The sequence below is a fragment of the Microbacterium sp. SMR1 genome, from assembly GCF_003289625.1.
GTDB lineage: Bacteria > Actinomycetota > Actinomycetes > Actinomycetales > Microbacteriaceae > Microbacterium > Microbacterium plantarum.
Genome location: NZ_QMBN01000001.1, coordinates 734349 through 791784 on the forward strand (window position 1 = coordinate 734349; position 57436 = coordinate 791784).

Genomic DNA, 57436 nt, shown 5'->3' on the forward strand with positions numbered 1-57436 from the left:
GGCTCGGTGCGACCCCGGGCTCGACGGTCGTGATCGGCGAGGGCGACGGCATCGTCTTCGACTGGCATCCGTCGCTGTCGTCGGCCGCTGAGCTCATGACCGCTCCGCGCGGCACCGATCCGCGTCTCGACCTCAATCCGCGCCGGACGTCGAATGAGCGTCGCGAGCGGTACCGCGAGCGGATGGATGCCAAGGCTGAGGCTCGGGCGGAACTCGAGGCAGAGCGCCGCGCTGAGAAGTCGCGAGGTGTCGCAGAGGACGACGCGTGAGCCTGCTCGCGCGCCGGGAGCTCAACGGCGCCCGACGCGTGGTCGTGAAGGTCGGCTCCTCCTCGATCAGCGGGGACAACGCGGGCAAGATCGACTCCCTTGTCGACGCGCTGGCAGAGGCGCACGCCCGCGGCACCGAGGTCGTGCTCGTCTCGTCGGGCGCGATCGCGACCGGCATGCCGTACCTTCGTCTCGACGAGCGCCCGACCGACCTCGCCACCCAGCAGGCAGCAGCGGCCGTCGGGCAGAACGTCCTGGTCTATCGCTACCTGGACGCCCTGCGACAGTACGGCATCGTCGCGGGCCAGGTGCTGTTGACCGCGGGGGACTTCGACGACCCGACGCACCGATCGAACGCACGCCGCGCGATGGAGCGGTTGCTGGGGCTCCGCATCCTTCCCATCGTCAACGAGAATGACACCGTCGCGACACACGAGATCCGTTTCGGTGACAACGACCGGCTCGCGGCTCTCGTCTCGCGCCTCGTCGGGGCGGACGCCCTCGTGCTGCTCAGCGATATCGCCTGCCTCTACACCCGGCCGCCGAGCGAGCCGGGCGCGCGCCCCATCGAGACCGTCTCCTTCGATGACGACCTCAGCGGGTACGAATTCGGCGCGACGGTCGTCAACAGCGTCGGCACCGGCGGTGCCGCAACGAAGGCTTCGGCCGCGCGGCTGGCCGCCGAGGGCGGGGTCGCGGCGCTCGTGACGAGCATCGACCTCGCCAGCGAAGCCCTCGCGGGCGCGGATGTCGGCACGTGGTTCGAGGCGAATCCCGCGCCCGCGCTGATCACCGGTACCGGGGCGATCGGCGTCGGTCAGGGCTGAGGCCGCCGTCGCTAGACTGGCGTGATGACCACAGCCGTCGCATCCGACGTCGCCGAGCGCCTGGGCGCCGCGAAACGGGCGAGCCGCTCGATCGGCCTTCTGGACGATGCCGCCAAGACCCTGCTCCTCGACGGTATCGCCGACGCGTTGAGCGCCGACACCGCCCGCATCGTCACGGCGAACCGCGATGACCTGGAGCGCGGCGAGGCGGACGGGATCTCTGCCGGTCTGCGCGACCGCCTCATGCTCGACGAGGCACGCGTCGCGTCCCTCGCGCGTGCTGTGCGCGATGTGGCACGCCTCCCGGATCCTGTCGGGCGTGTGCTCGATGAGCGCGAGCTGCCGGGCGGCGTGCGACTCCAGAAGGTGTCCGTGCCGTTCGGCGTCGTCGCCTCCATCTACGAAGCCCGGCCGAACGTCACGGTGGACATCACGGCGCTCGCGCTCCGCTCAGGAAACGCCGTCGTCCTGCGCGGCGGCTCCGCAGCGCAGTCGACCAACGCCGCGCTGATCGAGGCGATGCGGGGTGCGCTGCAGCGAGCCGGGGTCGACCCCGACGGCATCCAGACCGTCGATGACTTCGGCCGCGACGGCGCGCGGGCGCTCATGCGGGCCCGGGGCCTCGTCGACGTCCTGGTTCCTCGCGGCAGTGCCCAGCTCATCGAGACCGTCGTGACCGAGTCGACGGTGCCGGTCATCGAGACCGGAGCCGGGGTCGTCCACATCGTCCTCGACGAGTCCGCTCCGCTCGAGTGGGCGCGCGAGATCGTCGTGAACGCGAAAGCGCAGCGGCCGAGCGTCTGCAATGCGGTCGAGACCGTGCTCGTCGTGCGGTCGGCGGCCGACCGCCTGGTCCCGCCCGTGTCCGCGGCGCTCATCGGCGCAGGAGTCACGATCCACGGCGACGATGACGTGCGCCGCCTCGTGCCCGCCGCCGTTCCCGCAACGGACGACGACTGGGCGACCGAGCACATGAGCCTCGACCTCGCCATGCGCGTGGTCGACGATCTCGACGAGGCTCTCGAACATATCCGTCGCTACTCGACGATGCACACCGAGGCCATCGTGACCGCCGACGATGCGAATGCCGAGCGCTTCCTCGCTGAAGTGGACGCCGCTGTCGTCATGGCGAACGCGTCGACGCGGTTCACCGACGGGGGCGAGTTCGGCTTCGGTGCCGAGGTCGGCATCTCGACTCAGAAGCTGCATGCCCGCGGCCCGATGGGACTTCCCGAGCTGACCAGCACGAAGTGGCTCGCGCGCGGCGCCGGGCAGACGCGCGCCTGACCACCTAAACTTGATACGCGCCGCCGCGCGAAACGAACGGAGCCACGATGACCCTCGCCACGATCACCGCATTCGCCGCCGAGCAGACCGAGCACCACGGCAATGTGCAGGCGGAGACGATGATCTTCGGCGTCATCGCCCTGGTCATCTTCCTCGCTCTCGGGCTCGTGACGCTGTCGTACCGCAACGTCGCCAACCGCCACGACGGCAAGGCCGAGGCCTACGCCGCCGCTCACGGCAAGCAACTGACGCAGTCGGAGAACGGCCACCACTGAGGCCGCACCGATGACGGGAACGCGTGCGCCGCGTATCGGCGTGATGGGCGGCACGTTCGACCCGATTCATCATGGGCACCTGGTGGCCGCGAGCGAGGTCGCGCAGTCGTTCGATCTGGACGAAGTCATCTTCGTGCCGACGGGAACGCCGTGGCAGAAGTCGTTCGTGTCGCCGGGGGAGCATCGGTACCTCATGACGGTCATCGCGACGGCTTCGAACCCGATGTTCACGGTGAGTCGCGTCGACATCGACCGCGACGGTCCGACGTACACGATCGACACACTGCGCGATCTGAAGGCACAACGTCCCGACGCCGACTTCTTCTTCATCACGGGAGCTGACGCCATCGCGCAGATTCTCAGCTGGAGGAACCATGATGAACTGTGGGAGCTCGCGCATTTCGTCGCCGTCTCGCGTCCCGGCCACACGCTTTCGAGTGCCGGACTGCCCAGCGATGACGTGAGCCTGCTCGAGATCCCCGCGCTGGCCATCTCGTCGACCGACTGCCGGGCACGAGTCGGACGCGGACATCCGGTGTGGTACCTCGTTCCAGACGGGGTCGTCCAATACATTGCGAAGCATCATCTCTATCGGAGCAAGGCATGAGCGACAACGAGCAACAGCCACCGACTCCGCAGCTGACGCGCCGACAACTGCGTGAGCTGCGCAACACGGCTTCCAATCCGATCATCGTCGACCCTGACGCCACCGACGACGCGTCGGCGACCGGAGCGGAGCCGAAGCCCGCCCCAGCGCCGCTTCCGCGTGCTGCGGAGCCGGTGGAGGTTCCCCCGGCGCCCGTCCCGCAGACGTCTGTCGATCTCGGCTCGCCCGCGCTGACCCGCCGCCAGGCTCGCCTGCAGGAGAAGATCCGCACGGCATCCATCCCTGTCGTGACAGCGACCGGCGAGCACCCGACCGTGGCGGCCGAATCCGACGACTCCGACGCGTCTGGTCCACGCGACGCCGATGACGCGGCTCGGACAGTCGAATCGGATGCCGCCGACGAGGATGCCCAGGACGGCGCCGAGCTCGACGCCCCCCGGGCTGACGGTGAGGCCGAGGCGGCCGATGGTGCGGATGCCGAAACGGAAGCCGCCTCCCCGGACGTCACTGACGCTGTGGTCGAGACCGAGTCTGAGTCCGAGGCAGCGGGTTCCGAGGCTGTCGAGGCGGAGAAGGCCGTCCCCGAAGAGACCGGCGCCGAGGACGACATCGCCCAAGACGACGTCGCCACGGAGGACGTTGTCGCTGACGACGAGCGCGCGATCGACGAGACCGCGGACGAAGCGGAGCCCGAGCGCCACGTCGTCTCGAACGACCTCGGCGCCGATCTGCTCGCGGGGGAGTCCGCCGCCAGCGACGTGCCCGCATCGTTCGATCAGCTGCTGTCGCGCAGTGCCGCGGCGACGGGCGCGTTCACGACGCCGAACGCATTGATTCTCGCCGAGAACCCCGACGGCGGCCCGCTGGTCGCACCCGTGACCGCGACCGGCGAGGTTCTGATCACCGGGACGTTCACTCTGCCCGAGAACTTCGGTTCGACCGGTGTCGTCCCGGGCGTTGCGGACGGCAAGGAGGTCGATGCGGTTCTCGTGGACGGCGAGCTGCCGGCGTCGTCCTCGCCGACACCCATCGCCGCGAGCGCGGCCATCTCGACCATCAAGAGCGCCGAGGACGTCATTCGTCCGCCGGCGCCGGAGAAGGGCAGCCGCTGGACGGTCGCCCTCGCCATCACCGCGGGGGCCCTCGCCCTCGCCCTGGCGGGCGTTCTGCTCGTCTCGCTTTTCACAGGAGTCTTCGGATGAGTTCACAAGCAGTCATCGACATGGTCGCCGTCGCCGCGACGGCCGCAGAGTCGAAGGGCGGCGAAGACCTCGTCGCCCTCGACGTGTCGCAGCCCCTCCCGCTCGTCGATGCGTTCCTGCTCGTCAGTGGGAACAGTGAGCGCAATGTCGCCGCGATCGCCGATGCGGTCGAGGAGAGCATGCTCGAGGCCGGCCACAAGCGACTGCGCCGGGAGGGCCGCACCGAGTCGCGCTGGGTGCTGCTCGATTTCGGCGACCTCGTCGTTCACGTGTTCCACGAGCAGGAGCGCGTCTACTACGGGCTCGAGCGCCTGTGGAAGGACTGCCCGGTCATCCCGATCGAGGCCGCCGTGGTCACGAGCACCCCTGGAGATGTTGTAAGCTAAATGAGTTGCCGCGAGAGCGGAAACCACGGGCCTGTGGCGCAGCTGGTAGCGCACCTGCATGGCATGCAGGGGGTCAGGGGTTCGAGTCCCCTCAGGTCCACCAAGTCCCCGCTTCGGCGGGGATTTCGTGTTTTTACGGCGGTGGTGTCGCCCGAGTCGCGGAGTGCCGCGGCTCGGGTGACACGCCCGGCGTGACTCGAATGCTCAGACGGCCGCTGCGGCGTCGACCACGTCGAGCACCGCGGCGCGCAACGCTTGACCGCGGGCGCTCAGCAGCCGCTGCTGGCGCACGTACTCCGCCTTGCCCTCGGCGGTCTCGATCGCAACGGGGGAGTAGCCCCAGTCACGCAGATCGTAGGGCGAGGCGCGCATATCGAGTTCGCGGATGTCGCGAGCGAGAACGAAGGCGTCCAGGAGCAGATGCCCGGGAACGAGGGGCCCGAGCTTCAGCATCCATTTGTAGACGTCCATGCCGGCGTGCAGGCAACCCGGCTGCTCGCGTGCGATGGCCCCTTCTCGGTCGAGCGGTTCGCGATTGAGCGGCACGGCCTCGGGCGTGAAGAAGCGGAACGCGTCGAAGTGCGTGCAGCGCAGGTCGTGGGCCTCGACGACGGCATCCGTTCCCGCCGCGCTCAGCCGGAGCGGGATCTCGTGGCGCGTGGCATCGGTCCGGTAGACCATCGCCCACTCGTGAAGGCCGAAGCAGCCGAAGACCCCCGCGCGGTCGCGAGTGGCGCGGAGGAGTCCCGTCACTCCGCGGTACAGGGACGCGCGCTCCTCGCGGAACTTCTCGTCTGCGACACGCACGTTGCGACCGCCGACGATCTCATACCAGCGCCAGTCGCCGCGCTGGTCCGCGCCGCCGTTCAGGACGACACCGGGGCCTGGATGCCAGCGCCGGAGAATGGCCGGCTTGTAGGAGTAATACGTGAACAGGAAGTCCTCGACCGGGTGCTTCTCAGCGCGCGAAGCGCGCCGCCGGTGCGCCTCGGTGAGCGCGTCAGCGCGCTCCGCGTGCGCGTCGGCGAGCTGACGCCATGTCTCAGGCGCCAACTGCACGGGGGCGGAGAGGCGGAGCGTCACCTCTCGAGGATAGACACCCCTGCGCTGGGAGACCGCGTCACGCCGGCTCGATGAGCGACGGATCGTCGTTGCGCACGTTTCCCACAGTGGCGCCGACGGCGAACCAGGTGAGCGTGTCGACGACGGCCGGAGCCGCCTCGGACACCGCGTCGAGCAGGTCGGCCGGGTACTCGGTGGTGGGATCGAGCCAGACATCGGCATACTCGGCGTCGATCATCAGCGGCATGCGGTCGTGGATCTCCGCCAGACCGCCGACCGCTGAGCGTGTCAGGATGGTGAAGCTCAGCAGCCACCGGCCCGGGTCGTCGACGGGGCGCGATGGGTCTTTCCACCATTCGTAGAGCCCGGCGAAGAAGAGCGGCTCACCGTTCTCAGGCCGGATGAAGTGAGGCGTTTTCGCACCGGCCTGCTGTTGCCACTCGTAGTAGCCCGATGCCGGGATGACGGCCCGGCGCGAGACCAGCGCATCGCGGAACGTCGGCTTCTCCGCCGCTTCTTCGGACCGGGCGTTGAACGCCCGCGATCCGACCGACGGATCTTTGGCCCAGCCCGGCACGAGGCCCCAGCGGGCGGAGGCGAGGCGACGCGTCGGAGGCTCGGTCTTGACCGAGTCGAGCACGATCGTCGCCTGTGCTGTGGGCGCGATGTTGAACGACGGAGAGGGCAGATCGTCGGGAACGATCTCGGCGTGCAGAACGCTCGCGAGCTCGGAACCGACGCGGGCTACGACGAAACGACCGCACATGTCTTCAGCGTAGGGCGCACGTGCGACATCCGGGCGGTGCCGGCCTCAGTCGCGCGCGATCACGCCGACATCGGCGAGCCGGTCGAGCAGCGCCGCTCCGTCCGAGCCGGAGACCCACGGCACCTGCGCCGCGGAGTGATCGTTCACCGCGGTGCGGCCACCGGCGAGAACCGCCTCCGCCGGTGACAGTCGACGGATCGCAACAGCACGCACCCGATCGGGGTACTCACTGGCGAACGCCGTGTAGAGGGCGTCGTCGTGCTGGCCGTCGTCGCCGACCAGGAGCCAACGGACATGCGGGAACTCCTTCGCGAGGCGGCGCAGGTTCTCGGCCTTGTGGTCACGTCCGCTGCGGAACCAGCGGTCGTGGGTCGGCCCCCAGTCGGTGAGAAGCATCGGTCCCGAGGGGAAGACGTGGCGTCGCAGGAATCGGATGAGGGTCGGCGCGACGTTCCACGCGCCGGTGGACAGATAGATGACCGGGCTGCCCGGACGGTCGCGCGTCAGCCGCTCGAGCATGACGGCCATCCCGGGCACCGGTTGGCGCGCGTGCTCGTCGAGGACGAACGAGTTCCATGCCGCCACGAAGGGACGCGGTAGGGCGGTCACCATGACCGTGTCGTCGATGTCGGAGATGATGCCGAAATCGGTGTCGCCGGAGATCACGAAGACGCGGGTCTCGATGACCTCGCTGCCTTCGACGGTCATCGAAATCGTCTGCCAGCCCGGCTCGAGGGCTCCGGGCAGCTCGACGTCGATGACGCCGCCGCGATCGGCCACAATCTCATGCGTCGTGCCCGCGACGGTGACCCTCACCTGCGCGAACGCCACCGGGACCGACGCGAAGCTGCGCCACCCACGGACCGAGGCGTACTCGCCACCCTTCGCGGGGCGCTTCTTCGGTGCGATCAGCACGCGTCCGAGGACACGGACCCAGCCGTCGCCGCCATAGCCGGGGTACGCGGCGACGGTCGGTCGTTGACCGCGCGCGCGGGCGCGTCGTTCGCGCCACGAGTGGAAGCGGCGCTCGAGGCGCGCCAACCACAGGATCTTCTTCCGTGGTGCGGGTGAGGAAGCCATCGCCTCAGTCTTTCACGTCCCCGTCCGCGCGTCGGATCTTCTCCTCTTCGAGCCGCAGATGACGTGCCTCGCGGCGGCTGATCAGTCGCTTCACGAGGTAGGCGAGGAGCAGGAAGGCCACGATGACGCCGACGAAGAGATATCCCGCGTACTGGATGTTGTCGGAGACCTCGCGATAGGTCTTCGCCGCGGCCGCGACCACTCCGACGTAGAGAGAGGTCCAGATCACGCAGGCCGGCGCCGTCCACGCGATGAAGCGCCGATACGAGAAGCCGCTCATGCCGACCGTCAAAGGCACGAGCGAATGCAGGACGGGCAGGAATCGCGAGAGGAAGATCGCGGGACCGCCGCGGCGTCTCAGATAGAGCTCCGAACGCGCCCAGTTGTCCTCGCCGATGCGGCGCCCGAGGCGAGAGAAGCGGATGCGAGGGCCGAGCCAGCGCCCGAGCGCGAACCCGATCGACTCTCCCGCGAGCGAGCCGGCGACGACCGCAGCACCCAGGATGAAGCCTTCGCCGACGCTCCCGACCGCGGTCGCGGCCACGATCACCACGGTGTCACCCGGCACCACGAGCCCGATGAGCACACTGGTCTCGAGCATGATCGCGATACCCGCCACGACCGTGCGCAACACCGGGTCGATACTCTGCACGGTGTTCAGAATCCAGTCGAGGATCTCGTTCACGCTCCGAGCCTAGGGGCGTGACCTAAGACATAACCTGTGATCGTGCCCGAGACGACGAGCTTCCGCTGCCTCGACGGCTGGACCGATCCCGCGAACCTCATCGGCGAGGTGCCCGGCGAGCATGTCTTCTGGCTCGACGCCGGCGTCGACGCCGCCTCGGGCTGGAGCTGGATCGGCTCGGGCGAGCCCGCCGATCCGCCGGACCCGGTCGTCGACGGATCCTCCCGGCAGAGGATCGGCCGCGAGGCACGCACGGGCCCCTTCGTCGGCGGCTGGGTCGGCTGGGCGGGGTACGACGCGGCGGCATCCCGAGCAGGCGCGCCGGCGAAGCGGGATGCCGCGGAACCGGAGGCTCTTTGGCTTCGAGTGGAGAGGTTCGTCGCGTTCGACCACGCCGCGCGGCGCGTTTGGGCGGCGGCGCCGGCCGACGCCGTCGACGACTTCGCGGCGCAGGTCGACACCTGGCGCACAGGGGCTTTCGCCCGCGCACGCGCGGACGCGGCGACCGGTGATCTCTTCGCTCAGGCCCGCGTCGACCCTGACCAGTACGCCGCGCTCGTCGGGGACTGCCGGAACGCGATCCGCCGGGGTGACGCGTACCAGCTCTGCCTCACGACGCGTTTCACCGTTCGCGATGATCACCCGTTCGACGCGCTCGCGGTGTTCCGGAGGCTTCGTGCCGCGTCGTCGTCGCATCACGGCGGGCTGATCCGATCGGGGGAGCGCGCGCTGATCAGCGCGAGCCCCGAGCGCTTCCTCGGGCTCACCGGCGGAACCGTGCTGACCAGTCCGATCAAGGGCACGCGGCGGCGCGGCGATGACGCGGCATCCGATGATCAGCTGGTGCGGGACCTCGTGACGAGCCCGAAAGAGCGCGCGGAGAACGTCATGATCGTCGACCTCATGCGCAACGACCTCCAGCGCGTGAGCGAGCCCGGCTCCGTCGTGGTCGAGCGGCTGCTCGAGGTCGAGACCTATCCGACCGTGCACCAGCTCGTCAGCAGCGTGTCGGGATCGATCCGGCCGGGTACGCGGCTGTCGGAAGTGCTCGCCACCGCGTTTCCGGCCGGCAGCATGACGGGTGCACCGAAGCTCTCGGCGATGACGATCCTGCACGACCTCGAGGGCGCTCCGCGGGGGACGTACGCGGGCTGTTTCGGCTGGGTCGGCCGCGACGGCGACGCCGATCTCGCGATGATTATCCGATCGATCGTCGTGAATGGCGAGCAGGCCTACGTCGGCGCGGGCGGGGGCATCACGTGGGGATCCGAGCCGGAAGCCGAGGTCGACGAGGTCGCGTTGAAGGCGCGGGCGCCGCTGGCCGCGCTCGGAGCGGACCTGCCGCCCCGTTGGCGGGAACGGGTCCGGTAGCCTGGGAGCGGTGCTCTCGCGCCCTTTTCGCATTCCCAGATTGGTTCACCCGTGACCGACAGCTCCACTGATCGCGCCAACACGCCCGATTCCGCCGCTTACGACGCCCACGCCGTGCAGGCGAAGTGGCAGCGCGCCTGGGCAGACGCCGATCCCTTCCGGGCCGGCGGCGATGACGACAAGCGTCCCCGCAAGTACGTCCTCGCGATGTTCCCGTACCCCTCGGGCGACCTTCACATGGGGCACGCCGAGAACTACCTCTACTCCGACATCGTGGCCCGCTTCTGGCGGCACCGCGGTTACAACGTGCTGCACCCGATCGGCTGGGACAGCTTCGGCCTGCCCGCTGAGAACGCCGCCATCAAGCGCGGTGCCGACCCCCGCGCATGGACGTACGACAACATCGCCCAGCAGAAGCAGAGCCTGCACGAGTACGGCGTCTCGTTCGACTGGAGCCGCGTGCTCCATACGAGCGACCCCGAGTACTACACCTGGAACCAGTGGCTGTTCCAGAAGCTGTACGAGAAGGGGCTGGCTTACCGCAAGGAGAGTCCGGTCAACTGGTGCCCGAACGACCAGACGGTGCTCGCCAACGAGCAGGTCGTCGACGGGCATTGCGAGCGCTGCGGCGCCGAGGTGGTCAAGAAGAAGCTGACGCAGTGGTACTTCAAGATCACCGAGTACGCCGACCGCCTGCTCGACGATCTGAATCAGCTCGAGGGCTTCTGGCCGCAGAAGGTCATCCAGATGCAGCGCAACTGGATCGGGCGGTCGGTCGGCGCCGACATCGACTTCGAGATCGAGGGCCGTGACGAGAAGATCACGGTCTTCTCGACCCGACCGGACACGCTGCACGGTGCGACTTTCATGGTCGTCGCGCCCGACTCCGACCTTGCCGCCGAGCTGGCAGCGGGTTCGTCCGAGGAGGTGCAGCAGCGTTTCCGTGAGTACCTGCAGACGGTCCAGAAGACGAGCGAGATCGACCGTCAGACCGCCGATCGACCGAAGACCGGCGTCTTCCTCGACCGTTTCGCGATCAACCCCATCAATGGCGAGCGACTGCCGATCTGGGCGGCGGACTACGTCCTGGCCGACTACGGCCACGGCGCGGTGATGGCTGTTCCGGCGCATGACCAGCGTGACCTCGACTTCGCACGCGCATTCGACCTGCCGGTGCGCGTCGTCGTCGACACCACCGCGCCGGTGACCGGCGCGATGCCGGTCATCGAGCTCGACGATGAGGGCGTGCCGATCGACCCGACGACCGCGATCGACGACATCGACCCCGCCCGCACGGGTGTTGCACTGACGGGCGACGGCCGGATGATCAACTCGGGTGCGTTGGACGGGCTCAGCAAGCGCAACGCCATCGCCCGTGCCATCGAGCAGCTGACCGCGAGCGGAAACGGGCGCGCAGCCAAGACCTACCGCTTGCGGGACTGGCTGATCTCGCGTCAGCGTTTCTGGGGAACGCCGATCCCGATGATCCACACCGACGACGGCCGTATCGTCCCGGTGCCCTCCGAGGAGCTGCCGGTCCGCCTCCCGTCCGTCGAGGGGCTCGACCTCACGCCGAAGGGCTCCTCGCCGCTCGGGGCGGCGACCGATTGGGTCACCACGACCGATCCCGAGACGGGGGAGCCGGCCCTTCGCGACCCCGACACGATGGACACCTTCGTCGACAGCTCGTGGTACTTCCTGCGCTTCCTGTCGCCGAACGACGCAGGCCAGCCCTTCGCGCCTCGCGAGGCCGACAAGTGGGGCCCGGTCGACTTCTACATCGGCGGGGTCGAGCACGCGATCCTGCACCTGCTGTACGCACGGTTCATCACCAAGGCTCTCTTCGACATGGGGCAGGTGGAGTTCACCGAGCCGTTCTCGAGCCTCATCAACCAGGGCATGGTTATCCTCGACGGCGCGAAGATGTCAAAGAGCAAGGGCAACCTCGTGCTCTTCCAGGAGGAGCTCGAGCAGCACGGCGCCGACGTCCTGCGTGTGGCACTGGCCTTCGCCGGACCCGTCGAGGACGATAAGGACTGGGCAGACGTCTCGACGACGGGAGCGGCGAAGTTCCTCGCCCGTGCGCTGCGCGTGGCCGCGGACGTCGACAGCGAGATCGACGTCGTCTGGGCCGAGGGGGATGCCGCGCTCCGTCGCGTCACCCACCGCCTCTGGGCCGACGCTCCGGGGCTCGTCGAGCAGACGAAGTTCAACGTCGTCGTCGCTCGACTCATGGAGCTCGTGAACGCCACCCGCAAGGTCATCGACAGCGGCGCCGGCGCCGGCGACCCGGCGGTTCGCGAGGCAGCGGAAGCGATCACCGTCATCCTCGACCTGTTCGCCCCGCACACCGCCGAGGAGATGTGGGAGACGCTGGGCCACCGGCCGTTCGTGGGCCTCGCCGTCTGGCGTCAGCCCGACCCGACCCTCCTCGTCGAGGAGTCCGTCACCGCGGTCGTCCAGATCGACGGAAAGGTCCGCGGCACGCTCAGCGTGTCGGCGAAGATCTCCTCCGACGAGCTCGAATCGCTCGCCCGCAGCGACGACAAGATCGTCCGCGCGCTCAACGGTCGTGAGATCGCCCGCGCCGTGGTGCGAGCGCCTAAGGTGGTCAGCTTCACCACCGCTCGCTGACGAGGGCGGGGGAGTCGTCACGCGATGACACACTTCCCCGCCGCTGTCGCCGGCGGTCTACGGTGGCGATCGTGCAGCCGCTTCCCGCCGTCATCCTCACCGTCGTGCTCGTCGCATTCGTCGCGGCGGTCGGTCTGGTCTCGCGGCGTTCGCGGGGTCGCTCCCGCGATGTCGCAGACGGCGAGCTCGTGACGCCCGCGATGGTCGGCGTGAGCGCCTTCGGTGGCTCCGCCACGCTGCTGCAGTTCAGCACCGAGCTGTGCTCTCGGTGCCCCGCGGCGCGACGCGTTCTCTCGTCGCTCGCCGCGGAGCATGACGGCGTCCGCCACGTCGAGGTGGACCTCACGCATCGCCCGGACCTGACTCGTCGGTTCGAAGTGATGCAGACACCCACGGTTCTCGTGCTCGACGGTACCGGGAGGGTTCGTCAGCGCACCGGTGGTCTTCCGGATCGGTCCGCGCTCGCGACCGAGATCAGCCGTCTGCTGCGGGAGGTCTGAGGTGACCGCGATCGAGCGCATCGATGTCCGAGCACCGCGGTTCGCCGCGTCCATCACCGCGGGACTGCTGCTCGTGGCCTTCCTCGCATCGCTGCTCGGAATCGCAACGGCGTCGGTGGGAGCCGAATGGCGCCTGCCTGCAGCGCCACTTGCCGATCGAGTCGTCGACGCGGGCTTCGTGCTCGTACTGATCGCCGCGCTGCTGTTCCTCTGGGGTGTCTCGTCACCGCGGAGCGCGCCCTGGGGTGTGCTCTTCCGCCGCGTCGTGCGGCCGCGCCTGTCGCCCCCGCGGGAATTCGAGGACGCTCGTCCACCGCGTTTCGCGCAAGGAGTCGGCCTCGCCGTAACCGCGATCGGGCTGATTCTGCATCTCGCGGGAGTGCCGTGGGCCCTTCCGAGCGCTACCGCTCTCGCATTCGCGGCAGCCTTCCTGAATGCCGCGTTCGGATTCTGTCTGGGCTGCGAGATGTACCTGCTCCTGCAGCGCACGGGCATCGTCGGGCGCGCCCGGACATAGCTCGCACCTGACGGTGCATCCTCCGATTCCTGAGCTCAGTCTCGGGGCCGATTCGCGCTGTCGTCGACCCCCCTTGAACCCATTCGGAAGGCCGCCTATCTTGAGGGGCATTCACGGGGGCGGCGTCGACCGCGGGGACACGGTCGACCCCTTGTCGCCTTTATTCGGCGTGCAATGAGGAGACGAAATGAACGACGAGACGATCAGCCCGGCAGCCCCTCTGTTCACCCGGCCGACGGAGGCGAAGGGCGCGCCACGGCACGTGATTCCCCAGCGCGAATCCCTTCCCGCGACCGCGAAGCAAATCGTCGAGGACGAGACGATCCTCGACGGAAATGCGCGTTTGAACCTGGCCACGTTTGTGAGCACGTGGATGGACGACGAGGCGAAGGACGTCTACACCTCGTCCTTCGACAAGAACATGATCGATAAGGACGAGTACCCGCAGACCGCGGCTATCGAGGACAATTGCTGGCGAATGCTCGCCAATCTGTGGAACTCACCGGATGCCGGGCACAGCATCGGCACCTCGACGATCGGTTCTTCGGAGGCGTGCATGCTCGGCGGGCTCGCGTTCAAGCGGCGTTGGCAGCAGCTTCGCGGGGCCCAGGGCAAGGACGCGTCCGCTCCGAACCTCGTCATGTCGAGCGCCGTGCAGGTGTGCTGGGAGAAGTTCTGCAACTACTTCGACGTCGAGGCCAGATTCGTTCCGATCACCGAGGAACACAAGACGCTCGACGGACACGACCTGGAGAAATACGTCGACGAGAACACGATCGGTGTCGTCGCCATCATGGGCGTGACGTATACCGGGATGTACGAGCCCGTCGCGCAGATCGCTGCGGCACTCGACGCGATCCAGGAGCGCACCGGGCTCGACATCCCCATTCACGTCGACGGGGCATCGGGTGGAATGATCGCACCCTTCCTGCAGCCCGACCTCGTCTGGGACTTCCGTCTCGAGCGGGTCCATTCGATCAGCACCTCCGGCCACAAGTACGGCCTCGTCTATCCGGGCCTCGGCTGGGTCGTATGGCGCGAAGCACGGTGGCTGCCCGAGGACCTGATCTTCAAGGTGAGCTATCTCGGCGGCGAGATGCCCACCTTCGCCCTGAACTTCTCGCGGCCGGGCGCTCAGGTGCTGCTGCAGTACTACCTCTTCCTCCGGCTCGGCTTCGAGGGTTATCGTGCCGTGCAGCAGGAGTCGCAGGACGTCGCGAAGTATCTCGCGGCCGGGATCGGCGCTCTCGACGCGTTCGACCTCTGGAACGACGGCAGCGACATCCCGGTGTTCGCGTGGCGTCTGAAGAAGGGGCACACCGACAACTGGACGCTCTACGACCTGCAGGATCGTCTGCGGATGCGCGGCTGGCTGGTACCGGCCTATCCGATGCCGGACGATCTCACCGACATCACGGTCCAGCGCATCGTCGTGCGCAATGGGCTGAGCATGGATCTCGCCCAGTCATTGCTCGCCGACATCCAGCGCGAGGTGGCGTACCTCGACGGCCTGCAGTCGCCCATGCCCACGGCCGCCGCGACTTCGGCGTTCCACCACTGAGGCGCGTCGCCATGTCCACGCGTCAACCATCCCCCCGCACGACGCCGAACCATCCCCTCGCGCCGCGGTCGAGCGTCACGGCGTACCTGGGCGTCGGCCAACTCGCGCTCCTGACGCTCGTCGTCGTCGCGAGCCTGCGCTCGCTCCCGGCGATGGCTGTTTTCGGTCTCGGCAGCGTAACCCTGTACATCCTCCCGGCGATCTTCTTCCTGATCCCGACGGCGCTGGTGGCGGCAGAGCTCGCGACGGGCTGGAAAGGCGGCATCTACGTCTGGATCCGCGAAGCCATGGGCAACCGCTGGGGCTTCACCGCCGTCTGGCTCCAATGGATCCAGAACGTCGTCTGGTACCCCACGCAGCTCGCGTTCATCGCCGCAGCGCTCGCGTTCGTCTTCCTCGATCCGTCGCTGTCGAGCTCGGGCTTCTTCACGGCTGTGGTGATCCTCGTGCTGTACTGGGGCTCGACGCTCGTGACGCTCCGCGGCGGGAACCTCTTCGCAAAACTGGGCTCCTGGGGCGGCATCCTCGGAACGCTGCTCCCGGCGGCCTTCCTGATCGTCTTCGGGGCGATCTGGGTGTTCGGCGGCGAGCAGAGCCAGGTGCCGCTCACCCCGGATGCGGTCATCCCGCCGTTCACCGGCATCGCATCGATCGTGCTGATCGTGTCGAACTTCCTCGCCTATGCGGGCATGGAGGTCAATGCAGTGCACGTGAATCAGATGAAGGACCCCGGCCGCGGATTCCCGCGCTCCATCCTGATCTCCTCGATCCTGATCCTGCTCGTTTTCATCCTGCCGACCATCGCCATCTCGGTCGCGGTCCCGCAGGAGAAGCTCGGACTGACGAACGGGATCATGCTCGCGTTCCAGGAGTACTTCCAGCACTGGGGCGTGGGTGAGTGGGCGACGGCCACGATGTCGGCGCTCATCGCCGCGGGCGCGCTCGCCTCGGTGATCACCTGGATCGCCGGTCCGTCCAAGGGCGTGCTCGCGGCAGCGGAGACCGGGCTCCTCCCGCCTCTGCTGCAGAAGAAGAACAAGGCCGGCGTGCAGTCGGGCATCCTCATGCTGCAGGGCACGATCGTCACGATCCTGGCGGCGATCTTCATCGTCGTTCCCAATGTGAGTGCCGCTTTCGTGGCACTGATCGACATGGCCGCGGCGCTCTACCTCATCATGTACATGATGATGTTCGCGGCTGCGCTCGTGCTCCGGCGCACTCAGCCCGGCGTCAAGCGGACCTACCGCGTCCCGGCCATGGGGCTGGTCGCGGGTGTCGGGTTGCTCGCGAGCCTTGCCGCGTTCGTGTTCTCGTTCATCCCGCCGTCGGGCTTCACCGCGTTCTCACCCGCCTTGTATCCCTGGATCGTCGGGCTGGTGATCATCGTCCTCGGTGCACCGCCGCTGATCTTCTACGCCGTGCGCAAGCCGTCGTGGGACATGCGCACCGCGGAGGACAAGAGCGTCCCGGTCACCCATGAGGCGGATCCACCCGCAGGTGCGGATCCGGGATCAGCGCCGGCTACTCGACGACGGCCGGATGCCGCGTCGGGCCCTCCCCAGACAGGGTGATGCCCACGATCTCCCGAAGCGACGACCCGCGGCCGAGCGGTCGGGAGCGTCCCGCCTAGCCTGACGGGGTGACTGCTCCCGACCCCGCTCCGGCCCGGCGCCGCCTGGGTGTCGGGGCACTGGTCGTCCTCGTTCTCGCCGCAGCGGCGGTGACTGTCGCGATCGGCATGATCCGATCGCTCGCGGCGCCGGTGGCGGTGGTGACCCCCGTCGTGACGCCGACGGCGGGGCCCGACAGCGACACCGGCGCCGCCGCTGTGTACGTCCACGTCCATGGCGCCGTCGTGAGTCCCGGCCTGTATCGCCTCGACGCCGACGCGCGCGTGGTCGACGCGGTGGCCGCGGCCGGCGGGTTCAGCGACACGGCCGATCCGGCGGGAGTGAACCTCGCGCGCACCGTCACCGACGGCGAGCAGCTCTTCGTCCCCGAGCCCGGTCAAGCGCCGCCTGAATCGGCAGGCGGTGGAGCGCCCGGCGGGGCCGGTGCGGACGGCCTCGTCGATCTGAACACCGCGGATGCCGCTGCGCTCGACACCCTCCCGCGCGTCGGTCCTGCGCTGGCCGAGCGGATCATCGCCTGGCGCGAGGAGAACGGACGCTTCACGAGCGTCGAAGACCTGCTGGCGGTGTCCGGGATCGGCGAGAAGATGCTGGAGGCACTGCGGGATCGGGTTCGCGTGTGAGCGCCCGCATCCGCCGTCGCGACCTCCGATTGCTCCCCGTCGCGATCGGTGTCTGGGTCGTCGCACTCGTGGTGACGCACCATCCCGAGGTCGCGGTCATCGTGGCGGCGGTCCTCTGGACGGTCGCGACGGCATTGCTGGTGGCCGTGGCGATCTCCCTTCGCAGATCCCGCGACGGCGCACGCCCGCGACGTACGCCGATCACGATCTTCGCCGTCGCTCTCGCTTTCGCCGCCGCGGCCGTCTCACACATCGCGATGAGCGCGCCGGACCGCGATCGGGTCCTCGCATTGCCCCTCTCCGGCGGGCGGTTGGTGACGATCGAGGCCGATGTCACGGGAAAGATCCTGAGCTCTGCGACCGGCTGGCGTTTCGACGCTGTCGCCACCCGTGTGCGGGTCGGCGGCGACGTCACCGCGACCCGGGTGCCTGTCGTCGTCCGTACGGCCGAGCGCCCCGTCGGGCTCGACCTCGGTGCCACCGTCTCGCTCACCGGCTCCGCCGCGCCCGCCCGGCCGGGGGAGCGGCCGGTCCTCGTCATCACGGCGGCCGGCCCGCCGGAGGTGGTGTCCCGGCCGCGGGGTCCCCTCGCCCTGGCTTCACGCCTCCGCACAGCGCTGCTCGCGCAGGCCGCTTCGCTGCCGCAGCCGGGCGCAGGCCTGGTCGCAGGGCTCGCAGTCGGCGACACATCCGCGGTCACTGTCGAGCTCGATGCGCAGATGAAGACCGCTTCGCTCTCGCATCTGACCGCGGTCTCCGGGGCGAACTGCGCGCTCGTCGTCGGCATCGCGTTCGTCGGCGCCGGGACGCTGGGGCTGCGCCGCCCGTGGCGCGTCACGATCGGGCTTGCGGCGCTCTCGGGCTTCGTGATCCTCGTCTCACCCGAGCCGAGCGTCGTGCGCGCGGCTGCCATGGCCGGGATCGCGATGCTCGCAGCACTGCTCGGGCGCGCGGGTGCGGGAACATCCGTTCTGTGCCTGGCGATCGTCGCGTGTCTGATCGCCGACCCCTGGCTCGCCGGCAGCATCGGGTTCGCTCTGTCGTCGGCGGCGACCGGAGCCCTGATCCTGTTCGCCGGACCTGTGAGCGACTCGCTTCGGCGCTTCATGCCGCGCCCGCTCGCGCTCGCTATCGCAGTACCGGCCGCTGCCCAGCTCGCGTGCACCCCGATCCTGGTGATGATCGATCCGCGACTGCCCGTGTACGCCGTGCTCGCCAACGCGCTGACCGCGCCCGCGGCGCCGCTGGCGACCATCGCCGGCCTCGCGGCATGCCTGAGCGCCGGGGTGCCGCTGTTGGCGAGCGGTCTCGCCGCGATCGCCTGGGTGCCCTGTGCCTGGATCGCCGCCACCGCGGAAGCGGTCGACGCCGTCCCGGGTAACTCGATCGCATGGATCCCGGGTGCGCCGGGCGTCATGCTGGCGACGGTCCTCTGCACCGCGCTGCTGCTGGCTATGCTGCCCGGCACCCCTCGCCGGATTCGTCGCATTTCGACGGGGCTCGTCGCCCTCGCAGTGGGCGGGGCGGTCGGCGCGGGCCTCGTAACGGGGCCGCTCGACCGGGCGCGAACACCCGAGGACTGGGCGATCGCGCTGTGTGACGTGGGCCAGGGCGACGCGGTCCTCGTGCGCTCGAATGACGCCGTCGCGCTCGTCGACACCGGTCCCGATCCCGAAGCCCTCCGCGCGTGCCTGGACCGCTTCGGGGTCCGTCGTATCGATCTCCTCGTTCTCACCCACTTCGACCTCGACCATGTCGGCGGCAGCGATGCGGTCATGGGGCGCGTCGGTGCGGTTCTTCACGGTCCGGTCGCGGAGCCGCAGGAGGAGCAGCTGCTCGCGCGGCTCGCCGCAGCCGGGGCAGAGGTTCGCACGGCTTCCGCCGGGCTGGCGGGGGTGCTGGGCGCCGCCGAGTGGGAGGTCCTGTGGCCGCGCAGTCGCGAGAGCGGGTTCGCGCCCGGCAACGATTCGAGCGTGGTGATCGATGTCCGCGGAGGCGGGGTTCCCGCCGTGCTGCTCCTCGGCGATCTCTCGGAGACGCCCCAGCTGGCCCTCGGGGCCGCGCTGCGGTCGACATACGACGTCGTGAAGGTGTCGCACCACGGCAGCGCCGACCAAGCCGCGTCGCTGTACCGCCGACTCGGCGCGCGCGTTGCGCTGATCGGGGTGGGGGACAACTCCTACGGCCATCCCCGCGAAGAAACCCTCGCCCTCCTGCGCTCGCTCGGGCACGAGATCGTCCGCACCGACGAGACCGGGGCGGCAGCGCTCACCATGACGGATGACGGCATCCGGGTGTGGCGCGAGCGCCTCACGGCGTCGGGATGAACCCGAGGTTCAGTCCGCGTTCTCCGGGCCGTGAGCCGGTTGCTCCGGGTGGGAGACATGTTCGGCCAGCCGTGCATAGGAGTCGGTGATGATCGAGGCCAGTGTCGCGTCGGAGTCCTCAGCGGTCCACAGCTCGAGCGCGGTGTCGAAGAGCCCCACGACCGTCTGGGATACGAGCAGAGCGTCGATGTGATCGGCGCCGCGTCGCCGGAGCCCGTCGCGGATCGCTTGCGCCAGCACCGCTGACTTCGACCGCTCGCGCTCGATGAGATGCGCATCGGTCGAGATGATCGATCGGCGCTCGCGGATCCCGTCGCGCCAGGCCTCCAGCTCGGGCGTGACGGCGAGCAATCCATGCATGGCCAGTGCCATCGGGTCGAGCCCGTCGGGCGCGGCGGCGAGCAGGTCGGCGACGACATCCGGAAACTCGCGCTCTCGCAGGAAGAGCACGTCGCGCTTGTCGGGGAAGTGACGGAAGAACGTCCGCGTCGTCAGACCCGCCCGCTCGGCAATCTGCGGCACCGTGGTGGCCGCATACCCCTGCGACCGGAACAGCTCGACGGCTGCTTGTTCCAGGCGCAGTGCGGCATCGGGAGCCCAACGTGGCATGGGGCGAGCCTACCTGATGACATCATGTGCCATCATGGATACGACGCAGTGATGACAGATCGTGTCATCGCCCTTCGAAACGGAGCCCACTCATGTCATCGAACGCCGCCGCTTGGCTCCCGTCCGCGCGCGCCGATCTCGTCGTCGGGCCCGCTGCGATGCATGAGCCCGGCCCGGGGGAGATCCTCGTCCGCAGCCGGGCGGTCGCGGTGAACCCGCTCGATGACGTCAAGCAATGGACAGGCGACCTGATGTACCGCTGGCTGGGCTATCCCGCGGTGCTCGGGGAGGATGTCGCCGGCGAGGTCGCCGCCGTCGGACCGGGGGTGACGCGCTTCGCGGTGGGCGACCGCGTTGCCGCGTACGCCGTCGGGATGGAGCGCGGCCGACGCCATGAGGCGGAAGGCGCGTTCCAGCTCTACGTCGTCGTACGAGAAGACCTCGCGACCCCGTTGCCCGACGGTCTTCCGTACGAGCAGGCCGCGGTGCTGCCGCTCGCCATCTCGACGGCGGCCACGGCTCTCTTCCAGGATGATCAGCTCGCACTCCGCAGCCCGAGCGCCGACGAACCACCGACGGGGGAGACCGTGGTCGTGTGGGGCGGCTCGACGAGTGTGGGGAGCAACGCGACCCAGCTGGCGGTGGCGGCGGGCTATCGCGTCATCACCACCGCGTCACCGCACAACGAGGCGCGAATGCGCGAGCTCGGCGCGGAGCTCGTGGTCGACTACCGCGACCCCGCAGCCGTCGCCGCCATCGTCTCGGGCGTCGAAGGCAGCCCCCTCGCCGGTGTGGTCGCGATCGGGGCGGGCTCGGGCGATGCCGCGGTGAGGATCGCCGCCGCGGCCGGCGCGCGTCGCGTCGCTCTGCTGAGCCCGCCGGTCGCCTTCACGACGCTTCCGCGCCGCAGTGGCCCGAGCATCGCGTTCCTGCGCACGATGACGACGATCGGGCTGGCTCAGCTCGCGACGCAGGCTCGGGCTCGCCGCTACGGCATCGCGGCCCGGTTCGTCTGGGGGAGCTCTCTCATGACCAACAGCGTCGGACCCATGCTGTGGGAGCAGTACTTGCCCGGGGCTCTCGCCGAGGGCCGGCATGTCTGTGCCCCCGAGTTCGAAATCGTCGGGGAAGGTCTGGAGAGCATGCAACACGCGCTGAACCTGCTTCACACAGGCGTCTCCGCCCGAAAGCTCGTCGTCCGCCTGTAGCGCCACCGATCGGGGTCGGTGGTCGCGATTAGGCTGGGAGCATGCCGCCGAGTCCCCGACGTCCTGCCGCCCGCGGCGCCGCGAAGTCGGCCATCCGGCAGCTCTCCTGGCGTGCGCCGGAGCCGGCACCCATCGTGCTCGTCGCAGGCCCCGAAGAGGTGTGCGCCGAGCGCGCCATCGCCGGACTCCGCGACTATCTGAAGGCCGAGGACCCGAGCCTCGAGGTCTCCGACATCCGCGCCGACGACTACGCCGCGGGCACCCTTCTCGGGATGGCGTCACCTTCGCTCTTCGGCGAACCTCGGCTCGTGCGAGTGGCGGGCGTCGAGAAGTGCTCGGATGCCTTCCTCACGGAGGCCCTCGCGTATCTCGAGAATCCGCAGGAGGGCGCCACGATCGTCCTGCGGCACACGGGTGCGAGTGTCCGGGGCAAGAAGCTGCTCGAGGCCATCCGTTCGGGCATCGGGGGCGGGGTCGAGATCTCAGTTCCCGCGATCAAGCGCGACTCCGACCGTTTCGACTTCGCGGCGGGGGAGTTCAAGGCTGCGGGCAAGCGGATCGCTCCGTCGGCGCTGCGCAGCCTCGTCTCCGCTTTCGCCGACGACCTGACCGAGCTCGCGGCCGCCTGTCAGCAGCTCATCTCGGACGTGCCCGGTGACATCGGCGACCAGGTCGTCGAGCGGTATTACGGGGGTCGGGTCGAGACGACCGCCTTCGCCGTCGCCGACACCGCGATCGCCGGCCGCTACGGCGAGGCCCTCATCACGCTGCGGCACGCTCTGGCCAGTGGGGCCGATCCCGTGCCGCTCGTCGCTGCGATCGCCTCGAAGCTACGCACCATGGCCCGCGTCGTCGGTACGCGCGAGCCGTCCGCCGCGCTCGCTGCCCGGCTCGGCATGAAGGACTGGCAGGTCGACCGAGCCAAGCGCGATCTCGTCGGCTGGACGGAATCCGCCCTCGCGACCGCGATCCAGGCGGCCGCCCGCGCGGATGCCGAGGTGAAGGGCGCCTCGCGCGACCCCGTCTTCGCGGTCGAGCGGCTTGTCACCGTCATCGCGACGCGGTCACCCTACGGGTCCTGATCGCTCAGCGGCAAAGCGAAAGGCCCGCCCCACATGGGGACGGGCCTTCGACAGCGGCGGCTCAGAGAGCGGCGACCTGCTTCGCGATAGCCGACTTGCGGTTCGCAGCCTGGTTCTCGTGGATGACGCCCTTGCTCACGGCCTTGTCGAGCTTCTTCGTGGCCTTGGCCAGCGCCTTCTCGGCAGCGGCCTTGTCGCCGGCGGCGATGGCCTCGCGGGTGCGACGCACCTCGGTCTTCAGCGCGCTCTTGACGGCCTTGTTGCGCTCGCGCGCCTTCTCGTTGGTCTTGTTGCGCTTGATCTGCGACTTGATGTTCGCCACGTTCGACGTATCTTTCGTTCGGAGTTTTCGGTGGATGTGCCGGGCGACAGTAGAGGGATGCCGCACGGCGGTCGTGTGAGGGAGGAACCCACACGGCAAGCCGACTTCAGAGTCTATCAGGTCGCGTCGCGAGAGCCGGTATTCGCGAGGGTCGCGAGGGCGAGGTCGATGACCGCGTTGAACACGCGCGGACGCATGGCCGTGACGAGGTGGCTGGTGCGGGGGACGACGATCAGTTCCGCCTCGGGGGCGAGCTTCGCGAACAGCCGTTCATTGACGCGCAGCTGGTCGTACTGACCGTTCACGAACCAGGTCGGCACATCGATCCGCCGGATCGCCGCGAGCAGGTCGAGCACCGACAGGCTCGCCAGCGCAACGTCCTGCGCGTCGTAGGCGTATCCGCCGGCGCCGAAGTCGGGCCGGGTCTCGACGGGAAGCGTGCGGTCGAGGACCCAGTCGGTGATCCGCTGGCCACGGCCGGGCAAGCGGTCGAACCCGAGGGCGAGCGCTCGGTACACCGCGAGGCCGAAGCCACGGGGGATCGCGGTGCAGGACGCGGCGATGAACGCCGACACCGGCGGGCGTTCCTCGCGGCCGACGTAAGCGGTGCTCAGCAGCCCGCCCATCGAGTGGCCCACCAGCAACACGGGGCCGCGCTCAGCGGCATCCCGAACCGCATCGTCGATCGTCGCGAACGCACCATCGAGGGTGAAGGTCTCGGCCATGCGAGTGCCGTGGCCGGGCAGGTCGAGCGCCGTGACGGGGATGCCGCGATCCTGGAGGTGGGCCACCTGAGCGCGCCACATCGTGGCCGAGGTTCGGATCCCGTGCACGAGCACCACCTGCGCGGTCATGCTTCCACCCTACGGACCCGAACCCTGCGCGGGGGAGCAGCTCGGCGAGCACATGAACGAGTGAGGGCGACCGGTGATCCCGGCCGCCCTCACGTCGCATCAGCGTGCCCGCGAAATCATCGCTCCGAGACGGCACCTCGTCGCCGCGTCACCGCGATGACGCCGCCCGCGACGAGGAGCATCGCTCCCGCGAGCAGAACGCCGAGCGGCGTCTCCGCGCCGGTCACCGCGAGCTGCCCCGAGCGCACGACGGTGATCGCGAACTCCAGCGGCTCCTCGCCGGCCGTCGAGATCCGCAGCGTGTGGGCTCCCACCGCGAAGTCTGCGGGAATCGCCACCCGGAATGACGTGACGCCGGAGCCGTCAGCGGCCGGGATGCCGCGTACCTCGACCGGCTCGCTGAAGAGGGTCGCACCGATCTGCTGGCCGGGCTCGAGGCCCGAGACCCGCACATCGATGAACCCGCCCTGCTCGACGCGGGTGGTGGAGAGCTCGACCTGCGCCCACGCCGCCGTGCCCGGGTCGGTACCCGGCTCGCCGATCTGAACAGGGATGGTGACCGTCGTCTCCGTGGCATCCGTCGTCAGGACGAGCTCCGCGGCGCCGTCAGGGAGGCCAGTCGGAAGCGGGACGGACACGACCGCGCTTCCGCCCGCGACCGGTGCGGACGCGATGACCTCGCCGCCGAGGGACACATCCACCGAACCGTTCTGGGGCGCTCCGAGGCTCGTCATGTCGAGGTTCGACACGGTGAGCTGGAGCGTCGAGCTCGCAGCTGCGGTCTCGGGCGCCCCCTGGACCCGGACGGCGTGCTTCGTGAACGACGGCGCGACGGGCTGCTGCGCGCCGAGGTACTCGATCCAGGCCTCGTGGTCGAGGAAGCCGGTATCGACGTAGTCGGTGCCCGCGGCGAAGGCGCGGAAGTTGTCTCCCGACCCGGATGCGAGGAACGAGAGCGTGCCGATGCGGTACTCGGCGTCGAGGTCGAGCGGCTGCCCGTCGACCGTGACCGAGGTGATCCGGCTGCCCTCCGGGCGGGTGTCGTCGAACGTGTAGGTCACATTGTCGGACAGGCCCAGCTGCAGGTACGGACGCGACGGCACGTTGCCGTCCTTATCGCGCTGCCACTGCTGCTCGAGGACGCGCACGAAGTCGGCGCCCGTGAGGGTCACGAGGGCCATCGTGTTGTTGAACGGCAGCACGGCGTACGCCTGACCCCAGGTGATCGTGCCGTCCGGCACGCCCGCGACCGCGTTGGCCCCGAACTCGGCCTGCGTGTCGAACAGGTCGGCCCGAAGGCCGCCGGAGTTCGTCACGCCGATCTGCGCGCCGTTCGGCAAGTTCGCCAGGTTGGAGCGGATCGACTCCGCGACGAGGTTTCCGAGCGAGGACTCCGACGCCCGGTCGTCGCGCTTGCCGCCAGCATAGGCGCCGTCGACATACGAGCCGCCCGAGTACGCGCTGGTGATATCGGCGGAGATCGTCGCGACCGGCGTGTTGCCGATCTCAGCGAAGTCCGCGAGCGCCTGCCGGACGATCTCGTCGACCTCGGCGACGCGCGGGTAGGTCGCGATCAGGTCCGCGGCGGGCGTCTCGGTCTGCCCGACGTTCTCCTGCGTGTGCGAGACGACCTCGCCGCTCGTGGGATCGACCGAAAGGACGATCTTGCCGACGAACTCGCCGTACGAGCCGGTCTGGACGATCGGTCGCGTCCGGTCCGTTCCCGGGATCGGCGCCGACCACGCGTACAGCTTGTGCGTGTGACCGGTGTAGATGGCGTCGACCTCGGGGGAGGTCTCCTTGACGATGCGGGCGAAGACCGCACTGTCGGCGACGGCCTCGTCGAGGCTCGCGTCCGAGGCGCTGTCGGCCGCACCCTCGTGGTAGAGCGCGACGATGACATCGGCCTGGTCGCCGGAGCCGTCGGTGAGGTCGGCTGCGACGCGGTTGACCGCTTCGACGGGGTCTCCGAACTCGAGACCGGCGATGCCCGCGCCGCTCACCAGCGACGCGGTCTCCTCCGTCACGACGCCGATGACGCCGATCGTGAGGCCCTGAGACTCGATGAGCTCGTACTCGTCGAACTGGGGATCGGTCGTGCCCGCGGCGTAGACGTTCGCCCCGAGGTGCGAGAAGTCGGCACGCGGGATGACGCGGTCGCGCAGGTCGGCGAAGCCGCGGTCGAACTCGTGGTTGCCCACCGCGCTCGCCCGCAGATCGAGGGCGTTCAGCACGTCGATCGTCGGCTCGTCCTGAGCGAGTGACGACGCCGGGAGAGACGCCCCGATGTTGTCACCGGCCGACAGCAGCACAGCGTCGGGTGCAGCGGCGCGCAGCTCCTCGATCGTTCCGGCGAACCCGACGGTCCCCGGAACCTCGGGCTGGGCCTCCACCTTGCCCTCGGCGGGCTTGGCAGGCGTGACGCCGGTGATGCGGCCGTGGAAGTCGTTGATCCCGAGCAGCGTCAGATCAATGGGCTCGACCGGGGCCGTTGCCTCCGCCGAGAGGCCGACCTTGACCGGGTCGTGGTCGGAGGAACGGTAGGGGCCGTCATCGTGGAAGTCCACCGGGAAGTAGTTGTACCGGCTGTACTCCAAGAAGATCGACTCGGCGGCGTTGATGTTCCAGATGTCGGCACCGGTGGAGCGCTCGAACGCGGCCTCGTTCATGAGGATGTGGTCGAGTGAGCCGGCGAGCTCCCTGTACTGGTAGGTCGGCTGGGCCAGGTCGTAGGCGATACCGGCATCGACGTAGCCCGCCTCGTACAGGACCTCGAGCGGGTCCTCTCGTGAGTACGAGTTGAAGTCACCGGCGAGAACCACGGCGTCGACATCGCCGCGCGCCTGCTCGACCCAGGCGTCGAGCGCCTCCGCCTGCCGCACGCGAGAGGCGTTCCACGCTCCCTGGCCGTCGTTCGCGTCGACGTCTCCGTCCGTGGCGGAATCGCCCGACCCCTTCGACTTGAAGTGGTTGACGACGAAGAAGAACTCCTCGCCGCCCCCGGCCGGAGCGAAGCTCTGCCCGATCGGCTCGCGGGCGTTCTGGAACGCCTGGCCGTTGCCGGACTGGTCGCCAAGGGCACGGGCGGCACCGATCGGAGTGACCTCCGCCGGCTGGTAGACGATCGCGTTGGAGATCGCGTCGCGGGTCGAGGCTGCGGGCAGCTCCGAGGACGACGGGACGTATGCCCAGCGCTCCGACCCCGCGGCAGCGTTGAGAGCCCGCACCAGCGCAGCGACAGCGGCGTCGGGTTCATCGCCGAGGCGCGCCGAGTCCTCGATCTCCATGAGACCCACCACGGATGCATCGAGTGCCGTGATGGCCGAGACGATCTTGGCCTGCTGGCGCACGAAGGATGCGGAATCCCAGGCACCGCGCTGCGTGCAGCCGCCGCTGACGTTCGTGCCGTTGCCCTCGCGGTCGGTGTAGCTCTCGCAGCGGGTGTCTTCGACGCCGAGCGTCGTGAAGTAGTTGAGGACGTTGAACGAGGCGACGGAGACGTCCCCGCCGACCGCGGCGGGTGCTGCCGTGCGGGTGTTCTCGACGGTGATGCCGTCGTCACGGGTGCCGTCCCCGACGATGTGACGGATCGGGTTGAACTTCCACGTGTTGTTGCGGTAGTCGAGGACGACGGGCTCATCGAACGTGACGCTCGCCCCGACGCGGACCGGATCGGTGGTCGAGACGTACGGCGGCGTGAGCTTCGCGGTGCCGAGGTTCGTCCGCGAGCCGTCGTCCAATACAACGCGACGCGCATCCCGATCGCTGACGGCCGCGGCCGCCTCGGGCGAGCCCGGCCGGCCCACGTCGGTCGGCTGCCGGAACGGCTCCGTGCCGGTGGCCAGAACGAGTTCGCCGAACTTGTTGAGGTCGTAGTTGTCCGCCACGACGAAGTCTCCCTGCGGAGCGATCACCATCGACTGGAGCGCCTCGCGATGCGCAGGATCCGTGAGCCAGCCCACGGTCGCCGGCTCCACGGGCGCGGCCGGATCGATCCGGGACGCCGCGCCGGCGGGCACGTTCACCTGCGTCAGGCCGAAGTAGTCGCCGACGACACCGGTGACGCGCACGGTGTCTCCCAGCGAGACCTCGCCGACGCCCTGCGGCGAGTAGACGAATACGGCATCCGACGCCGTGTGCGTCTGGAAGTCGATCGCCCCGCCCGTGCCGCCGGTCTGAATGACGTAGCCGTCGAACCCGCCGGTGGGGTAGTGGGCGGTCACGATGCCCTCGGTCGTCACCGTCTGGCCGTCGAGCGGCGAACGACCGCCCGTGCCCTGGATCTCGGCGATCGTCACCGTCGTGGGGTCGCCGGGCTGCTCGGGCTCACCCGGCTGCTCCGGCTCACCCGGCTGCTCCGGCTCACCCGGCTGCTCGGGGATCGTCCCGGCTGCGCCCTGGGGCGTCGGTGCACCGGCCGTGAAGTCGGCCCCGTTGTCGGCGGTGTTCGCGCCCTGGTCGTCCCGAGCGATGCTCGTCGCGTTGGTCGTCGCCGGTGCCGCGCCGGAGCCTGCGAAGTCGGTCGCGTTGCCCCACCCGACGTAGTCGACGACAGCGTCGTTCTGCGCGAGGCCCGATCCACCGCTGAGCGCGGCCGTCGAGTTCACGAGCGCGACCTTGCCCTGCGTGCCGCTCATCGGGATGGAGCCCTCGATGTCGGCCGTGAAACCGGGCAGCGCGGCGTTACCGCCGATGGCCTGGCCGATCAGCAGGTGCCCGCCGGGTTCGATGGTGGCACCCGCGAGAGCAGTCACCTGCCAGTTGGCTCCCGTGCTCGACGCGTACTGGACGCTCCAGCCGTCGAGCGAGACAGCGGCATCCGAGGTGTTGCGAAGCTCGATGAAGTCGCGGTTCAGGGGTGCGCCGCTGTTTCCACCGCCGCCGTAGATCTCGTTGATCACGACGGGCGCGTCAGCGCCGACCGCGGCACTCGCGGGCATCGCGGCCCACCCCACACCTCCCGCCACGATCGCGACGGCGGCGCTGGAGGCCACCCATCTGTGCCAGGGGCGTCGCGCGGGCGCGACAGGTTCTGCTGTGATCACGGTGCTCTCCCGGAGGCGGACCGGGCGCGGGGGATATCGCGCAACCACCGGCCGCCGCACTGAGCATTCGACGTCATCGACGTGTTCGGCAAGTAGCGGAATGGTTAATTGTTTATCACCCAGCTGAGTGCTGGCGTGTCCGGCCTTCGGCCTCGTAGCATCGCGCGCGCGAGGGTTCGCGGCAGTGCCGTCGCGCGGCCCCGGGTAGACTCTCCGGGACATGTCTCCGCGCGCACTCCAGCCGCTCGCGCCTGCCGCAACGCCGCCCGAGCTCATCCGCAACTTCTGCATCATCGCCCATATCGACCACGGCAAGTCGACGCTGGCCGACCGGATGCTGCAGATCACCGGTGTCGTCGCCGACCGCGACATGCGCGCCCAGTACCTCGACCGCATGGACATCGAGCGCGAGCGCGGCATCACGATCAAGAGCCAGGCGGTCCGGATGCCGTGGTCGAAGGACTCCGGCACGTTCGCGCTGAACATGATCGACACGCCCGGTCACGTCGACTTCACGTACGAGGTCAGCCGCTCTCTCGCCGCGTGCGAAGGAGCCATCCTGCTCGTCGACGCCGCGCAGGGCATCGAGGCGCAGACCCTCGCCAACCTCTATCTCGCGCTCGAGAACGACCTGCAGATCATCCCGGTCCTCAACAAGATCGACCTCCCGGCGGCCGACCCCGAGAAGTACGCCGCGGAGCTCGCTAACCTCATCGGCGGTGACCCCGAAGACGTCCTCCGCGTCAGCGGCAAGACCGGCATGGGCGTCGAGGATCTGCTCGATCGCATCGTCGACCGCATTCCCGCCCCCGTCGGCGACCCCGAGGCACCGGCGCGCGCGATGATCTTCGACTCGGTCTACGACGCCTACCGCGGCGTCGTCACCTACGTCCGCATGGTCGACGGCAAGCTCGAACCGCGCGAGCGCATCCAGATGATGTCGACGCGCGCGACGCACGAGCTGCTCGAGATCGGCGTCTCGAGCCCCGAGCCGATCCCCACGAAGGGACTCGGCGTCGGCGAGGTCGGCTACCTGATCACGGGTGTGAAGGACGTCCGCCAGTCCAAGGTGGGCGACACGATCACCAACCACCGCAAGCCGGCGTCCGAGGCACTGCCCGGATACACCGACCCCAAGCCGATGGTGTTCTCCGGCATCTACCCGATCGACGGCAGCGACTACGGCGACCTGCGCGAGGCTCTCGACAAGCTCAAGCTGTCGGACGCGTCGCTCCAGTACGAGCCGGAGACCTCGGTCGCGCTCGGATTCGGATTCCGCTGCGGCTTCCTCGGGCTGCTCCACCTCGAGATCATCACCGAGCGCCTGTCGCGCGAGTTCGGCCTCGACCTCATCACGACGGCACCGTCGGTGACCTATGAGGTCGCGACCGACACCGGCGAGACCGTCGTGGTGACCAACCCCAGCGAGTACCCCGACGGCCGCGTCGCCGAGGTGTCCGAGCCGGTCGTGAAGGTCGGCATCCTCGCCCCGAAGGACTACGTGGGCACGGTCATGGAGCTCTGCCAGTCGCGCCGCGGCACCCTCCTCGGCATGGACTACCTGAGCGAGGATCGCGTCGAGCTGCGCTACAACATGCCGCTCGGCGAGATCGTCTTCGACTTCTTCGACCACCTCAAGTCGCGCACGCAGGGATACGCGAGCCTCGACTACGAGCCGGCCGGGTCGCAGACCGCCGACCTGGTGAAGGTCGACATCCTCCTGCAGGGTGAGAAGGTCGACGCGTTCAGCTCGATCGTCCACCGCGAGAAGGCCTACGCCTACGGCACGATGATGACCGAGCGCCTGCGCAAGCTCATCCCGCGCCAGCAGTTCGAAGTGCCGATCCAGGCCGCCATCGGCGCGCGCATCATCGCCCGCGAGAACATCCGCGCGATTCGCAAGGACGTCCTCGCCAAGTGCTACGGCGGTGACATCACGCGTAAGCGCAAGCTCCTCGAGAAGCAGAAAGAGGGCAAGAAGCGCATGAAGATGGTGGGTCGCGTCGAGGTGCCGCAGGAGGCGTTCATCGCCGCGCTGTCGGGCGACGTCGAAGGCAAGGACAAGAAGTAGCCCCACGGGGAGCAACGAGGAGACCCATGCATCAGCGACGCGGGACCTTCCGGGACGAGACCGTCGACTACGCGGCGGTCGGCGCGACACGCGCGCACGACCTCATGGCGTATCCGCCCGAACACAGCATCCCCGCGGAGGACGCATGGCGGATCGGCAGCGGGCAGGCTCGCTTCGACACCGCCGCCGACCTCCTCATGTCGTGGGCAGCGCTCCGTGGGGCGGGTTTGCGAGTCGCGGATGTTCGGCCCGCATCGGGACCGATGTACACCGGCGTCGCGTTCGACGACCAGGGAAACGCCGTCGCGCCCAGCAGCATGGAACACGAGCAGCGCTTCGCGGCGGACGGCACCCCCTACGTCGGAGCCGGCACCACGCTTCAGGTGCATGGGCGTGTGTCGGGGCTGAATGCGGATGCGGAGCTCCGCGTAATCTTCGTCGACGAGGAGCCCCGCCGGGTCGCGTTCGCTCTCGGGACCGTCGGCGGTTCCGTCGTGAGCGGCGAGGAGTCCTTCCTCCTCGAATGGCGCGATAACGATGAGGTCTGGTTCGTCGTGCGGGCGTTCGATCGGCCGACGGCATTGGCTTACCGCATGCTCAAGAGTCTCGTCCGCCGCCGCCGCCGGATGCTGTTCCAGGGATACCTCCGCGCGATCTCGCCGCTGTACGCGACGCCTGAGGCCTGATGGGCGCGGCACTGCCGATCGGTGATCCGGTGCCGGTCGGCGGGACGCTGCCGGACGACCTCGTCATCGACCCCGACGTCCCGTTCGGGGTGTACCTGCACGTTCCGTTCTGCCGGGTGCGGTGCGGCTACTGCGACTTCAACACCTACACCGCCACAGAGCTACGTGGCGCGCGGCAAGATGCCTACGCCGACGAGGTGCTGCGCGAGATCGCCCTCTCGGCCGATGTGATGGACGAGCGCGGCCCCCGGCGTTCGGCGCAGACGGTGTTCTTCGGCGGCGGCACTCCCACGTTGCTTCCGGCCGGAGACCTCGCTCGGATGCTGAGCGGAGTGCGGGACACGTTCGGCATCGCCGCCGGCGCGGAGGTCACCGTCGAGGCGAACCCCGACACGATGAACCCTCGGGTCGCCGACGAGCTGGCGGCTGCCGGTGTGACGCGGCTGTCGATCGGCATGCAGTCCGCGGTTCCGCACGTGCTCGCAGCGCTCGATCGAACGCACGATCCCGCCAACGTCGCCACCGCCGTCGCCGCCGCGCGCGGGGCCGGACTCGATGTCTCCGTCGACCTGATCTACGGCGCACCGGGGGAGAGCCTCGACGATTGGCGGCGCTCCGTCGAGACCGCGGTCGCGCTCGAGCCCGATCACGTCTCCGCCTACGCGCTCATCATCGAGGAGGGCACGCGCCTCGAGCGCCAGATCCGCCGCGGTGAGGTGCCCGCTCCCGACGACGACCTCCAGGCCGACATGTATGAGCTGGCCGACGAGCGTCTCGCGGCCGCCGGTTTCTCCTGGTACGAGGTATCGAACTGGGCCCGGTCGACCGACCAGCGCTCGCGTCACAACCTGGCCTACTGGCGCGGAACCGACTGGTGGGGTTACGGGCCGGGCGCGCACAGTCACATCGCGGGCCTCCGCTGGTGGAACGTGAAACACCCGGCGGCATATGCTCAGCGGCTCTCCGCGGGCGAGTCTCCCGCCGCAGGCCGCGAGCGCCCGGATGCCGAGGCCCGACGGCTCGAGTCCGTCCTGCTGCGATCGCGCATCGTGGACGGACTCGCCGTCGATGAGCTCGCGATCGACTCGCGCCGTGCCGTCGCATCGCTCATCGCCGACGGGCTCATCGAAGGCGCCGACGCCGTCCGCGGTCGGGTCGTCCTGACTCGCCGCGGGCGCCTCATGGCCGATGCCGTCGTACGGGCGCTCACCGAGTGATCCCGGGCGGCGACCCGGCTCGCCCACGCGGTAGAATTGGCACTCGCAGACATCGAGTGCCAAACAGGAGGTGACGGACATGGTCTCAGAGCGCGGACTGCAGGTGCTGCGGGCGATCGTGCAGGACTATGTCGACACCCGCGAGCCCGTGGGAAGCAAGTCGATCGTCGAGCGCCACGCCTTCGGCGTCTCGGCTGCCACGATCCGCAACGACATGGCGCTCCTCGAGGACGAGGAGCTCATCGCCGCGCCCCACACGTCATCCGGACGCGTGCCGACGGACAAGGGCTACCGCGTCTTCGTCGACCATCTGGCAGGCCTTCGCCCCCTGAGCGCCGCCCAGCGCTCGGCCATCACGACCTTCCTCGACGGCCCCACCGACCTCGACGACCTGCTCGTTCGGACGGTTCGTGCGCTCACCCAGCTGACGGGCCAGGTCGCGATGGTGCAGTACCCGTCCTTCGCGCGCGCGCAGGTCTCGCACCTCGAATTGGTCGACCTCGGCGGCGGACGACTCGTCGTCATCGTCGTCACCGACACCGGCCGCGTCTCTCAGCGGGTGGGTGTGGTACGCACGCTCCTCGACGAAGCGCAATTCGCCGTAGCCAAGGCGACGCTGCGCGCCGCTGTCACCGGCGTCGCCGTGCGAGACGCGGTCACCGCGGTGTCGGCGCTCGCGGAGAGCGAGTCGGTCGGCGACCCGATCGGCGATGCGGTGCGCGAGATCGCGCGCATCCTGGTCGAAGAGCTCGAGACGTTCCGGCAGGACCGCCTCGTCATGGCCGGCACCGCCACGCTCGCGCGGCGAGAGGCGGATTTCCGCGGCAGTATCTATCCGCTGCTCGAAGCCATCGAGGAGCAGGTGACGCTGCTTCGGCTCATGGGCGAGATGGTCGCTGACGACCGCGGCGTCGCAGCGCGGATCGGCCGCGAGAACGAGGCGTACGGGCTCTCCGAAGCTTCGGTCGTCACGAGCGACTACGACGTCCCGGGTTCGCACGCACGCGTCGGCCTCATGGGTCCGACGCGCATGGACTACCCGACGAACCTCGCGACGGTCCGCGCCGTCGCGCACTACCTCAGCCGGCTTCTCGACGAAGACGAGAAGTCCCGCTGACCCACCCCACCCACGCCCGAACGGGCGGAAAGGCGATCCGTGGCTGACCACTACGAGGTCCTGGGCGTTGCGCGCGACGCGTCGCCCGACGAGATCAAGAAGGCGTACCGACGCCTGGCACGAGAACTGCACCCCGACGTCAACCCGGGAGAGGATGCGTCCGAACGATTCAAGCTCGTCACGCATGCTTACGACGTCCTCAGCGATCCGGAGCAGCGTCAGCGCTACGACATGGGCGGCGACTCCGCCGGCGGCTTCGGCGGCGCCGCGGGCTTCGGCGGATTCAGCGACATCTTCGAGACCTTCTTCGGCGGCGGCGCCGGAGGCGGCGGTCGCGCCGGGCGTCCGCGCTCCCGGCGCGAACGCGGACAGGATGCGCTCGTCCGGGTCACCCTCGAGCTCGGCGACGTCGTCTTCGGCGTGCATCGCGACATCGAGGTCGACACCGCGGTGCTCTGCGACACCTGCCAGGGCTCGTGCTGCCAGCCGGGAACGCAGCCGGTCACCTGCGACGTCTGCCACGGGGCGGGCAACGTGCAGCGCACCGTCCGCAGCCTGCTGGGCAACGTCGTGACGTCGCAGCCCTGCAACGTCTGCCAGGGTTACGGCACGACGATCCCGTACCCGTGCACGACCTGCCAGGGGCAGGGACGCGTCCGGGCTCGCCGCACCGTCTCGCTCGACATCCCCGCAGGCGTCGAGACCGGGTTGCGCCTGCAGCTCCCCGGATCCGGCGAGGTCGGTCCCGCCGGCGGCCCCAACGGCGATCTGTACCTCGAGGTCACGGTCGCTCCGCACGACGTGTTCAGCCGCGAGGGTGACGATCTGCTCGCCACGCTCGAGGTGTCGATGCCCGACGCCGTCCTGGGCACCAGCACCACGATCGAGTCGCTCGACGGTCCGGTCGAGCTCGAGTTGCGTCCGGGCGTCCAGTCCGGCGACGTCCTCACCGTCAAGGGTCGCGGCATCACGCCGCTTCGCGGTTCGACGCGCGGGGACCTGCGTGTCGGCGTTCATGTCGTCACCCCGACGCGTCTGGATGCCAAGGAGCGGGCCCTCATCGAGGAGCTGAAGAAGCGCACGAAGTCGCCCGCACCACAGCTCGCGGAGTTCCACCAGGGCCTTTTCGCCAAGCTCCGCGATCGGTTCCGGAACAGCTGAGCGCATGGCCCTGCACTTCCTCGTCGACCCGCCGCTCATCACTCGGCCGGGCGAGTCCGTCGACCTCACCGGCGCCGAGGCTCATCACGCCGCCGGCGTCCGTCGCGTGCGTGTCGGTGAGACGGTGACGGTGGGCGACGGCGCGGGGGCGTGGCTCGAGGGCACCGTCACCGCAGCCGATCCGAAGCTCGTCCGCATCGAGGCGCTCTCGCGAGTCGAGCATTCCGCGCCCGCACGGCGCGTGACGTTGATCCAAGCGCTCGCGAAGGGCGATCGCGACGAGCTCGCGGTGCAGGCCTGCACCGAGCTCGGCGTCGATGCGATCGTGCCCTGGCAGGCTGCGCGAAGCGTCTCGCGGTGGAGCGGACCGAAGGTCGAGCGCGGTGTGCAGCGGTGGGCGACCATCGCGCGCGAAGCGGCGAAGCAGGCGCATCGCGCGTGGCTGCCCGCCGTCGACGCGCCCGTGTCGACGACGGAGCTCGCGGCGCGATGCGGCTCCGAGCGAGTGCTGGTGCTCGAGCCGACGGCGACGCGGCGACTGAGCGAGGTCGAACTGGGCGAGGGCGACGTGTCGCTCGTGGTCGGTCCCGAGGGCGGGATCGCAGCCGAGGAGCTGGACGCGCTCGTCGCGGCCGGCGCGGTCGCCGTGCGTCTGGGGGACACGGTCCTGCGGACGTCGACGGCCGGCCCCGCTGCGCTCGGCGTCGTCAACGTCGCCCTCGGTCGCTGGTGACGCCGCCCGTCCCGCCACCGCACCCCGTCGATAGACTGAACGCATGAGCGAACCGTCTGTCTTCACGCGCATCCTCCGCGGCGAGATCCCCTCCGAGATCATCGCGGAGACCGAGAACGCGTTCGCGATCCGCGACATCGCTCCGCAGGCTCCGGTGCATCTCCTCGTGATCCCCAAGACCGAGCGCTACCGCACCGTGGTCGAGCTCGCCGCGGGCGACCCCGCTCTCCTCAGCGAGCTCGTCGGGCTCGCGAACTCCGTCGCTGCCGAGCATTCGGACGGCGACTTCCGTTTGATCTTCAACACCGGCCCCGGCGCAGGACAGACCGTGTTCCACGTTCACGCGCACGTGCTCGCCGGTGGCCTCTCCGAAGGGAGCCTCGGTGGCTGATGCTTCCGAACCCGCCGTCGCGACGATCCTCGCCGACGGTGTCGCCATGGTCCAGCTGCTCGGGCCCCAAGACCGCCTCCTGCGCGTCGTCGAGCGGGAGCACCCCGACGTCGACGTCCTCGTCCGCGGCAACGAAATCACCCTGACGGGCTCGAACGATGACGTCGCCGCCGCGAAGTCGCTCGTCGACGAGCTGATCGCCATGGCACGGGCCGGGCAAGGCCTCGATCCGAGCGACGTGTCGACATCCAGTCGCATCCTGCAGCGGCGAAAGGGCGATGAAGGCCCGCGCCCGTCCGAGGTGCTGGGGGAGGCGATCCTCTCCTCGCGCGGCAAGGTGATCCGGCCGAAGACGCTGGGGCAGAAGGCCTACGTCGACGCGATCGACGAGAACACGATCGTCTTCGGCATCGGCCCCGCGGGAACCGGCAAGACCTACCTCGCGATGGCGAAGGCGGTGCAGGCCTTGCAGCGCAAGGAAGTCAATCGCATCATCCTGACGCGCCCCGCCGTGGAAGCGGGAGAGCGCCTCGGCTTCCTGCCCGGCACCCTCACCGACAAGATCGACCCGTACCTCCGGCCGCTGTACGACGCTCTCAACGAGATGCTCGACCCCGAGCTCGTCCCCAAGCTCATGGCCACCGGCACGATCGAGGTCGCGCCGCTGGCGTACATGCGCGGACGCACCCTGAACGATTCGTTCGTCGTGCTCGATGAGGCGCAGAACACTACGCCCGAGCAGATGAAGATGTTCCTCACGCGTCTCGGATTCGGTACGCGCATGGTCGTCACCGGCGACATCACACAGGTCGACCTTCCCCAGGGGACGTCCGGCCTGCGCACCGTGACACGCGTTCTGAAGAGCATCGACGACATTCATTTCGCCACCCTCACCAGCGAGGACGTCGTGCGGCACACTCTCGTCGGCCGGATCGTCGACGCGTACAGCGAGTACGACGAGCAGCGGCTGGCCGCGCGTCGTGAGCGCGACGAGGCCAGCGAGTTCGCCAACCGGGCCGAGCGGCGCACCGCGACACGGCCCGTCGGTCCGCGCGACCGACTCCCGAAACGAGGACGTTCATGACCATCGAGATCACCAACGAATCCGGCGTGTCCGTCGACGAGACCGTGCTGTTGCGCCTGACCGAGCACAACCTCGCGCAGCTGAACGTGAGCCCGGACGCCGACCTCGCCATCCTCCTCGTCGACGAAGGCGCCATGGAGTCTCTCCACGTGCAGTGGATGGACGAGCCCGGCCCTACCGACGTGCTCAGCTTCCCGATGGACGAGCTCCGCCCGGGCACCGAAGACGCCCCGACCCCGCCGGGACTTCTCGGCGATATCGTGCTGTGCCCGCAGGTGGCCGAGGCACAGGCGCAGGCCGCGCGCCACACGACGCTCGACGAGCTCATCCTCCTCACGACGCACGGGCTGCTGCACCTGCTCGGGTTCGATCACGCCGAGCCGGAGGAGGAGCGCGAGATGTTCGGCCTCCAGCGCGAGTTGATCTCGGCTTTCCACGCAAGCGAGCGCCGCCGCGCGTGACCGTCTTCCTCCTCGTCCTCGGCGCGGTGTTCCTCGTCGCGCTCGGGGGTCTGATGGCCGCTCTCGATGCCGCTCTCGGTGTCACATCGCGCGCTGACCTCGCCGACTGGGCGGAGTCCAGTCGGCGCCAGCAGGCGCTCCGCCGCATCGCCGATGACACGACGGCCCACGCGAACGCCGTCGTCTTCATCCGCATCCTCGCGGAGTCGACGGCTGCGGTGTTCGTCACGGCGGCGCTGACCCTCGCGCTCGAGAATCTGTGGTGGGCGATCCTCGTCGCCGCCCTGCTCATGACGGCGGTGTCCTTCGTTCTGGTCGGCGCGAGCCCGCGATCGGTCGGGCGCCAGCACGCCCGTGGCCTGCTCATCGCGTGTGCTCCGATCGTGCGCGGTGCCCGCATCGTGCTGGGACCTCTCGCCCACCTCCTGGTGATCGTGGGCAATCGCGTCACGCCGGGCGTCTCGCGCGGCACCTCCTTCGCCTCCGAAGAGCAACTCCTGAGCATGGTCGACGAGGCGGTTTCGCAGGACCTCATCGAAGCCGACGATCGCGACCTCATCCATTCGGTCTTCGATTTCACCGACACGCTCGTCCGTGCGGTGATGGTGCCCCGGACCGACATGGTCACGGTGCCGCAGACGGCCACGACGCACGAAGCGCTCGCGCTGTTCCTCGAGCGCGGTGTGTCGCGGGTGCCGGTCACGGACGACGAGCGCGACGACATCGTCGGCGTCGTATACCTCAAGGACCTCGTGCAGTTCTCGTACGGCGAGGCGAAGGGGTGGCGCGACGTACCCGTGGGCCGCGTGGCGCGCCCGGCCGTGTTCGTCCCGGAGTCGATGCGCGCCGAATCGCTGCTGCAGCAGATGAAACGGGATGCCGTCCACGTGTGCCTCGTCGTTGACGAGTACGGCGGGGTCGCCGGCCTGATCACCCTCGAGGACCTCATCGAGGAGCTCGTCGGTGAGATCGCCGACGAGTACGACCGCGGCGCGGCGGAGGTCGTCGAGCTCGAACCCGGCCGTTACCGCGTGAGTGCCCGGCTCGGCCTCGACGAAGTCGGCGAGCTGTTCGGCATCGAGCTGGACGATGACGACGTCGACTCCATCGGCGGGCTGCTCGGCAAGACGCTCGGCCGGGTCCCGATGCCGGGGGCGACCGTGACCGTCGACGGGATCACGATCACCGGCGGCGTCTCGCGTGGCCGCGGGCGGGGACTCGCGACCGTCTTCGTCGAACGCGCCCCCGCCGACGAGACGGACGACACGACGCACCCGCGGACCGGAGAGGTCCGCGTGGCACGAAGAGGAGAAGACAGCAGATGACCGCAGCAGAGAGCCGATCGGGGTTCGTGACCTTCGTCGGACGTCCCAACGTCGGGAAATCCACGCTGACGAACGCCCTGGTGGGGGAGAAGGTCGCGATCACGAGCGACAAGCCGCAGACGACGCGGCGCGCGATCCGCGGCATCCTGAATCGGCCCGGCGGACAGCTGGTCATCGTCGACACGCCCGGCATCCACAAGCCGCGCACCCTGCTTGGCCAGCGCCTGAACGACCTCGTCGAGCAGGTGCTGGGTGACGTCGACGTCATCGGCTTCCTCGTGCCCGCCGTCGACAAGGTCGGGCCCGGTGACCGCCGCATCGCCGCGTCGCTCGACGGCTACACCCGCGCGAAGAAGGTCGCCATCGTGACCAAGACCGACCTGGCGACCCGCGATGAGATCATGGAGCGCCTCATGGAGGTCGACAGCCTTCGCGAGGACTGGGCAGCTGTGATCCCGTTGTCCGCCGTCACCGAGGATCAGCTCGATGTGCTGGCCGACGAGCTGCTCGCGCTGATGCCCGAAGGGCCGGCGCTGTACCCCGACGACGTGGTGACGGACGAGTCGACCGAGGACCGCATCGCCGAGATCATCCGAGAAGCGGCTCTCGAGGGCGTGCGCGACGAACTGCCCCACTCGATCGCCGTCACGGTGGAGGATGTCGCGCCCCGTGAGGGCTCCGACCTCACGGACGTGTACGCCAACATCGTCGTCGAGCGCGACAGCCAGAAGGCCATCATCATCGGCCGCAAGGGCTCGCGGCTCGCCGATGTCGGTGCTCGTGCCCGGGCACAGCTCGAGCCGCTTCTCGGGACCCGGGTGTTCCTCTCGCTGCGGGTGCGGGTCGCGAAGGAATGGCAGCGCGACCCCAAGCAGCTGGGACGCCTCGGGTTCTAGCCGACCTCGCGCATCGCCGACTGGACGACGACGACATCCGCGCCGAACTCGGCGTCGGCGGCATCCTGAAGCGTTCCGTCGTCCCAGACGACCGTGACCCAGAGCCGGCCGTCGTACGCACCGGAGGCGAGCACGGTGTCGCCGAGGGTGTCGTGCACCCGTTGTTCGACGTCTCGCAGCGTCGCGTCGTCCGCCGTGCCGGGCACGCCGCCCGTCGGGTCGGGGATCGGCATCGGGTCGTAGAGCGCCAGCGGAACCGCCGGCGCGGTGACCGTCAGGGCAGAGCCGTCGTACCGTCCCTGGACGGCATAGGTACCCCACGTCGAGCCCGACATCGTGGTCGCATCGGAAAGCGAGGACCAGTCCCAATCCTTCACAGGGATGCCGTCGCACTGGGGCGGCGCCGACTCCGCAACAGCGCCGAGACAGAGCTCGGCACCAGAGCCGTCGTCGAGGACCGTCCCCTGCGCGACGACCTCGCCGCTCGGGGGCGCCGGGTCGAGGGATGTCGGGCCGGCGGCGGGCGTCGAGGCGCAGCCCGCCGTCAGGGCGATCGCACACATCAGGAGGGCGGACGAGCCCGCGCGCGCAGTTCTCATATCCCCACAGTGTCGCGCACGACGCCTTCGTCTCAGGTGAGGCACGCCCGTGTGCGTCCCGGCGGCGAGCGGGGTGTAGCCTGGGCGCATGCGCTTCGGCCGACTGCTTCTCCTTAGTCGCCGCGACGAGTCCTCGTTCTAGGGCCTCTCTCGTCGCGGAGCTTCGCGTTGGCCCGTCACACCCGATGAGGAAGAGCGAGACGACCATGGAGAACAACCAGAAGCCTTCGGGCATGCCGATCCACAAGTATCGGCCGTTCCACGAGCAGATCCGCGTCGATCTGCCCGACCGCACCTGGCCCGCGAAGCGCATCGAGACGGCGCCCCGCTGGTGTGCCGTCGACCTGCGGGACGGCAACCAGGCGCTCATCGATCCGATGAGTCCCGAGCGCAAGCGCGTGATGTTCGAGCTGCTCGTCAAGATGGGGTACAAGGAGATCGAGGTCGGGTTCCCGAGCGCGAGCCAGACCGACTTCGACTTCGTGCGCCAGCTGATCGAGGACGGCTTGATCCCCGACGACGTGACGATCCAGGTGCTGACGCAGGCTCGCGAGCACCTCATCAAGCGCACGTACGAAGCGATCGCCGGCGCGAAGCAGGCGATCGTCCACCTGTACAACTCGACGAGCATCCTGCAGCGTGAGGTGGTCTTCCGCACCGACCGCCAGGGCATCATCGACATCGCACTCGAGGGCGCGCGCCTGTGCCGCCAGTACGAGCAGACCATCCCCGAGACGGCCGTCTACTACGAGTACTCGCCCGAAAGCTACACCGGCACCGAGCTCGAGTTCGCCGTCGACGTCTGCAACCAGGTCATCGAGATCTTCGAGCCGACGCCCGACCGCAAGGTCATCATCAACCTGCCGGCAACCGTCGAGATGGCCACGCCAAACGTGTACGCCGACTCGATCGAGTGGATGAGCCGTCACCTCGCGCATCGCGAGAACGTCGTGCTGTCGCTGCATCCCCACAACGACCGTGGCACCGCGATCGCTGCCGCGGAGCTCGGCTACATGGCCGGCGCCGACCGCATCGAGGGCTGCCTGTTCGGAAACGGGGAGCGCACCGGCAACGTCGACCTCGTCGCGCTCGGCATCAACCTGTTCACGCAGGGCATCGACCCGCAGATCGACTTCAGCGACGTCGACGGCATCAAGCGCACGGTCGAATACTGCAACCAGCTGCCCGTGCCCGAGCGGAGCCCCTGGGCCGGAGACCTCGTGTTCACCGCGTTCAGCGGCTCGCACCAGGACGCCATCAAGAAGGGCTTCGAGGCGATGTCCGCACGTGCGGCTGCCGACGGCGTCTCGATCGACGAGATCGAGTGGGCGGTGCCCTACCTGCCCGTCGACCCCAAGGACCTCGGTCGTTCGTACGAAGCCGTGATCCGGGTCAACTCGCAGTCGGGCAAGGGCGGCGTCGCCTACCTGCTGAAGACCGACCACGCCCTGGATCTGCCGCGCAAGCTGCAGATCGAGTTCTCGGGAGTCGTGCAGGAGAAGACGGATGCCGAGGGCGGCGAGGTCACGAGCGAGCAGATCTGGTCGATCTTCACCGACGAGTACCTGCCCGCACCGGCCGACGACGACAAGTGGGGCCGGTTCGAGCTGCTCGGCACCCGCACGCAGAGCGACATGTCGGGTGACGTCCGGCTCGACGTCACCCTGCGCGACGGTGACGAGCACGACGATGTGTCCGGTGTCGGCAACGGCCCGATCGCGGCGTTCCTCGCGGTGCTGCGCGACCGCGGCTTCGACATCTCGCTCTACGACTACGTCGAGCACACGCTGAGCTCGGGTGGCGACGCTCAGGCGGCGGCCTACGTCGAGCTGCAGGTCGATGACCAGCGCCTCTGGGGCGTCGGCATCGACGGCGACATCTCGACCGCGAGCCTGAAGGCCGTGGTGTCGTGCGTCAACCGCGCGATCCGCACGCGTGAGCGCTCGTTCGAGCTGACCGCGGTCTGAGATCCTCGCTCACCGAGGAGAGCGGCCCCGCCGGACGGGGCCGCTTTTCCTTTACCCCGCTCGGCCGCGGGGGCGGGCATCGTCCGAGCGCGCATGCTGGCTGTTGCCAGTAGCACGCAAGGTTCCATGGGTCACCGCTGGCATCTATGCGCGCCATACCGAGGTGAATTCGACGCGGCTAGGGCCGCTTCGGGCTGCGCCCCACCAAAGAAGTCCTGTCGCTCCTGCTCCGAAATCAATTCCGCCAGAGTCCTGGTTTGCTGTGGCGGTTGCGCGTGGGCCGGCGCGAATCGATCGGCACTGCTTTCGTGTGCCTTTACGATGTGTTCCATCTCCATGTCCCAGAACTGCGTCAGGTGGACTTATGCGTGCTGCGGCTGAAGACCACAACCTCGGAACGTCAGCACCGGCTGCGGTCAGACCTGTGCGGTCGCGGCGATGGGTTCTCCTGACCTTGACGCTCGTGTTCAACGCATTCGTGACGTACTACTACCTCGCAATCAGGAACCCAGCGGACCTCACCGTCACGCTCGCAGTCATCACCGTCTTGTGGGTCATGTGGATGGCGACGTTGACGGTCACACTCATAGCTCCGCCGGCATCCCGCATGGACAGGGTGGTCGCTGCCCTGGCGCCCGGATGTGTAGTTCTCGCGGCAACGCTTTACTTCATCGCGTGACCGCTGTTCTGCGAAATGCTTGGCGCGAGACCGGAATCACGAGCGGCGCGGTCTCCTCGGCAGTCGCGTACCCTCTGAAGGTTCAGCGGATGGGCCACGAGCCGTCGACGTCGGCGTCGATCCGTCCGATGCTCACGAAGTACTCGGTGAGACTCTCCGCCTGGGCCCGCGCCCAGCCGACCTGGCGGGTGTGAAGCTCGGCGGCGGTCGACGGCAGCCCATCGGCGAACCGCTCAGCGAGAATCTGCGCGACGCGCCCCGCTGCGATCGCATCTGCGGATGCCTCGTGCGCCCCGGTGAGCGTGACGGCGTAGTGCTCGGCGACGACCGACAGCGTGCGCTTCCCGCGGCGGTAGCGGTCGTACCGTTTGTCGATGACGAGCGGATCGATGACGGGGGAGGGCGAGTGGATCGCATCGATCCTGTGCCGGAGCGCTTCGTACTTGAGCATCGAGAAATCGAACGGAGCGTTGTACGCCACGACCGGGATGCCGGCGTCGAACAGGCCGCGCAGGGCTGCGACGACTTCCGCGACCACGTCGGCCGCGGGCCGTCCGTGCCGACGGGCATGCTCGGTCGTGATGCCGTGGATCGCCGCCGCGCCATCGGGGATGTCGATTCCCGGGTCGGCCAGCCAGCTGTCAGCCCGCACCGGTGTTCCGTCGGCGTCGAGGACGCCGACGTGCGCCGTCACGATGCGATCCAGGGTGACGTCGACGCCCGTTGTCTCCAGATCGAAGACCCCGACCACCTGGCACCATTCGGGTGCCGAGCAGGGCCACAGGTCGAGTTCGGGCGTTGCGACGACGAGAGGGCGATCCGGCTCCACGCAATCGAGGCTACGGCTCGGGTCGGACACGCCGGATCCGACGCGCCGCCTCCGTAGACTCGACGGGTGCCGACCGTCTCTCCGTACGACTCCCTGCTCGCGCGCATCCCGGTGCGCCGCCTCGAGACCGACATCCTCGGCGGAACGACCGCGTACTGGGTCTACGGGCGCGACGATGCACCTCAGACGCTCCTGGCGGTACACGGGTTCCGGGGAGAGCACCACGGTCTCGAGCCCGTCGTCGCTCACCTCGGCGACGTGCGCGTCATCATGCCCGACTTGCCGGGTTTCGGCGAGACCCCCGCGATACCGGGACGCGAACACGACCTCGAGACATACGCCGACTGGCTCACCGCATTCGCGGCCGTGGTCGCTCCCGGCGCGGTGGTCGTCGGCCACTCATTCGGCTCGATCGTCTCCGCCGCCGCGGTGGCGGGCGGGCTTCCTACCCCTCGGCTGATCCTCATCAACCCCATCGGGGCACCCGCGCTCGAGGGACCGCGCGGGGTCTTCACGCGCCTCGCCGTCTGGTACTACGACGTCGGGGCGCGCCTCCCGCGGCGGGTGGGCGAAGCACTGCTGCGCAACCGGCTCATCGTCCGGGTGATGAGCCTCGCGATGGTCAAGACTCGAGACCGGACCCTGCGCCGGTTCGTCCACGAGCAGCACGACACCTACTTCTCGAGCTTCGCCGATCGCGACGTGCTCCGCGACGCGTTCGTGACGTCCGTCTCGAACGACGTCCGCGCGTTCGCTCCGCGCGTCCCGCAGCCGACGTTGCTCATCGCCGCCGTTCAGGACGACATCACCCCGATCGAGGCCGAGCGCCGGCTGCGCGAGCTGTTCACCGAGGCCGAGCTGGTCGAGATCGACGGGGTGGGGCACCTCATCCATTACGAGAGGCCTCGCGAGGCCGCCACCGCGATCAGGCGATTTCTCGCGCTTTCCGACGACGGTACGCGTTGACGTTCATGCGGTTGCCGCAGTTGCCGGTGTCACAGTAGCGCTTCGAACCGTTCTTGGAGAAATCGACGTAGACCGCCGCGCAATCGTCGGCGGAGCAGATCCGCACGCGGTCGTACGCGTCCGCGCGGATGACGTCGACGAACGCCATGCCGGCCTCCACGAGCACGCGCGTGGCCAGAGGCGCGTCGTCGGGAGTCGCATGGATATGCCAGTCGTATCCGTCGTGGATGACCAGCTGGGGCTGCGCGCGACCGTCGCGCAGCATCGCGTTCACGTGGGGCACGGCGGAGTCCCGGTCGAGCTCCCAGAGCTCGCGGAGGCGCGGCCGGATGCCGCGCATCGCCTGCAGCTCGGCGTCGTCGCGCACGATCGCGCCGGTGAAGGCGAACTCGGTGAGGAAAGCATCCAGATCGTCCCCGTCGACGAGCGTGTCGGCGGCGTCCGCGCTCGTGAGCGGGAGCGTGTTGACCAGCGCAGCCGTCGCGCGCAACGACAATTCCGTGTCATGGATGAAGACCACGTTGACTCCTGACGATCGCGAGCGTTACTGTCACGAGTGTAGATAACTTTCACCCCTGACCATCGAGGCTGCCGATGACGAACCCCACCGCGCCCCTGCCCATCATCGCAGGCGCACCGGAGACCGCGCCCACCGGGGTCCCGGGCAGGCGGACCGCGGGCATGGCCATGGCCGTCGCCTCCGCGCTGGCGTTCTCATCGAGCGGGCCCCTGGTGAAGCCGCTGCTCGAGAACGGCTGGTCGCTCGGCGCCGCGCTGTTCATCCGGATCGGCGTCGCAGCCCTCGTGCTGTCGCCGTTCCTGATTCGCGCGATCGCTCGAGAACGGCACTTCTTGCGTCGGCACGGCCTCGCGTTGATCGCTTTCGGTGCGATGCCCGTCGTCGGCTGCCAGCTGTTCTACTTCTCGGCCATGCAGCGGATGCCGGTCGCCGTCGCCCTCCTCATCCAATACCTGGCGCCCGTCCTCCTGGTGATCTGGGTGTGGCTGACCACCCGCCGCCGACCGTCACCGACGGTGATCGCCGGTTCCGTCGTCGCCATGGCGGGTTTGGTGCTGGTCGTCGACATCGCCGGAGCCCGTTTCGACTTCTGGGGCACGCTCCTCGCCCTCGGTGCCGCCCTCTGCACGTGCGTGTACTTCGTCATGGCCGAGCGCACCGGCGACACGCTACCGCCCCTCGTCCTGGCCGCCGGAGGCATGGTCGTCGCGAGCGCGATCATCGGCACCCTCCTTCTCACGGGCTTCCTGCCGTTCGCGACGAGCACCGTGCTCGCAGACGTGGTCGGGATGCAGCTGCCGCCCATCGTCGTCCTGCTTTGGGTGGGCGCCGCGACCGGGACCGCCTACGCCCTGGGAGTCTCCGCGGTTCCGCGCACGGGGTCACGTCTGGCATCGTTCATCGGTCTGTCGGAGGTTCTGTTCGCACTCGGCTTCGCGTGGCTGCTCCTGGCCGAGGCGCCCGCGCCGGTCCAGTTCGTCGGCGGGGCGCTCATCCTCGTCGGTGTGGTCCTCGTGCGGCTCGACGCCGAACGCGCACCGGCAGCCGTCAGCCCGCGCGCCCCTCAGCGAGCATCGGCTTTACGCGGTGCGGAATCACGTCGTCCATGATGAGCGAGGTCTCCGTGCGTTCGACCCCATCGATGGCGAGGATGCGCGCGTCGACGGCGAACAGGTGCTGCGTGTCGCGCGCGACCACGCGGACCATCAGGTCGACCTGACCGCTCAGCCCCTGAGCCTGCAGCACCTCGGGGACGGTTGCGAGCTCCTGCGCGATACGGGGCAGGTCGGGCTGGCGGAGCACGACGCTGATGAGCGCCTCGATCGGGAAGCCGAGAGCGCGCATCGAGATCGACCGCTCGTACGAGAGGAAGACACCCGACTGCTCCAGCCGTGCCATCCTCGCCTGGACCGTGTTGCGTGACATGCGCAGGCGCTCGGCGAGCGCGACCACCGTCGCGCGGGGGTCATCGGCGAGAGCTTCGAGCAACGCGAGGTCGACGCGGTCGTGCATGGTCATGATGCTTGGACGATACACCGCTCGGAGCCCCACCTCGGAGCATCGCCTCTCGCGGCGAGCGACGGGGCGGCGGCAGGGTCAGATCGTCGCGAGCGCGGGGGAGTCGATGAGGCGCAGACGCTCGCGCTCCATGACGAAGGTGTGCGCCGATCCGTTGGCGAGGCGGACTCCCTGCAACGGGAACTCCTCTGCGGTCGCATGCCGGATGACCTCACGGATGAGGGCGCCGTGCGCGACGACGATCAGCGGCACCGCGATCGGTGCCGTGGTGGCACGCGCGTCGCGGACGGCCCGCTCGAGCCCGCGCAGCGCCCGCTCGCGGACCACCGGCCACGGCTCCGCGTTCGGCACGTCGGCCACGGCCCATTCGCCCCAGCGAGCGTGGAACTCCTCGACCCCGACGCCCTCGGCATCCCCGTAGCCGCGCTCCCGCAGCTCCGGATAGGTGCGCGGCGCAGCGGCCCCCAGCCCGTCTGCGATGATCCGAGCCGTCTCGGCTGCGCGCGAGAGATCGCTCGAGGCGACGACTGCATCCCCGTCGAGCGACTCCCGCAGGGCGGCGGCGACAGCGCGAGCCTGCTCACGTCCGGTGTTGTTGAGGGGAATGTCGGTGGAGCCCTGGATCCGCCGTTCACGATTCCAGTCGGTCTCACCATGGCGCACGAGGGTCAGGATGGTCACCTCTCGACCCTACGCTGACGGTCGTCCGACCTCGACCTCACCGCCGGGACGGCAGCGCGTCGGCGAAGACACGGAGGACATGACTCGTGCCGTCATCGATCTTGACGGTTGCCTTCGGGTCGGAGCGCGTCGCGCCTCGGTTGATGATGACCACCGGGAGCTTGCGGCGGCGTGCGCGCTCGACGAGCCGGACGCCCGAGTTGACCACCAGCGACGACCCGGCGACGATGAGCGCGTCGCTCGTGCGCACCAGCTGCTCGGCCTCCGCGAACTTCTCACGCGGCACGAACTCGCCGAAGAAGACGACATCCGGTTTCAGCATGCCGCCGCAGACCGTGCACGTGGGCACGATGAAGCCGTCGCTCGTCGCGGGCAGGACGTCGCCGTCGGGGCCCAGCTCGACGTTCTCGGGGACCGTGATCCACGGATTGTCCCGTTCCACGCGCTCGGCGAGATCGCGCCGGTCGAAGACCTGACCGCAGTGCAGGCAGAACACGCGTCGCATCGTTCCGTGCAGCTCGACCACCCGGCTGCTTCCGGCCCGCAGATGCAGACCGTCGACGTTCTGCGTGATGACGCCCGTGACGACGCCGGATCGCTCGAGATCCGCGAGCGCCGCGTGGCCGTCGTTCGGTCGCGCCGCCGCGAAAGCCTGCCAGCCGAGATGGCTGCCGACCCAGTACCGCCGACGCGCGTCAGCGCTCGCGAGGAACTGCTGCGCCGTCATGGGCGTCCGCACCGGCGCTCCGGCGCCGCGGTAGTCCGGGATGCCCGAGTCGGTCGACACGCCGGCTCCGGTGAGCACCGCGATGCGACGGCCCGCGAGTACCTGCAGGGCGTTGTCGATCTCGTCGCCCGCGGGCGTCTCGAGGTCGGGGTTCGTCACAGTCCCACTCTACGAGCGTCAGCGCATCGCCCGGGCGACGTGACAGGCTGAGACAGTGCCCGTGATCCGCATCGACGACGCCACCGACCCCCGCCTCTCGGACTACCGCGACCTGACCGATGTCGCGCTGCGCCGGGTGCTCGAGCCCGCAGGCGGCCTCTACATCGCCGAGTCGGCGAAGGTCATCTCTCGCGCTCACGCAGCAGGGCACCGCGCGCGCTCGTTCCTCGTGCAGGAGAAATGGCTTCCCGATGTGGCCGACCTCGCAGGCGACGCGCCGGTCTTCGTCGTCTCGGACGAGGTCGCCGAGCAGGTGACCGGTTACGCCGTGCACCGCGGAGCCCTCGCCGCCATGCACCGGCCCGTCACAGCACCGGTCAGTGAGATCGTCGCGGACGCCCGGCTCGTGCTGGTGCTCGAGGACATTGTCGACCACACGAACGTCGGCGCCGCCTTCCGAGCCGCCGCCGGTCTGGGGGCCGATGCGGTGCTCGTGAGCGAGCGCTGCGCCGACCCCCTCTACCGCCGCAGCGTCCGCGTCAGCATGGGCACGGTCTTCCAGGTGCCGTGGACGCGTCTGCCGGCCTGGCCGGAGGCGGCGCCGCTGCTCCACGAGGCCGGTCTCCACCTCGCCGCCCTCGCCCTCGCGGACGGCGCCGTCCCGCTCGATGAGTTCGCCGCAGCGCGGCCCGATCGGGTGGCACTGCTCATGGGGACCGAGGGCGACGGGCTCAGCCGGCGCGCCCTCGCGGTCGCCGACACCGTCGTCACCATCCCGATGGCCGGCGGAGTGGACTCCCTCAACGTCGCCGCGGCCGCCGCGGTGTCGCTCTGGGCCCTGCGCTGATCAGTCGGGGTCGTCGGCGCGCCGCAGGACGGGCAGCGGCTCGGGCCGCTTGGCGGTGATGTGGTCGCCCGAGGACTGATGCCGGAGCCGGCGCAGCACCCACGGCATGAGGTACTCGCGAGCCCAGACGAGGTCGTTCGCGCGGGCCGCCCGCCAGGTCAGCACCGGTGTCGTGTCGGGCTGCATCGGTTGCAGGTCGTTGGGCACGTTGAGCGCCCGCAGCACCATGCGCGCAACCTCGTGGTGGCCGAGCGAGTTGTAGTGCAGCCGGTCGTCGTCGAAGAAGCGCATGTCCTGCACCTCTTTCAGCGCCCACTGATCGGCGACGATCGCGTCGTAACGGTCGGCGATCGCCCGGATGTTCTCGTTGTAGATCGCCACCCGGCCGCGGATGCCGCGGAAGACCGGGGTGAAGTTGGTGTCGATGCCGGTGAAGAGCACGAGCGTCGCGCCCGTCGACGACAGGCGTACGACGGCATCTTCGAACTGCTGCGCGACGGCGTCGGGGTCGGACCCCGGTCGGATGACGTCGTTGCCGCCCGCCGAGAAGGTGACCAGGTCGGGCTTGAGCGCGAGTGCGGGCTCGATCTGATCCGCCACGATCTGGCCGATGAGCTTGCCCCGGACGGCGAGATTCGCGTACGCGAAGTCGGGCACCTGTGAGCTGAGCACCTCGGCCACGCGGTCGGCCCAGCCGCGGTGCCCGCCGGGACTGCCGGGCTCGGGGTCGCCGATTCCCTCGGTGAACGAGTCGCCGATCGCGACCATGCGACGCCACGGGTGAGCGGTCTCGTTCGGCACATAGGGTGTGCGCCGCGCGTCCTCGGATGGCTCGTTGTTTCTCATGACCCTCCTCGAAGCTCCGTACCTGCCACGCTATCTCGTGCCGGGCGATCGTGTGGGTGGGGTCGTTTAAGGTGGTCCATCGTGACAGAGGACCCCCAGGAGCATTTCGGAAGCTTCGCCGCCGAGCACCTGTCACCCTCGTTCCCGCAGCGTGCGCCGTGGGGTACCGCTCAGCGCCTGCGTGCGTGGCAGGCAGAGGCGCTGGACCAGTACTTCGGCGCCGACGGCCCGGAGGGTGTCGGACGCGGACCGCGCGACTTCCTTGCCGCTGCGACCCCCGGCGCCGGTAAGACGACGTTCGCTCTCCGCCTGGCGTCGGAGCTGCTGCGCCGTGACGTCGTCGATCGCATCATCGTGGTCGCCCCCACCGAGCACCTCAAGACGCAGTGGGCGGATGCCGCCGGCCGAGTCGGCATCCGTCTCGATCCGCGTTTCAGCAACCGCCACGGGATGCCGTCGCGGCAGTACCACGGCGTCGCGGTGACCTACGCGCAGGTCGCGGTGAAGGCATCCGTCCACCAGCGGCTGACGATGGATGCCCGCACGCTGGTCATCCTCGACGAGGTCCATCACGGCGGCGACGCGCTGAGCTGGGGCGATGCGCTGCGCGAGGCCTACGGCAGGGCGACGCGACGTCTGCTTCTCTCGGGAACACCGTTCCGAAGCGACACCGCTCCGATCCCGTTCGTGGAGTATCACCCGAACGAGAAGGGCATCCGCCTCTCCAAGACGGACTTCAACTACGGCTACGGACGCGCCCTCGCCGACGGTGTCGTGCGCCCCGTGCTGTTCCTCGTCTACGCCGGCCACATGAAGTGGCGGACGAAGACCGGCGACGAGTTCGAGGCCCACCTCGGCCAGGACAACACGAAGGACATCACCTCGCAGGCGTGGCGCACCGCGCTGAACCCCGAGGGCGACTGGATCCCCGCCGTGCTGAGGTCTGCAGACCGTCGCCTGAGCGAGGTGCGCCAGGACGTGCCCGACGCCGGCGGCCTCGTCATCGCGACGGACCAGACGGCGGCGCGGGCGTATGCGGAGATCCTTCATCAGATCACTGGCGAGGCTCCGACCGTCGTGCTGTCGGACGACAAGTCCGCGTCGGGCAACATCGAGATCTTCGCGCAGTCGACCACCCGGTGGATGGTCGCGGTGCGCATGGTGTCCGAGGGCGTCGACGTTCCGCGGCTCGCGGTGGGCGTCTACGCCACGTCCTCCTCGACCCCGCTGTTCTTCGCGCAGGCGATCGGGCGTTTCGTCCGGGCTCGTCGTCGCGGCGAGACGGCGAGCGTCTTCCTCCCGAACGTGCCCGTCCTGCTCAACCTCGCCGCCGAGATGGAGCGTCAGCGCGACCACGCGCTCGACCGAGAGGCAGGCGACGACGACGGCCTCGAAGACACCCTCCTCGCGGAGGCGGAGAGCGAGGACAAGGCCTCCGATGAGCTCACCCAGGAGTTCAGCTACCAGGCGCTCGGCTCCGTCGCCCACTTCGACCGCGTCCTCTTCGACGGCGCCGAGTTCGGCCAGCTCGCGGTGCCCGGCACGCCCGAGGAGGAGGAGTTCCTGGGCATCCCCGGACTTCTCGAGCCCGAGCACGTGCACGAGCTGCTCATGCAGCGCCAGTCGCGGCAGACCAAGCACCGGCACAGCCGCGAGGCACGCGAGAGCGCAACGGGTGCCGCATCCGGCGGGGATGCTCCCAGCGCCGAGTCGACACTGCCCGAGCCGTTGCACCGGTCGCTGAAGGAGCAGCGACAGCTCCTGAACAGCCTCGTCGGCCTGTACGCCCGCCAGAGCGGTGAGCCGCACGGCCAGATCCACGCCGAGCTTCGTCGCGTGTGCGGCGGACCGGCTGTGTCGCATGCGACCGTGGCCCAGCTCCAGGCGCGCATCGCGGTCCTGCGATCACGCGTGAGATCGTGACGTCGTCGGCGCGCCACGCCCGGCGTGCCGACGATTCTTCGCCCCGCCGGTGACGTGTTAGTGTTGTTCCTCGGTTGGGAACAACTGAAAAACACTGCGCGGGTGGCGGAATAGGTAGACGCGCTAGCTTGAGGTGCTAGTGCCCGTATAGGGCGTGGGGGTTCAAGTCCCCCCTCGCGCACAGTGAGAGAAGGGCTCCGGAAACGGAGCCCTTCGTCATTTCCCGGAACGGTTCACGACTACCGTGGAGAGCATGTCCGAGTACGACGATCTGCCCGAGGTCGCCCGCGTCGCGCGGGATCTGATCCGCTTCGACACGACCAACTTCGGCGAGGGGCGCTCGCGCGGCGAACGCGAAGCGGCCGAGTACGTGGGGGCCTATCTCGAGGCGCTCGGACTCCGACCCGAGTACTACGAGCCGATCCCGCGGCGCACGAACGTCTCTGTGCGCATCCCGGGTCGCGACAGCTCGAAGCCGGCTCTCGTCCTGCACGGTCACCTCGACGTCGTGCCGGCCGTGGCGGAGGACTGGAGCGTCGACCCGTTCGAGGGCGTCGTTCGCGACGGGATGCTGTGGGGTCGCGGCGCCGTGGACATGAAGGACATGGACGCGATGATCCTCACGTCCGTGGCAGAGCTCCTGCGCGCGGGGGAGCAGCCCGAGCGCGATCTCGTCGTCACGTTCTTCGCCGACGAGGAGAACGGCGGGGTCGAGGGATCGCAGCTCGTCGTGCGCGATCGGCCCGAGTGGTTCGCCGGAGCGACCGAGGCCATCAGCGAGGTCGGCGGATACTCGATCGGCGTCGACGGGCACCGGGCATACCTGCTGCAGGTCGGCGAGAAAGCCCTCGTCTGGCTGCGGCTCCACGCCACCGGACGAGCGGGCCACGGCAGCCGGCTGCATCCGGAGAACGCCATCACGCGTCTGTCCGAGGCCGTCGCGAAGCTCGGTCGCGCGCACTGGCCCATCGAGCTCACGCGCACGACCCGACGACTCGTCGACGACCTCGCGGCGCTCAGCGGCCGGGACGCGTCGGATCCGGATGCCGTCGCCGACGCGACCGGGCCGACGTCCGCGTTCCTCGCGTCGACCTTCCGGACCACGACGAATCCGACGGGTCTGACCGCGGGATACAAGCACAACGTCATCCCCGATGCCGCGTCCGCTGCGATCGACGTGCGCACGCTCCCGGGACAGGAGGATGCGGTGCTGGCGGAGATCCAGCGAATCGTCGGCGACGACATCCGCATCGAGATCGTGCATCGCGACATCGGCCTCGAGGTCCCCTTCGCGGGGTCGCTCGTCGACACCATGGTCGGTGCGCTCGGCCGACACGATCCCGGCGTGCCCGTGCTGCCGTACCTCATGGGCGGCGGCACCGACAACAAGGCGCTGTCCGAGCTCGGCATCGCAGGATTCGGCTTCGCGCCGTTGCGCCTCCCGGCCGACATGGACTTCACGGGTATGTTCCACGGTGTCGACGAACGCGTCCCGATCGACGCGCTCGTCTTCGGGCAGCGCGTGCTCACCGATCTCATCCGCACGTACTGAAAGGCCGCCCATGCAGCTCCTCGAGGCCATCATCCTGGGCATCGTCCAGGGTCTGACCGAGTTCCTGCCGATCTCCTCGAGCGCCCACCTGCGCATCGTGGGGGAGTTCCTGCCGTCCGCGCAGGACCCCGGCGCCACCTTCACCGCGATCACTCAGATCGGGACCGAACTGGCCGTGCTGGTGTACTTCTGGAAGAAGATCACCCGCATCATCGGTCGCTGGTTCCGCTCGTTCAACGGTTCGGTCCCGCGTGACGATGCCGACGTTCGTCTCGGCTGGATCGTCATCATCGGTACCCTGCCGATCGGCGTTCTCGGGTTCCTGTTCCAGGACGTCATCCGCGACACCTTCCGCAATCTCTGGCTCGTCGCGATCGTGCTCATCGTCTTCGGCCTCATCCTCGGGGCGGCCGACGCGCTCGGGCGACGCGTCCGGACCGAGAAGGACCTGACGTACGGTCACGGTCTGGCCCTCGGGTTCGCGCAGGCGCTCGCGCTCATCCCGGGCGTATCGCGCTCGGGCGCCACCACGACGATGGGGCTCGCGCTGGGGTACACCCGGCCCGCGGCCGCAGAGGTCGCGTTCCTCCTCGCCGTGCCGGCCGTGTTCGGCAGCGGTCTCTACGAGCTGCTGCAGGCGATCCGTGAGCCGGGAGCGTCGGTGTTCTCGCTCGTCGACACCGCCGTGGCCACCGTCGTCGCCTTCGGCGTGGGACTCGCCGTGATCGCCTTCCTGATGCAGTACCTCAAGCGCGGCAGCTTCCTGCCGTTCGTGCTCTATCGTGTCGGGCTCGGAGCGGTGCTGATCGTCCTGCTCTCGCTCGGAGTCCTGCAGGCGTACTGAGCCGGCCGGACGGTCGCGGCGCGCGTCTCAGCGATGCGGGCCGCGACCGAGGCCACGGCCGTCGCCGCCGTCGCCGCGGTGCCGGAGGTACTTCTCGAACTCCTGCGCGATGGCGTCCCCCGAAGCTTCGGGGGAGTCCCACGTGTCGCGGGTCTGCTCGAGTTGACGGATGTACTCCGTCATCTCCTCGTCGTCAGCCGCCGCGGCGTCGATGGTCGCCTCCCAGGCGAGCGCATCACCCGGCAGCGAGCCGCGCGCGACCTTGGCGCCCGTGATGCCCTCGAGCTTGTCGAGAAGCGCCAGGGTCGCTTTCGGCGACGGCGAGTGGCCGGCAACGTAGTGCGGCACGCTCGCCCACAGCGCCGCCGTGGGGATCCCGGCCTCCTCCGCCGCAGCGGCGATGACCGACAGGATGCCGACGGGGCCTTCGTAGGTCGAGCGCTCGAGACCGAGCGCCGTGCGCAGTTCTTCGTTGTCGCTGCCGCTGAAGACGGTGATGGGACGGGTGTGGGGAACGTCGCTCATCATCGAGCCGAGCGCGACCACACCGGTGATGTCCTCGCTCAGCGCTGCATCCACCAGCTCGGCCGCGAACGACTTCCAGGCACGCGCCGGTTCGGCGCCGCTGAGGACCCAGAGACGCGTGCCGCGTGCAGTCGCGCGCGGTCGCCAGATCGTCGCATCCGGCCATTTCAGCGAGCGGCGGCCGTCAGCGTCGGCCTGGATGTGCGGCCGCGTGTACATGTAGTCGAAGTACAGTTCAGGATCGACCGAGTAGACGGCGTCGTAGGGACGGGATTCGCGGAGCTGTGTCGCGGCGGCGGTCGCGGCTTCGCCGGCGTCGTTCCACCCGTCGAACGCGACCACGAGGACGCGGCGTCCCAGACTGTTCAACCCGTCCTCCGTTCCGAGCCGGCTCGCTCTGCGCGAGCGGGTCTGCTCCACGATACGCCGAGGCCAGCGCATGCGGGTCGGGCCACGCGGCGTCTCACCCCTGCATCGGTAACATGGTGCGGATGACTTCTCGTTCCCCTGCCGCGGTCCTCTGGGACATGGACGGCACGCTCGTCGACACCGAACCGTACTGGATGGCGGCCGAGGGTCCGCTCGTCGAGAGCTTCGGAGGAGTGTGGACGCCCGAGCAGGCGCTCAGCCTCGTCGGACTCGGGCTCGAGGACTCCGCGCGCATCCTGCAGAATGCCGGTGTCCGGATGCAGACGCGCGAGATCATCGACCACCTCACCGAGACGGTCTCGGGTCAGTTGCGCCGCGGCGGCACTCCGTTCCGCCCGGGTGCGCGCGAGATGCTCTCCGGGCTCCGCGAAGCCGGGATCAAGACGGCGCTCGTGACCATGTCGATGCGCAGCATGGCCGACACCGTCGTGTCGTCTATCCCGTTCGAGGCGTTCGACGTCGTCATCGCCGGCGACGAGGCGGCCCGCCCCAAGCCGTTCCCCGACCCCTACCTCCAGGCGTGCGCCGCGCTCGGGGTCGATGTCGCCGACACCGTCGCCATCGAGGACTCACCCAACGGCCTGCGTTCGGCGGTCGCCTCCGGCGCCGTCGCACTCGGAGTACCGCTGATGGTCCCACTGCACGGCCTCGGTGCTCACGCTCTCTGGGACTCCCTCGCGGGGCGATCGGTGGCAGACCTGGCCGATCTCTTCGCCCTCCACCGACTCGGAGCTTCCGCATGACCGACGACCTCCAGCCCCGCGGCCCCTTCCGTTACGGCGACCGCGTCCAGCTGACCGGCCCCAAGGGACGGATGCACACGATCACCCTCCGAGAGGGCGGCGAGTTGCACACCCACCACGGCGTGCTGCGCCACGAGGTCCTCGTCGGCCAGCCCGACGGGTCGGTGGCGACCAACAGCGGTGGGCACGAGTACCTGGCACTCCGCCCCCTGCTGCGCGACTTCGTGATGTCGATGCCCCGTGGTGCCGCGATCGTGTACCCGAAGGATGCGGCTCAGATTCTGGCCGCGGCCGACATCTTCCCCGGCGCCACCGTCGTCGAGGCCGGTGTCGGCTCGGGCGCGCTGTCGCTCTGGCTGCTTCGGGCGATCGGCGACCACGGACGGCTCGTGTCATTCGAGCGACGCGCCGAGTTCGCAGAGGTCGCCGAGGCGAACGTCGCCACGTTCACAGGCGGTACCCCCGCGAACTGGTCGGTCATCGTCGGCGATCTCGTCGAGAGCCTGCCCGACGCCGTCGAGCCGGGGACGGTCGACCGGGTGGTCCTCGACATGCTCGCGCCGTGGGAGTGCATCGACGCCGTCGCCGACGCGCTCGCCCCCGGGGGCGTCGTGCTCTGCTACGTCGCCACGGCGACCCAGCTCAGCCGTGTCGCCGAGTATCTCCGCGGCACGGGCCTGTTCACCGATCCCGACGCGTCCGAGACGATGATCCGCGGCTGGCACGTCGAGGGTCTGGCCGTGCGCCCGGACCACCGGATGGTGGCTCACACCGGATTCCTCATCACCGCCCGCCGCCTCGCTCCGGGGGCCATCCCGCCCGATGTCCGGAAGCGTGCGCTGAAGAAGCCGTCGTACGACGATGCGGACGTCGAGATCTGGACGCCGGGAGCCGTCGGCGACCGCGAGATCACGGACAAGAACCTCCGCAAGCGCGTCCGCGAAGCGCAGCGGGCCGCGCGGAGCTCGCTCTCCGTTCCGGACGGGCACGACGACGACTCCGCGTAGACTGCTGCGGTGCGTAGGATCATCGCCGCCGCCGGCGCTCTCTCTCTGACCGTGCTCGCCCTGACGGCCTGTGCCACGCCGTCCTCGGGCTCGGCGTCGTGCACGCGCGACGTGTCCGAGTCCTCGGCCCTCGATCTCGTCGACGTCAGCGACAGCCCCGTCGGCACGAAGCCCACCGTCGCCCTCTCGGCACCGGTCCACGT

The 57436-nt window shown here is 69.2% G+C and carries 55 protein-coding genes and 2 tRNA genes (2 of these 57 only partly in view); 41 read left to right on the forward strand and 16 right to left on the reverse strand.

The genetic code is table 11. The annotated features are described in order from the left end of the window. The 8 genes from obgE to DO944_RS03680 all read left to right on the forward strand — a co-directional run. Positions 1-269, forward strand: the final stretch of a protein-coding gene (gene obgE / locus DO944_RS03645) for a GTPase ObgE (RefSeq protein ID WP_112614712.1). The gene continues 1243 nt to the left of window position 1, outside the view; 269 of the gene's 1512 nt are visible here — the last part of the coding sequence; its start codon lies beyond the left edge, outside the window; it ends in the stop codon at positions 267-269. Beyond that, positions 266-1096 carry a glutamate 5-kinase gene (proB, locus tag DO944_RS03650; protein ID WP_112614714.1) on the forward strand — a complete coding sequence of 277 codons (831 nt, stop codon included), beginning with the start codon at positions 266-268 and terminating at the stop codon, positions 1094-1096. Before obgE ends, proB begins: the two co-directional genes overlap by 4 nt. A gap of 24 nt (positions 1097-1120) precedes the next feature. Next, positions 1121-2383, forward strand: a complete 1263-nt coding sequence (locus DO944_RS03655) for a glutamate-5-semialdehyde dehydrogenase (protein ID WP_112614716.1) — start codon at positions 1121-1123, stop codon at positions 2381-2383. Positions 2384-2430: 47 nt separating this feature from the next. Continuing rightward, complete coding sequence (locus DO944_RS03660) at positions 2431-2658, forward strand: hypothetical protein (RefSeq protein WP_112614718.1); 228 nt, start codon at positions 2431-2433, stop codon at positions 2656-2658. A 10-nt stretch (positions 2659-2668) separates the two neighbouring features. Continuing rightward, on the forward strand, positions 2669-3265 hold the full coding sequence (gene nadD, locus DO944_RS03665) for a nicotinate-nucleotide adenylyltransferase (protein ID WP_094261568.1): 597 nt from the start codon (positions 2669-2671) through the stop codon (positions 3263-3265). Continuing rightward, a complete protein-coding gene (locus DO944_RS03670) occupies positions 3262-4467 on the forward strand; it encodes a hypothetical protein (protein WP_112614720.1) in 1206 nt (401 codons plus the stop codon). Before nadD ends, DO944_RS03670 begins: the two co-directional genes overlap by 4 nt. Then, positions 4464-4853, forward strand: a complete 390-nt coding sequence (gene rsfS, locus DO944_RS03675; RefSeq protein WP_112614722.1) for a ribosome silencing factor — start codon at positions 4464-4466, stop codon at positions 4851-4853. Before DO944_RS03670 ends, rsfS begins: the two co-directional genes overlap by 4 nt. A 27-nt stretch (positions 4854-4880) precedes the next feature. After that, positions 4881-4956: transfer RNA gene (locus DO944_RS03680), tRNA-Ala, on the forward strand. A 101-nt stretch (positions 4957-5057) separates the two neighbouring features. Here the strand turns inward: DO944_RS03680 and DO944_RS03685 are convergent. From DO944_RS03685 to DO944_RS03700, 4 genes are read right to left on the reverse strand one after another with little or no spacing between them, the layout of a single operon-like run. Beyond that, a complete protein-coding gene (locus tag DO944_RS03685) occupies positions 5058-5936 on the reverse strand; it encodes a 3-methyladenine DNA glycosylase (protein WP_396652010.1) in 879 nt (292 codons plus the stop codon). Positions 5937-5973: 37 nt separating this feature from the next. Beyond that, positions 5974-6681, reverse strand: coding sequence for an SOS response-associated peptidase (locus DO944_RS03690; protein ID WP_112614724.1), 708 nt, complete (start codon positions 6679-6681; stop codon positions 5974-5976). A 45-nt stretch (positions 6682-6726) separates the two neighbouring features. Continuing rightward, on the reverse strand, positions 6727-7761 hold the full coding sequence (locus tag DO944_RS03695; protein ID WP_112614726.1) for an App1 family protein: 1035 nt from the start codon (positions 7759-7761) through the stop codon (positions 6727-6729). Between the two features lie 4 nt (positions 7762-7765). Next, positions 7766-8446: a DedA family protein gene (locus tag DO944_RS03700; RefSeq protein ID WP_112614728.1), complete on the reverse strand. Its 681-nt coding sequence runs from the start codon at positions 8444-8446 to the stop codon at positions 7766-7768. Between the two features lie 42 nt (positions 8447-8488). Here DO944_RS03700 and DO944_RS03705 point away from each other — a divergent pair, with 42 nt between their 5' ends. From DO944_RS03705 to DO944_RS03740, 8 genes are all read left to right on the forward strand, one after another. Next, the gene (locus DO944_RS03705) at positions 8489-9817 is read left to right on the forward strand and encodes an anthranilate synthase component I family protein (RefSeq protein WP_112615143.1); all 1329 of its coding nucleotides are present in this window, start codon (positions 8489-8491) and stop codon (positions 9815-9817) included. Positions 9818-9868: 51 nt separating this feature from the next. Further along, on the forward strand, positions 9869-12451 hold the full coding sequence (gene leuS, locus DO944_RS03710; RefSeq protein ID WP_112614730.1) for a leucine--tRNA ligase: 2583 nt from the start codon (positions 9869-9871) through the stop codon (positions 12449-12451). Between the two features lie 71 nt (positions 12452-12522). Beyond that, on the forward strand, positions 12523-12951 hold the full coding sequence (locus DO944_RS03715; RefSeq protein ID WP_240309849.1) for a thioredoxin family protein: 429 nt from the start codon (positions 12523-12525) through the stop codon (positions 12949-12951). A gap of 1 nt (position 12952) precedes the next feature. Beyond that, on the forward strand, positions 12953-13468 hold the full coding sequence (locus DO944_RS03720; RefSeq protein WP_112614732.1) for a DUF4395 domain-containing protein: 516 nt from the start codon (positions 12953-12955) through the stop codon (positions 13466-13468). A gap of 187 nt (positions 13469-13655) precedes the next feature. After that, entirely contained in the window at positions 13656-15029 is a 1374-nt protein-coding gene (locus DO944_RS03725) for a glutamate decarboxylase (RefSeq protein ID WP_112614734.1), read from the forward strand. 11 nt (positions 15030-15040) lie between these two features. Next, complete coding sequence (locus DO944_RS03730) at positions 15041-16600, forward strand: amino acid permease (protein ID WP_112614736.1); 1560 nt, start codon at positions 15041-15043, stop codon at positions 16598-16600. A 68-nt stretch (positions 16601-16668) separates the two neighbouring features. Then, positions 16669-17283, forward strand: coding sequence for a ComEA family DNA-binding protein (locus DO944_RS03735; RefSeq protein ID WP_240309850.1), 615 nt, complete (start codon positions 16669-16671; stop codon positions 17281-17283). Further along, positions 17280-19610, forward strand: coding sequence for a ComEC/Rec2 family competence protein (locus DO944_RS03740; protein WP_258524551.1), 2331 nt, complete (start codon positions 17280-17282; stop codon positions 19608-19610). Before DO944_RS03735 ends, DO944_RS03740 begins: the two co-directional genes overlap by 4 nt. A gap of 9 nt (positions 19611-19619) precedes the next feature. On the opposite strand, the gene DO944_RS03745 is transcribed toward DO944_RS03740, so the two are convergent. Then, positions 19620-20219, reverse strand: a complete 600-nt coding sequence (locus tag DO944_RS03745) for a TetR/AcrR family transcriptional regulator (RefSeq protein WP_112614738.1) — start codon at positions 20217-20219, stop codon at positions 19620-19622. Between the two features lie 92 nt (positions 20220-20311). On the opposite strand from DO944_RS03745, the gene DO944_RS03750 reads away from it, so the two are divergent. Together DO944_RS03750 and holA are read left to right on the forward strand one after the other, a co-directional pair. Beyond that, positions 20312-21427, forward strand: a complete 1116-nt coding sequence (locus tag DO944_RS03750) for a zinc-binding alcohol dehydrogenase family protein (RefSeq protein WP_112614740.1) — start codon at positions 20312-20314, stop codon at positions 21425-21427. Positions 21428-21468: 41 nt separating this feature from the next. After that, a complete protein-coding gene (gene holA / locus DO944_RS03755; RefSeq protein WP_071918103.1) occupies positions 21469-22509 on the forward strand; it encodes a DNA polymerase III subunit delta in 1041 nt (346 codons plus the stop codon). Positions 22510-22570: 61 nt separating this feature from the next. On the opposite strand, the gene rpsT is transcribed toward holA, so the two are convergent. The 3 genes from rpsT to DO944_RS03770 all read right to left on the reverse strand — a co-directional run bounded on the left by rpsT (position 22571) and on the right by DO944_RS03770 (position 28679). After that, complete coding sequence (gene rpsT / locus DO944_RS03760; RefSeq protein WP_112614742.1) at positions 22571-22831, reverse strand: 30S ribosomal protein S20; 261 nt, start codon at positions 22829-22831, stop codon at positions 22571-22573. A 116-nt stretch (positions 22832-22947) separates the two neighbouring features. Beyond that, on the reverse strand, positions 22948-23685 hold the full coding sequence (locus DO944_RS03765; protein ID WP_023950752.1) for an alpha/beta fold hydrolase: 738 nt from the start codon (positions 23683-23685) through the stop codon (positions 22948-22950). Between the two features lie 116 nt (positions 23686-23801). Continuing rightward, positions 23802-28679, reverse strand: a complete 4878-nt coding sequence (locus tag DO944_RS03770) for an ExeM/NucH family extracellular endonuclease (protein ID WP_258524552.1) — start codon at positions 28677-28679, stop codon at positions 23802-23804. Between the two features lie 271 nt (positions 28680-28950). Between DO944_RS03770 and lepA the strand changes: the two genes are divergently transcribed. From lepA to era, 11 genes are all read left to right on the forward strand, one after another. Beyond that, the gene (gene lepA, locus DO944_RS03775) at positions 28951-30801 is read left to right on the forward strand and encodes a translation elongation factor 4 (protein ID WP_023950748.1); all 1851 of its coding nucleotides are present in this window, start codon (positions 28951-28953) and stop codon (positions 30799-30801) included. Between the two features lie 26 nt (positions 30802-30827). Then, a complete protein-coding gene (locus tag DO944_RS03780; protein ID WP_112614744.1) occupies positions 30828-31487 on the forward strand; it encodes a DUF1990 family protein in 660 nt (219 codons plus the stop codon). Then, complete coding sequence (hemW, locus tag DO944_RS03785; RefSeq protein ID WP_112614746.1) at positions 31487-32704, forward strand: radical SAM family heme chaperone HemW; 1218 nt, start codon at positions 31487-31489, stop codon at positions 32702-32704. The genes DO944_RS03780 and hemW overlap by 1 nt, the downstream gene beginning before the upstream one ends. 79 nt (positions 32705-32783) lie before the next feature. Further along, positions 32784-33821, forward strand: a complete 1038-nt coding sequence (gene hrcA, locus DO944_RS03790; RefSeq protein WP_112614748.1) for a heat-inducible transcriptional repressor HrcA — start codon at positions 32784-32786, stop codon at positions 33819-33821. Between the two features lie 39 nt (positions 33822-33860). Next, a complete protein-coding gene (gene dnaJ / locus DO944_RS03795; RefSeq protein WP_112614750.1) occupies positions 33861-34982 on the forward strand; it encodes a molecular chaperone DnaJ in 1122 nt (373 codons plus the stop codon). A gap of 4 nt (positions 34983-34986) precedes the next feature. Continuing rightward, positions 34987-35715, forward strand: coding sequence for a 16S rRNA (uracil(1498)-N(3))-methyltransferase (locus DO944_RS03800; protein ID WP_112614752.1), 729 nt, complete (start codon positions 34987-34989; stop codon positions 35713-35715). 43 nt (positions 35716-35758) lie between these two features. After that, entirely contained in the window at positions 35759-36106 is a 348-nt protein-coding gene (locus tag DO944_RS03805; protein ID WP_112614754.1) for an HIT domain-containing protein, read from the forward strand. Positions 36107-36152: 46 nt separating this feature from the next. Beyond that, entirely contained in the window at positions 36153-37190 is a 1038-nt protein-coding gene (locus DO944_RS03810) for a PhoH family protein (RefSeq protein ID WP_112615153.1), read from the forward strand. Continuing rightward, positions 37187-37651, forward strand: coding sequence for an rRNA maturation RNase YbeY (ybeY, locus tag DO944_RS03815; RefSeq protein WP_023950734.1), 465 nt, complete (start codon positions 37187-37189; stop codon positions 37649-37651). The genes DO944_RS03810 and ybeY overlap by 4 nt, the downstream gene beginning before the upstream one ends. Next, positions 37648-38976, forward strand: a complete 1329-nt coding sequence (locus DO944_RS03820) for a hemolysin family protein (RefSeq protein WP_112614756.1) — start codon at positions 37648-37650, stop codon at positions 38974-38976. Before ybeY ends, DO944_RS03820 begins: the two co-directional genes overlap by 4 nt. Beyond that, positions 38973-39872 carry a GTPase Era gene (gene era, locus DO944_RS03825; protein ID WP_112614758.1) on the forward strand — a complete coding sequence of 300 codons (900 nt, stop codon included), beginning with the start codon at positions 38973-38975 and terminating at the stop codon, positions 39870-39872. The genes DO944_RS03820 and era overlap by 4 nt, the downstream gene beginning before the upstream one ends. Here the strand turns inward: era and DO944_RS03830 are convergent. Beyond that, a complete protein-coding gene (locus DO944_RS03830; protein WP_112614760.1) occupies positions 39869-40471 on the reverse strand; it encodes a hypothetical protein in 603 nt (200 codons plus the stop codon). The genes era and DO944_RS03830 overlap by 4 nt on opposite strands. A gap of 206 nt (positions 40472-40677) precedes the next feature. Here DO944_RS03830 and leuA point away from each other — a divergent pair, with 206 nt between their 5' ends. Both leuA and DO944_RS03840 read left to right on the forward strand, forming a co-directional pair. Then, positions 40678-42438, forward strand: a complete 1761-nt coding sequence (gene leuA / locus DO944_RS03835) for a 2-isopropylmalate synthase (protein WP_112614762.1) — start codon at positions 40678-40680, stop codon at positions 42436-42438. 463 nt (positions 42439-42901) lie between these two features. Continuing rightward, positions 42902-43117: a hypothetical protein gene (locus DO944_RS03840; protein ID WP_146752003.1), complete on the forward strand. Its 216-nt coding sequence runs from the start codon at positions 42902-42904 to the stop codon at positions 43115-43117. 82 nt (positions 43118-43199) lie between these two features. Here DO944_RS03840 and DO944_RS03845 read toward each other — a convergent pair whose 3' ends face one another. After that, a complete protein-coding gene (locus tag DO944_RS03845; RefSeq protein WP_258524571.1) occupies positions 43200-43901 on the reverse strand; it encodes a 3'-5' exonuclease in 702 nt (233 codons plus the stop codon). Positions 43902-44012: 111 nt separating this feature from the next. On the opposite strand from DO944_RS03845, the gene DO944_RS03850 reads away from it, so the two are divergent. Continuing rightward, on the forward strand, positions 44013-44912 hold the full coding sequence (locus DO944_RS03850; RefSeq protein ID WP_112614768.1) for an alpha/beta fold hydrolase: 900 nt from the start codon (positions 44013-44015) through the stop codon (positions 44910-44912). On the opposite strand, the gene DO944_RS03855 is transcribed toward DO944_RS03850, so the two are convergent. Continuing rightward, the gene (locus DO944_RS03855) at positions 44872-45432 is read right to left on the reverse strand and encodes a CGNR zinc finger domain-containing protein (RefSeq protein ID WP_112614770.1); all 561 of its coding nucleotides are present in this window, start codon (positions 45430-45432) and stop codon (positions 44872-44874) included. The genes DO944_RS03850 and DO944_RS03855 overlap by 41 nt on opposite strands. 74 nt (positions 45433-45506) lie before the next feature. Here DO944_RS03855 and DO944_RS03860 point away from each other — a divergent pair, with 74 nt between their 5' ends. Beyond that, the gene (locus DO944_RS03860; RefSeq protein ID WP_112614772.1) at positions 45507-46541 is read left to right on the forward strand and encodes a DMT family transporter; all 1035 of its coding nucleotides are present in this window, start codon (positions 45507-45509) and stop codon (positions 46539-46541) included. Here DO944_RS03860 and DO944_RS03865 read toward each other — a convergent pair. The 3 genes from DO944_RS03865 to DO944_RS03875 all read right to left on the reverse strand — a co-directional run bounded on the left by DO944_RS03865 (position 46480) and on the right by DO944_RS03875 (position 48517). Further along, positions 46480-46950, reverse strand: coding sequence for an Lrp/AsnC family transcriptional regulator (locus DO944_RS03865; protein ID WP_112614774.1), 471 nt, complete (start codon positions 46948-46950; stop codon positions 46480-46482). The genes DO944_RS03860 and DO944_RS03865 overlap by 62 nt on opposite strands. A gap of 78 nt (positions 46951-47028) precedes the next feature. Next, positions 47029-47631, reverse strand: coding sequence for a histidine phosphatase family protein (locus DO944_RS03870; RefSeq protein ID WP_112614776.1), 603 nt, complete (start codon positions 47629-47631; stop codon positions 47029-47031). Between the two features lie 37 nt (positions 47632-47668). Further along, positions 47669-48517, reverse strand: coding sequence for a Sir2 family NAD-dependent protein deacetylase (locus DO944_RS03875; protein ID WP_112614778.1), 849 nt, complete (start codon positions 48515-48517; stop codon positions 47669-47671). A 55-nt stretch (positions 48518-48572) separates the two neighbouring features. On the opposite strand from DO944_RS03875, the gene DO944_RS03880 reads away from it, so the two are divergent. Further along, the gene (locus DO944_RS03880) at positions 48573-49364 is read left to right on the forward strand and encodes an RNA methyltransferase (protein WP_112614780.1); all 792 of its coding nucleotides are present in this window, start codon (positions 48573-48575) and stop codon (positions 49362-49364) included. On the opposite strand, the gene DO944_RS03885 is transcribed toward DO944_RS03880, so the two are convergent. Beyond that, on the reverse strand, positions 49365-50210 hold the full coding sequence (locus tag DO944_RS03885) for an SGNH/GDSL hydrolase family protein (protein WP_112615155.1): 846 nt from the start codon (positions 50208-50210) through the stop codon (positions 49365-49367). Between the two features lie 78 nt (positions 50211-50288). Here DO944_RS03885 and DO944_RS03890 point away from each other — a divergent pair, with 78 nt between their 5' ends. The 4 genes from DO944_RS03890 to DO944_RS03905 all read left to right on the forward strand — a co-directional run bounded on the left by DO944_RS03890 (position 50289) and on the right by DO944_RS03905 (position 54529). After that, complete coding sequence (locus tag DO944_RS03890) at positions 50289-52133, forward strand: DEAD/DEAH box helicase (RefSeq protein WP_112615157.1); 1845 nt, start codon at positions 50289-50291, stop codon at positions 52131-52133. Positions 52134-52229: 96 nt separating this feature from the next. After that, a tRNA-Leu gene (locus DO944_RS03895) sits at positions 52230-52314 on the forward strand. A 72-nt stretch (positions 52315-52386) separates the two neighbouring features. Continuing rightward, a complete protein-coding gene (locus tag DO944_RS03900) occupies positions 52387-53685 on the forward strand; it encodes a M20/M25/M40 family metallo-hydrolase (RefSeq protein WP_112614782.1) in 1299 nt (432 codons plus the stop codon). A gap of 10 nt (positions 53686-53695) precedes the next feature. Continuing rightward, positions 53696-54529, forward strand: coding sequence for an undecaprenyl-diphosphate phosphatase (locus DO944_RS03905; protein ID WP_112614784.1), 834 nt, complete (start codon positions 53696-53698; stop codon positions 54527-54529). A gap of 27 nt (positions 54530-54556) precedes the next feature. Here the strand turns inward: DO944_RS03905 and DO944_RS03910 are convergent, their stop codons facing one another. Continuing rightward, complete coding sequence (locus DO944_RS03910) at positions 54557-55423, reverse strand: PAC2 family protein (protein ID WP_112615159.1); 867 nt, start codon at positions 55421-55423, stop codon at positions 54557-54559. Positions 55424-55545: 122 nt separating this feature from the next. Between DO944_RS03910 and DO944_RS03915 the strand changes: the two genes are divergently transcribed. The 3 genes in view from DO944_RS03915 to DO944_RS03925 are tightly spaced (at most 9 nt apart) and all read left to right on the forward strand, a layout consistent with a single transcriptional unit that may run on beyond the window. Beyond that, complete coding sequence (locus DO944_RS03915; protein ID WP_112614786.1) at positions 55546-56226, forward strand: HAD family phosphatase; 681 nt, start codon at positions 55546-55548, stop codon at positions 56224-56226. Continuing rightward, on the forward strand, positions 56223-57233 hold the full coding sequence (locus DO944_RS03920) for a tRNA (adenine-N1)-methyltransferase (protein ID WP_112614788.1): 1011 nt from the start codon (positions 56223-56225) through the stop codon (positions 57231-57233). Before DO944_RS03915 ends, DO944_RS03920 begins: the two co-directional genes overlap by 4 nt. A gap of 9 nt (positions 57234-57242) precedes the next feature. Continuing rightward, positions 57243-57436 carry the start of an FKBP-type peptidyl-prolyl cis-trans isomerase gene (locus DO944_RS03925; RefSeq protein ID WP_112614790.1) on the forward strand. 769 nt of this gene lie beyond the right edge of the window, so 194 of the gene's 963 nt are visible here — the first part of the coding sequence; it begins with the start codon at positions 57243-57245; its stop codon lies beyond the right edge, outside the window.

Excerpts from the sequence above, each read along its gene's own strand:
- DO944_RS03655 (WP_112614716.1), top strand. The coding sequence starts at position 1,121 with ATGACCACAGCCGTCGCATCCGACGTCGCCGAGCGCCTGGGCGCCGCG.
- DO944_RS03660 (WP_112614718.1), top strand. The coding sequence starts at position 2,431 with ATGACCCTCGCCACGATCACCGCATTCGCCGCCGAGCAGACCGAGCAC.
- nadD (WP_094261568.1), top strand. The coding sequence starts at position 2,669 with ATGACGGGAACGCGTGCGCCGCGTATCGGCGTGATGGGCGGCACGTTC.
- DO944_RS03670 (WP_112614720.1), top strand. The coding sequence starts at position 3,262 with ATGAGCGACAACGAGCAACAGCCACCGACTCCGCAGCTGACGCGCCGA.
- rsfS (WP_112614722.1), top strand. The coding sequence starts at position 4,464 with ATGAGTTCACAAGCAGTCATCGACATGGTCGCCGTCGCCGCGACGGCC.
- DO944_RS03690 (WP_112614724.1), bottom strand. The coding sequence starts at position 6,681 with ATGTGCGGTCGTTTCGTCGTAGCCCGCGTCGGTTCCGAGCTCGCGAGC.
- DO944_RS03695 (WP_112614726.1), bottom strand. The coding sequence starts at position 7,761 with ATGGCTTCCTCACCCGCACCACGGAAGAAGATCCTGTGGTTGGCGCGC.
- DO944_RS03725 (WP_112614734.1), top strand. The coding sequence starts at position 13,656 with ATGAACGACGAGACGATCAGCCCGGCAGCCCCTCTGTTCACCCGGCCG.
- DO944_RS03730 (WP_112614736.1), top strand. The coding sequence starts at position 15,041 with ATGTCCACGCGTCAACCATCCCCCCGCACGACGCCGAACCATCCCCTC.
- DO944_RS03745 (WP_112614738.1), bottom strand. The coding sequence starts at position 20,219 with ATGCCACGTTGGGCTCCCGATGCCGCACTGCGCCTGGAACAAGCAGCC.
- DO944_RS03750 (WP_112614740.1), top strand. The coding sequence starts at position 20,312 with ATGTCATCGAACGCCGCCGCTTGGCTCCCGTCCGCGCGCGCCGATCTC.
- holA (WP_071918103.1), top strand. The coding sequence starts at position 21,469 with ATGCCGCCGAGTCCCCGACGTCCTGCCGCCCGCGGCGCCGCGAAGTCG.
- DO944_RS03765 (WP_023950752.1), bottom strand. The coding sequence starts at position 23,685 with ATGACCGCGCAGGTGGTGCTCGTGCACGGGATCCGAACCTCGGCCACG.
- lepA (WP_023950748.1), top strand. The coding sequence starts at position 28,951 with ATGTCTCCGCGCGCACTCCAGCCGCTCGCGCCTGCCGCAACGCCGCCC.
- DO944_RS03780 (WP_112614744.1), top strand. The coding sequence starts at position 30,828 with ATGCATCAGCGACGCGGGACCTTCCGGGACGAGACCGTCGACTACGCG.
- hemW (WP_112614746.1), top strand. The coding sequence starts at position 31,487 with ATGGGCGCGGCACTGCCGATCGGTGATCCGGTGCCGGTCGGCGGGACG.
- hrcA (WP_112614748.1), top strand. The coding sequence starts at position 32,784 with ATGGTCTCAGAGCGCGGACTGCAGGTGCTGCGGGCGATCGTGCAGGAC.
- DO944_RS03800 (WP_112614752.1), top strand. The coding sequence starts at position 34,987 with ATGGCCCTGCACTTCCTCGTCGACCCGCCGCTCATCACTCGGCCGGGC.
- DO944_RS03805 (WP_112614754.1), top strand. The coding sequence starts at position 35,759 with ATGAGCGAACCGTCTGTCTTCACGCGCATCCTCCGCGGCGAGATCCCC.
- DO944_RS03810 (WP_112615153.1), top strand. The coding sequence starts at position 36,153 with ATGGTCCAGCTGCTCGGGCCCCAAGACCGCCTCCTGCGCGTCGTCGAG.
- ybeY (WP_023950734.1), top strand. The coding sequence starts at position 37,187 with ATGACCATCGAGATCACCAACGAATCCGGCGTGTCCGTCGACGAGACC.
- era (WP_112614758.1), top strand. The coding sequence starts at position 38,973 with ATGACCGCAGCAGAGAGCCGATCGGGGTTCGTGACCTTCGTCGGACGT.
- DO944_RS03830 (WP_112614760.1), bottom strand. The coding sequence starts at position 40,471 with ATGAGAACTGCGCGCGCGGGCTCGTCCGCCCTCCTGATGTGTGCGATC.
- leuA (WP_112614762.1), top strand. The coding sequence starts at position 40,678 with ATGGAGAACAACCAGAAGCCTTCGGGCATGCCGATCCACAAGTATCGG.
- DO944_RS03860 (WP_112614772.1), top strand. The coding sequence starts at position 45,507 with ATGACGAACCCCACCGCGCCCCTGCCCATCATCGCAGGCGCACCGGAG.
- DO944_RS03865 (WP_112614774.1), bottom strand. The coding sequence starts at position 46,950 with ATGACCATGCACGACCGCGTCGACCTCGCGTTGCTCGAAGCTCTCGCC.
- DO944_RS03885 (WP_112615155.1), bottom strand. The coding sequence starts at position 50,210 with ATGAGAAACAACGAGCCATCCGAGGACGCGCGGCGCACACCCTATGTG.
- DO944_RS03900 (WP_112614782.1), top strand. The coding sequence starts at position 52,387 with ATGTCCGAGTACGACGATCTGCCCGAGGTCGCCCGCGTCGCGCGGGAT.
- DO944_RS03905 (WP_112614784.1), top strand. The coding sequence starts at position 53,696 with ATGCAGCTCCTCGAGGCCATCATCCTGGGCATCGTCCAGGGTCTGACC.
- DO944_RS03915 (WP_112614786.1), top strand. The coding sequence starts at position 55,546 with ATGACTTCTCGTTCCCCTGCCGCGGTCCTCTGGGACATGGACGGCACG.
- DO944_RS03920 (WP_112614788.1), top strand. The coding sequence starts at position 56,223 with ATGACCGACGACCTCCAGCCCCGCGGCCCCTTCCGTTACGGCGACCGC.